The sequence below is a fragment of the Paenibacillus sp. FSL W8-0426 genome (genome assembly GCF_037969725.1).
In the GTDB taxonomy this organism is placed as follows: domain Bacteria; phylum Bacillota; class Bacilli; order Paenibacillales; family Paenibacillaceae; genus Paenibacillus; species Paenibacillus hubeiensis.
On sequence record NZ_CP150203.1, the window covers coordinates 6,298,187 to 6,355,857 of the forward strand.

Consider the following 57,671-nt stretch of genomic DNA (forward strand, 5'->3'; position numbering starts at 1 on the left):
TAAGCGACAGTACGGCCGGTGTATGGATATGCGCAAACGTATCAACCATGGACAGCTGTCCGATGGCTGCAATAAACAGTACAAACACGACATTCCGATATTTTAATGCAGCGAACACACCAACGATAAACAGCGGATGTCCCAGCACGAATTCCTTAAATCTTGGACGAACGCCGAACGTATCCTCCAGCGCCGTACGCAGGAACATTTCAAACGGCGTCACCGAACCGGCATTGCCCGTGCGGGTCAAATAATAATACCCTGCGCCTGCGGCAATCACGGCGAGTACTACCATCAAAATGTTAATACGAGTCAACAGCAAACCTCTGATCTGCTGAACAGAGATGGTGCCCTTACCCCGATAAAACAGGATATAAATGGCAACCAGGCCCATTGGAGCAAAATGCAGCAAACTAACGCCGCGGAACTGGTTAATAACCAGGCTATACGTAATATTGTTCAACAGCGCAATCATAAAGGGAACGGCGAGCAATGACAAAATTGAAGTTCTGACATATAAAATCAATGATTGTTTCAGTCTGCGACCTGCCGGCGCATCCGGGTTGCGTCTCTGTTGTTCGTTCACGGAGCGAACGGCAAGAATGACCGCTATGGTCGGCGCGCTAATGGCTACCAACAACGCTACGCCCTGCTCAAGCAGTGTTGGTTTCAAGAGGAAGAGACCCGCGCTTCCCACCAAACCAAGCGCAAATACGAGCAGCGTAATCATAGGCACGAAGTAGGAAACCATCAATGAAATCATGGCAAGCGCACCAATCAAGGCAACAAGCTTGGCAGGACGCTGGATCGAAGATTCCTTCACCGTGAAGGCTTCGGCTTGTCCAAGTTCAAAACCATGCTTCGCCATGCGTTCAACGGCATGTCCCGGTTCGCCAAGACTGTTGATCAGGTTGTCAATCGGGTTGGTGATCATCGCTTTGGCCGTATTCCGGCTAGGTGCTGCATTCATATAAAGCATGCGAATGTTGCGATCCTTCGTCGCCAAGACGAAGCGGTCGGCAATGACATTCACGTCCAGGTTGGCATCCGCATCGCTAAGCGAGTACAGCCGGGTTACGTTGTAATCCGTTTTGTACGCGAGTGTCGCAAACCCGGACTGCGGTTTTTTCAAATTTTCGATGGCAGCCAGACCGATATGATGTTCGTTCAGCAGCTGTGCGAACTGGTCCAGGCTTTTCGTCTCCGCATTATCATTGTATCCTTTTACGGCATCGCCATCAAACAGGATGCGGGTTACCCCATTCTCTTCGAAATAGGTAAGCAGTCGTTCCATCGATTCCTGGTTGTACGGAACGCTGTCCGAAATCCGGGGCAAAATGTGGAATCCGTATCCCCGCAGCATTTCGATCGCGCCCGGATCAGGCATGAGCGGCTGCATGTTGGCATTTTCCGGAGGTGTCTGCAAAATCAAACCGCTGCGGCCTTCATACTGCCATGGAACAACCGGAATTTCACGGTCCGTAAAGGTTTGCTCGATAATCGGCGCATAGGTCTGCGCATTCTCTTCGCTCGTGAACACCACATACGTGTAGTTGTCATTGGATGACACGACTTCTTTATTCGCCGTGGCGATATCCGCACCGTTATATACCATCAACTTCCGTGATTTTCGCAGCTCGTCGAGCGAGCTCTCGAACACGGCCATCGTCGTAATTCCGGCCTCTTTCAGGCGCGGCAGCTGTTCTTTCAGAAAATCCTGGGGATGAGCCTGATAGGTCGAGATGTCCAGGAGTCCCCGGTAGTTAAAGACCAGCTCCACCTTGTCGGCCGAGTTCTCGGTCTGCACCCGATCCGAAATGACGGGAATGGTCGCAATCAAACCGATGATCACGACGATCCACAACCATTTCCGGGAAGCATTATTCCATTTAAGCCATTTTTGACGCACTACATGTACCTCCTCAAGTGTTGGAACCAAATTGCACCTTTCGCTCAACATCAATTCCATTCATCATTGCTGCCAGAATCCGGATATCAACAGCTTGCGTCAACAAGCCTTCTTATATCCGGACGATTGCACCGGCAAACGGTTCATTGCTTGACTTCCGTTCACATTCCAAAGAAAAAGCCTCTCCGCCAATCAACCTTTCGGTGCGGAGAGGCTTTCTCGCTTGCATGCGTGTATTGCAAATTCAAATTATTGGGCGTCTACCCGTGCCATGACTTCGGCAGCGAGGCGATCGATGCGGCTCTCCGCATCTTCCAGACTCTCTCCACGAACGGCAAAATACACTTTGATCTTCGGTTCCGTACCCGAAGGACGCAGGCAGAACCAGGAGCCGTCTGCCAATATGAATTTCAGGACATTTTCCTTCGGCAGGCCGTCCAAGCCAATGGAGTAGTCCAGCACGTCCTGTACGGCCACGCCTGCAACTTCTGTCGGCGGATTGCTGCGCCAGTCGCTCATTTTGCCTTGAATCTGTGCAACACCGTCCTTGCCTTTCAATGTGCGGGACTCCAGTCTTTCCAGGAATGTGCCGAACTGGCTGTAAAGGTCCTGCAGCACATCGTAGAGCGTTTTGCCTTGATTTTTGTAATAAGCGGCCGCTTCCGCGATCAGCATCGAAGCCAGGATGGCATCTTTGTCGCGCGCATAATTGCCTGCAAGGTAGCCGTAGCTTTCTTCGTAACCGAACAGGAACGTATGACTGCCCGTTGCCGCGAATTGGTCCATCTTTTCGCCGATATATTTGAAGCCCGTCAGGGTGTTCATCACTTCGGCGCCGTAGTGCTTCGCAATTACCGCCCCCATCTCGCTGGTGACGATCGTTTTAATTACCGCCCCGTTGGCCGGCATTTTGCCGGTTTCCTGCAAACGGCTCAGCAAGTAGTGCACCATGATGGCACCCGACTGGTTGCCAGACAGCACGAAATATTTGCCGTTGTTGTCCTTGACGACCGCACCCATGCGGTCCGCATCCGGGTCCGTTCCGATCAGGATGTCCGCGCCGACGGATTCGCCCAGCTTCATCGCCAGCGTAAACGCTTCGCGCTCTTCCGGGTTAGGGGATTTCACGGTCGAAAACTCGGCATCCGGCTGCTCTTGCTCGGGAACGATGTACACCTGCTCGAAACCGATCTGCTCCAATACGCGGCGTACCGGGATGTTTCCGGTTCCGTGCAGCGGCGTGAAAACAATTTTGAAATCGCGGCCGATGCCGGATTGGATCAGTTCACGGCTCAGGCTAACGCTGGCCACCGTTTCCGCGAATGCGCGGTCTTCATCGTCTCCGAGCCATACGAGCAGTCCTTGCGCTTCGGCTTCTTCCTGCGTCAGCTTTTTCACGTCAGCCAGGGAAGGAACCTCCTGAATGTATTGGATCACTTGCTCCGCCTCATGCGGAACAAGCTGACCGCCTTCATGGTTGTACACTTTGTATCCGTTATATTCCGGCGGATTATGGCTCGCCGTGACCACGATGCCTCCGGTGGCTTGCAGATGCCGCACGCTGAATGACAGTTGAGGCGTAGGACGGAGCGACGTAAACAGCTTGGCCACGATGCCGTTGCCTGCAAGTACCAGTGCTGCGTCAAGCGCGAACTCCGGCGAGAAGTGACGGGAATCATGCGCAATGACAACGGAAGGCCGGCCTTCCTTGTCTCCGTGCTGCTCCAACAAATACCGCGCAAAGCCTTGTGTCGCACGCCCCACGGTATAACGGTTCATGCGGTTGCTTCCCGCACCGATCACGCCGCGCAATCCGCCGGTACCGAACTCCAGATTTCTGTAAAAGCGATCCTCGAGCTCCTTCGGTTGATCCTGCAAATCGCGGAGTTCCTGTTTCGTCGCTTCATCGATCGAAGCATCCTCCAACCACTGCTGTAATGTCTGTGCTGCTGTCGAACTTAACTGTTCCATTGCTGCAAACCCCTTCCCACGATATCAATTCATTGATAATGACTTGCTAAAGCGACGCAGAGTAATGTACTCCGTCCGTATGCGCTGCTTATGAAATCAGCTTGGGTCAGACAAGGCAAACATGATTTCGCCTTCGGCGACAACCTTGTCTCCGACTCTTGCCGTAGCTTGGCCTTTTCCGATGGAGCCTTTGAGACGCGTAATTTCGACTTCCAGCATCAACGTATCGCCAGGTACGACCTGACCACGGAAACGGAAGTTATCGAGTCCTGCCAAAAATCCGATTTTCCCCTTGTTGCTCTCCACGTTAAGAATGGCCGCGGCGCCAACCTGCGCCAATGCTTCGGTGATCAATACGCCTGGCATGACCGGGTATTCCGGAAAATGGCCGATGAAGAACGGTTCGTTGATGGTTACGTTTTTCAATCCGACGGCGCGTTTGCCGTCCTCCATTTCCACGATCTTGTCCACCAACAGGAATGGGGGACGGTGTGGAATGATGGCTTGAATCTGTTTGCTATCGAGCACGGTATTTTCTCCTCCCGGGGCTATTGATAGGATGCTTTTCCGTTATGGCTGACATTTTAACGCCAACGACTCAGCCGTTCCGGTTACGGATCGTTCTTCCGATCGCTGTTGTCTCCGAATTTTCCGAATGGTTTGAAAGGAGGTTGAAATTCGGAGCCAAAGGCGAACGCTTCGCTTCTCCAGAATCGATTCCGTCCCCTCCACTAGGTCGTCAAAAAGAATCATCCCTAAAACAAAGCACCTATCAAGTTCATTTTTTATTTTTCTTTTGCATAAAAAACTCATTTGGCGTCCACACTAGTATTACCCTTCATGACTGCAGTAGTGAAGGTTAAGATAAGGGGTCTCTCTTCGCGACGACAATCGTCTTTCGCAGGGGAGGCCTCTTTTGACGTCAAAACGTCAAACGTCACCCACCATTATACTGTTTTCAACGCCAAAAAGAAAACTCCTGCCTGCGCAGGAGTTTTCGATCCATTTCACCGCTTTATGGGGCGAACACCAAATCATATACATGCTTCCAGGTATCCAGCTCGAACACGGAGCCGAAATCCTGTTTGCCCAGTACCACATAGCCGGCCACCATGCCGCCGCCGAGGGCCAGAACAAGCAGGAATGGAACCAGAAACCATCTCAGGACCCGCCATCCGCTTTTCTTTTTCTTAACCTTCGTCTTATCCGGCTTCTCATTCTGCCGCTGTGTATCTGTCATTGCATTCACCTAGGCTCTCAAATTGTTGGCAAGGCCCGCCATGGAATCACTGGATGTCAATGCTCGAGCTGCCAACTGATATGTTCGTTGCCCTTGCAGTAACAAAGCCATCTCCTGCGTCAGATCGACGTTGGATTGCTCCAGATAGCCTGGACGAATGTTTGCCGTTGAAGGACGCGTTGCCGCATTCGCTCCAAAGACGTCATCTTCGGTCAGCCCGGCGCCCAACCCGAACAAATTGTCCGAGTACTGTACCAGTCCTTCAGGACGTTCAATGTCAACGACTTGCAGCTGCGCCGCAATGGTTGCGTTGGCTGCATTGCCTCGACGAACCAGCAGATTCCCGTTTTCGTCGAAAGCGACTTTGCTGTTGTTCGGAGCTGTGATCCGTTCACCGTTGCGTCCCAGCACAAAATATCCTTCGCCGTTCACGAGCACCATCCGGTCCGGATCGTTCGGATTCGCCTTAGGTCTCGTGTCTTCCACGAAATGGAATGCGCCTTGACGCGTCCACATTTTTTGCCCGTCTACCTCAACGGCAAACATCGCGTTTCCTTCAATGGCCAAATCTGTAGGATTTCCCGTTTGGTTGAGCGATCCTTGGCCCATGTCCTTGGTCAAGTTTGCCAAACGTACGCCAAAACCAAGATTGTAGCCCATCGGGGATGAGCGTCCATCCAGCTTGTACTTGTCCGGTTGTTGCTGCACTCGGGTAAGAACGTCCTCAAACGCAGCTTGTTTGCTTTTATAGCCTGCCGTATTTACGTTGGCAATATTATCGGCAATAACATCCAGCCGCTGCTGAATGCCTGTCATGGAAACCATGGCGCTAATCATGGAATTGTTCATCCGCGGGTTAACCTCCCTGCTCTGCTCGCCAAGCACATTCCGCTCTCGGCGCTGCAGCAATAATCATATGGTAGATGACGGCGTCGTTATACGCGCCCTACTTCGTTCACGGCCTTGTCCAAACTGCGATCATAAAATTGCACCATCTTCTGGTTCGCTTCGTATGCGCGATAAGCGGCGTTCATGTCAACGGTGGCACGCGAGGCATCCACGTTGGAGCCTTCCAAATATCCTTGACGGATCTGCACGTTGTCTCCGGCGGCCATCATTCTAACCGTAGCTCCCCCTTGACCGTTCAGGCTAAAGTTGCCGTCACCTTCACGCACCAGCTGGTTCGGTTGGTCAACCACGCTGATTCCCAAAGTGACTCCCGTCGGATCACCTGTATTGACATCGACCAAGCGTCCTTGCCCATCCACTTTAAATTGCTCGACCGAGCCTGTCAATACAACCGGCTGACCATTATTGTCCAGCACTTCTGCTCCCGTGGAGCTCAGCAGCGATCCATCCCCTGTAATCTGGAAATGCCCGTCGCGCGTATATCTCGTATTTCCGTTCTGGTCTCTAACCGTAAAATAAGCCTGCGGCTGATAAAGGACCGTTCCGTCCTCACGCACGAATTTGCCGGATTCATTAAAGGCAACCGGTTGTCCTGTCTGCGGATCGTTAAGGGTCAGGTCGGAGGAAATGGCGAAATCGTTCTTCTGCCCGCTTTCCATCAGGGTTCCCTGCACGTTCATGGACAAGCTTTCTTCCGCAAATACCCCCGTGTTCAGCCGGCCAAGGCGCTTCGTCGGCACATTGGCATCTCCGCCCACCAGGCCGATCAGCATTTCCGGAAAAGAACGGCTTACGCTGTTGACCTGTTTATATCCTGTTGTGTTCATGTTCACGATGTTCTGGGTGGCGGTGTCATGGCGGCGCTGCTGCGTAATCATGCCGGCAGCGGCGGTATACAGCCCTCTTAACATGGAGTAATCCCCTTTCTATCCTATGCTTGTCCTACGTAAAAGGAAGAAAATATGCCCGTTCCATTCTTCCTTCCGGACAACTCTTTGATGTTTATATCGGCAGATCAGAACTTTTTCTTAACGACTTGATCCAAATTGTTCAGCATGATTCCCGTTCCCTTGACGACGCAATGCATCGGGTCCTCTGCTACCCATACCGGTACGTGAAGCTCGTTGGTTAACAGTTCGTCCAATCCATTGAGCAGCGCTCCTCCGCCCGTCAACACAACGCCCCGGTCGATAATGTCCGCCGACAATTCCGGCGGTGTCCGCTCCAATACCGATTTGGCAGCCGCGATGATCGACTGCACCGAATCCCAGAGCGCTTCCTGTACCTCACTCCCCGAGATGGTGACTGTAACCGGTAAACCCGATACCATGTCACGCCCGCGAATATCCATTTCTTTTTTCACTCCGTCCGGATGGACGGAACCGATGGCGATTTTGATATCTTCCGCCGTACGCTCGCCGATCATGAGTTTGTATTTGGCCTTAATGAATTTAATAATAGCTTCGTCAAACTTGTCCCCTGCTACTTTAATGGAAGAGGCGGTGACAATATCGCCCATGGAAAGCACGGCAATATCCGTCGTTCCGCCGCCGATGTCCACAACCATATTACCGCTCGGCTGAAAAATGTCCATGCCTGCGCCGATCGCCGCCGCCTTTGGCTCTTCTTCCAAAAATACTTCTTTGGCACCGCTGCGTTCGGCCGCCTCACGGATCGCTTTCTGTTCCACGGAGGTAATGTTCGTCGGCGCGCAGATCAAAATACGCGGACGGCTGTACCAGTTGCGCGCCCCCACACGATTGATGAAATGCCGCAGCATGGCTTCCGTGATTTCGAAGTCCGCGATAACGCCGTCGCGCAGCGGTCTGATGGCAACAATGTTGCCGGGCGTGCGTCCCACCATGCGACGCGCTTCTTCTCCCACCGCAAGGACACGTTTCGTATCGCTTTCAATGGTCACGACAGAAGGTTCGTCGAGAACGACCCCGCTTCCTTTCACGTGAATGAGCACGTTCGCCGTGCCAAGATCAATACCGATATCCTTGCTTAACATAAAAGAGCCCCCAAAGTGATATTATTTTGGTCAGCGTATCCTGTGAAAAAGAGTCCCTTATCACGTCACCGCTCGTTCGACAAAGTGCAGCATTTATATGTAAAAATCGGGCTGATAAGATGTCATAATTCGATCCTGTACCAGCTTTTAACATATCATACTTCAGGGGAGGGATTCAATCCGTTTGTGAGCTTTTTGGCCTATGTCTTTTCCCGCTCCTTCATGATTTGGCAGAAGCCAATACTTCGCGTTTTTTTCCGCTTGTTTTTTTGTATTTGATTTTGGTTGCTTCCCCGCCCCGCAAATGGCGGATCGACTTGTGGTACTCCAGAATATGCTTCACCTGGTCAGCAAGATCCGGGTTGATTTCAGGCAGACGCTCCGTCAGATCCTTATGCACCGTGCTTTTGGATACGCCGAATTCTTTAGCAATGGTTCGGACCGTATTTCTCGTCTCAACAATGCAGCGACCGATTTTAATGGTCCGTTCCTTGATGTAATCGTGCACGCTCCCGCCTCCCTACTGTGTGGATAGTTTGGTACATTATATGAGGGGCAGGTCTAGATATTCTCGGTTTGGAGCGTGACATGCTTCAAAGGTCCCATTATTTTAACAAAAGCACAGAAAAGAGCAGAGGGACAAACCCTCTGCTCCTTCATGCGGATCAGGCATAAACCATTTTACTTTTCCGGAAGGTATCCTTGCGGATTAACCGGCTGTCCGTCTTCGTACACTTCGAAGTGAAGGTGATTACCCAACGTTTTGCCGAGTTCGCTCACGCCGGCGGAAGCAATGGTGTCTCCCAATTTCACTTCATCGTTTTGTTTCACTTTGACGTCGGCCAAGCTTTGGTAAACCGTTTTGAGATTTCCATCGTGCGTAATTTCCACGACTTGACCCGTCAACGGGTTTTGTTCAACTCGGGTAACTTTGCCGCCGAGCGCTGCTTTGACTTCGAAGGTTTCATTATCCCCACGAGCCAGATCCACGCCTGTATTCGGAATGAATGTGTCGTTGTACTGAACCATCGCCGCCTCATGCTCTTCGGCAGATCCTTCATTGTCATAGAATGGTCTCACGACCGAGATTTCCGAAGGGTTGCTTACAGGCCATGCAAAATTCTCCGACTTCGCGACCACTTCCACACTTTCCTGACCCTCTTCCGCTGCTGTTTCTCCCGTAGCTACGGAGCCGTTTTCTACTACACCCGTGGGTTTGGATTCAAGCGTCTTTTGGCTTGTTCCCTGATAGACCCAAACTAAGGTTAGTATAATACCTGCTGCCGCGATGTAAGCTGCCGGGAACACCCAGCGTTTGGACATTGCTCTTTTCCATGAAGAAGGCTGGCTTGCCGGTACTCCTTGAGTTGTTTTAGGAGTCTCTTCCTGGATGGTTTTTTTGTTTTGTTCATTCATCTTGATCACCTCAGTAACAAGTGTTACCGGGTGCAACTCTTTTATACACGGGCGACTCTAATTATTTTCACAAAGCTTTCAGAGAGTGCTATACATGCCTAATTTGCCGGATTACACTGTGCCACTACGCTGTCAGAACAATCTTCCGATTGCTGTTATCCCTGGATTTCTATTATTCCTTTATATAAACCATCCTAATCAATCACACAAGGCCACTACGAGTGCAGTACCATCTTCCGATCGCTGTTATCCCCGGATTTTTTTGATTCCCCTTCTCTAAGGGGGAAAATCCGGGGATAAAGGCGACCGCTTCGCTTCTCCAGATTGGTTCTGCCTCTCCGTTAACGTGTGTTATCTTTTTTGCGGTTTATATAGATGGTTGAAATCCAGGGATAAAGGCGAGCGCTTCGCTTCTTCAGATTTATTCTGCCTGCTCCGTTCTCGTGTAATCTCAATCCGATAGAGTATAGCCAAGTCTTGAAAGCTTTGTGATTGGGCTGGGTATGGTAGGTGGCTTGGTTCTAGCTTACCTCGCCATTAAAGGCCTAGTTGATCTATAAGGCTGAAATACAGCTCACGTCACCTGCCGGGCATGCAGCCTATCCCATTAATGAGAATCTGGTATGTTTAAAGATCAGATAGAGATTGGGGGCTTATCAGGAAACGAGTTCTTTTTTGTGGAGATCCTCATCCGATCTCTCTGGGGCTATTGCTTTGCCAACATCTTGGATGCATGTCCAAAGGAGATACCCGTATAGTAGTGCTTCAGGATCTGCGTTGCGGTATACCCCTCCTGCGCCATGCCGTTGGCTCCCCATTGGCTCATACCGACGCCATGACCGTAGCCGTATGTCGTAATCCGCACCTCATCCCCTTCTGCCGCCCAGGTGAACTGGCTGGACCGCAGACCGAGCAGGTTTCGGACTTCCGGTCCGCCGAACACTTTGCTTCCGATCCGCACTTGCTTGATTCGATGTCCTGCGGTCGTGGACAGCACTTCCATCCAGGATCCGCCGTTCTGGGCCGTTGCGGGAATCGCGTCATCGCCAAGCTGTAGTTTTCGAAGGATTTCGGACCGGCTCATCGTCACGGTCTCTTCGAATCCCGGAGCTACCTTTTTGTCCCAGGGGCTGTTCACGCTTTTCAGATAGGGTACCGCATTTCCCCACACATCTTCTGCATTTTCCGTATAACCGTTGCTTGTCGAAAAAAAGGATGCCGTAATCGGCTTGCCTTGGTATGTCATCACGGTGTCCTTGCTCTCACGAACGGCCTGCTGCAGCTTCTCCCAGTCCTTCGTTTTTCCGAGCTTTGTCCACTCGGTCTTCACTTGATCCGGCGGAAGAAAAACCTGATGGCTTACGGTATCGGTCACGTCAGCGACCCCACCCGGCACGCCGCTTGTATCGTTGGCCTCCAGACGTCGAACGATAAATGTGCGCGCTGCGATCGCCTGGGCTTTTAACGCCTCTAGCTGGAAGTCCGAGGGCATTTCCGCCGCGATTACCCCCGCTACATACTCTTCCAGAGGCAGGTTCATCGTAGTTCCTTTACCCGATAGGTACACCCGCACCTCCGGCTCAGGATACGCGACAGGTACGACGGGGGAAGGTTTGGAAGTTGAAGTTTGTTCCTGCACCGCCGAAGCCGGAGAAGGTGGAACCTTGATGTCATTCGGCCAGACCAGGATCGCCGGTATAATTAATGCCACCCCCACCAACGCGGATACGGCTGCCACAGGTTGCCACCTCCTAGGATTACGCTGACCCCATCCCCGATTTTGTCCAAACACCTTCATTCGCCGCCTCTTAACGACGCGATAATGATCCAGTTCTATAATAGGCGCATGAGCCTGCTCCTCGCGCATCCTTGTTGGAAATGGCTTGTCTTTTTTCTCAACCGGCTGCAGGGCAGCCTCGGCTTCTGCCTCGTTCTCTACTGCTTCTCCAACCGTTGGAGCGTTGAGGGGCAATTTGACCTGTATACGCGCTTCCTTCATTTTCGTTAGCCCTCCATTGTCGTAATCAGCCTATGAACTCATCTTTCGTTTTCATTCCATAGTTAAGAGTATGAGCGTTCACGATCTGGTAGAACCCGATTTGAGAGAAACGCCTGCTAGCCCGGTGCCTAAAAAGAAAAAGATGGAACTTTAGGAGCAGCTATTCATAGAATCAGCTCCTAAAAAGGAGTATCTCTCATTTGGCATCGTAAACTTGCCCTATCTACCCATTAAAGAGGCAAAAAAAAGAGCCAAGCTCTAAGGCTTAGCTCTTTCATGTATTCCATTTTAATCATCTTTTGTTCATTAAGCCCAGGTTGGTTGCACCTTGAACATCGGCACTTCGTCCTCCGGTTTCTCGTTCGGGGTTTTGACCGATTCCAGCTTCGGCTCATCGACGGAAATCCGATAGATGTCGGCACCCAGTCCATTCAGCTTTTCCGCCAAATGTACATAACCGCGATCGATGTGATGCACGCCGCCAACTTCCGTCGTACCTTCAGCAACCAAGCCGGCAATGATCAGGGCTGCCCCTGCTCTCAGGTCCGTTGCGGTTACCTTGGCACCCTTCAGTTTCGCATTACCCGTGACGATCGCCGAACGGCCTTCCACCTTGATCTCCGCATTCATCAATTGGAATTCATCCACATGCATGAAGCGATTCTCAAACACGGTTTCCGTCACAACGCTTGTTCCTTCGGAAGCAAGCAACAAAGCCATCATCTGGGACTGCATATCCGTCGGGAAACCAGGGTACGGCAATGTCTTCACGTCTACCGCTTTGAGTGGACGGTCTGCAACAACTCGTACGCCATTTTCGTCAGGAATAATCGTGACGCCCATTTCTTCCATCTTGGCAATGACTGAGCCCATGTGATCCGAGATGGCACCTTCGATGTATACGTCTCCGCCAGAAATGGCTGCAGCAGCCATATACGTGCCCGCTTCGATCCGATCCGGGATGACGGTATGCCGAACACCGGTCAGCTTCTCCACGCCTTCAATGCGAATAATGCCTGTTCCCGCTCCGCGAACCTTGGCCCCCATACCGTTCAGGTAGTTGGCTAGATCCACGATCTCGGGTTCTTTTGCCGCATTCTCCAGAATGGTTACCCCATCTGCAAGAGTAGCAGCCATCATAATATTTTGAGTAGCTCCAACGGAAGCTACATCCAGATAAATTTTAGCGCCGCGCAGCCTTCCTTGGCTACGTGCTTCGATGTACCCTTGGCCGAGGCTGATCTCTGCCCCCATAGCTTCAAACCCTTTAAGATGTTGGTCAATCGGCCGCGTGCCGATCGCGCATCCGCCAGGGAGAGAAATCCTTGTGTGCCCCATACGCGTCAATAAAGGCCCCATGACCAGAAAGGACGCCCGCATTTTGCTTACCCATTCATACGGTGCTTCACAGGAAGTCAAATTCTCCGCATTCACGGTAATCACTTCGTCCCGGTATGTAACCTTGGCTCCCAGCGATTCCAACACTTTATTAATCGTCATCACATCGTCTAGAGGAGGCGCGTCTACAATGACGCTTTGGCCTTTTTCCCCTAAGAGAGAGGCAGCGATGATCGGAAGAACGGAATTTTTAGCGCCGCTAACTTTGACACTTCCGGTCAATCTTTTGCCACCGCGGACGATAAATTTGCTCATCATGGTTCCCTCCGCGCTTTTATTCCCTTTTCTTCATTCCGAAATGCATAAGCCCCTCCAAAAAAAACGAAAGGACCATGACTGTATATGGAATTTCGACATTGTCTGGTAAGAAAGCACCTTGATGTCTGATCAGAAAAGATTGGTTTATGATCCAAATAGATGATACCACATGTCGTGACGAATGCCTCTGGACGTTTGAAATAAATCATGAATGCCCAACCGGCCTGCGACCTTGTTTTTCGGGATGATTTTTAGCCGGATTGAACCGGGTATCCCTTTATAGCCTTCAAATTTAAAATAAAAAATGTGAATTCCCTAACTTCCATCATAACACCGTTGAATTGTTGGTTACAAGCATTTTTAGAGAAAATGAATCAAAACCATCCAATTTTGTGTCACATTTTTTTCCCAATCGGCAATTGTCCTTCAATCTTATTCTAATTGTTAACACAATCAATCGATGTTATTCGACAACGACGCTGCATGAGAGCCTAACAGATGATTAACCAACCATATCTTCTTCAAAACAAATAGCGAAGCATCTGGGTCCAGGACATATAGTCAATGACGAAACCGGATACCGCATGACCAACGATAATCGCCAACAACAAATGCAGCAATCTGCCTTGAGGTCCTTTCGGCTGCCTAATGATGAGTTCCAGCTTTAGATTTTGCAAGGCCCACCACGCCACCGCGATACACAACAGCGATACACAGATCGAAATCAAGCCGTTTGCGCTTAATGTCTGGTTTACCTGATTCGTCAGATCATTATCCATATATTCATTACCTCCGCATTTGTTACAGCAATCCGAACAATTCAAATTGTCCTTCACTACCTAAGCATGATATGGCCTTCTTCCAAAGTTATCCCACACATTTTTTTGCATCATCTGACTCTATGGAATATAGGCTCTTTCATCATACCTTGTCAATTACATTGATTTCCACTTTACTAAACTATTCTAAAATCAAACGGTCAGGATTAGGTAACCAAAACGACATAAAAGAGCGTTTTTTCGATATCGAATTTGTCATTTCCTCGGAAATAATTCCGGTTTTCGCGGCCAAAAAATGGTTCTCTAAGTGGTAAAGATACCTATTACTTTAGTCCTATATCATAATCAATTATGTAGGTTTGCTAATCAAAACTAGAAAAAAAAACCGCAGAACTATCCCCTAATCTCCCTTTTTAAGGAGGTTATACGGATCATAGAAGACGTTTTCGTGAAAGAAACTACGCCTATTCTAACCAACGAAAAGGTACATATTCCCACGATTCGCTCGATCCTCTCGATCCATCACAACGCATTTAAACAAAATCATCACCGTTACGATGTTCAAGCACGCATCACAAGAAGAACTGCAACCTTAAAAAGAAGCCCGGCAGTTAGACTGCCAGGCCCCTCATAATTGTTTATTTGCCGTAAACGTTGATCCGGTTAATCGCTTTTTGCAGTGCGATTTCTGCACGACGATGATCGAAATGATCCTGATTGCTCTGGCTGCTAAGCCGGCGCTCCGCCCGCTCTTTTGCCGCACGAGCACGGTCCACATCGATGTCCTCCGGAAACTCGGCGCTCTCTGCAAGTACAACAACCTTATCCTTACGGATTTCAATAAAGCCGCCACCTACGGCAACCAGCTTTTCTTGCTTTCCGTTTTTGATCGTGATTGGCGCGATTTGCAAAGGAGTTACCAACGGAATATGCCCTGGCAGAATGCCAAGCTCCCCTTCAACACCACGAGCGATAAGGCTATTCACTTGTTCGGAATATACAAGTCGCTCTGGGGTAACGATTTCCAACAATAAGGTGCTCAATTCCATCCCTCCTGAAAACTATCCGAAGGATAGCTCACTTCATTAAGGACAATCCCGGATCGGATTATACCAAAGTTTTGGCTTTCTCCACTGCCTCTTCAATGGTGCCCACGAAGAGGAAAGCTGCTTCCGGAAGATCGTCATGCTTGCCTTCGAGAATTTCTTTAAAGCTGCGCACCGTTTCTTTAACCGGAACGTATTTACCCGGAATACCGTTGAACGCTTCGGCAACGTGGAATGGTTGGGACAAGAAACGCTGGATTTTACGAGCGCGGTAAACGAGCGCACGGTCTTCCTCGCTGAGCTCGTCCATACCCAGGATTGCGATAATGTCCTGCAACTCATTGTAACGAGCCAAGATGCGTTTAACGCCTTGAGCAACGTTGTAATGCTCTTCCCCTACAACCTCAGGGCTGAGGATACGAGAGCTCGATGCCAATGGATCTACCGCAGGGTAGATACCCATCTCGGAAATTTTACGCTCCAAGTTCGTCGTTGCATCCAAGTGAGCAAACGTTGTCGCTGGAGCCGGATCCGTATAGTCATCCGCAGGAACATAGATCGCTTGGATCGATGTTACGGAACCTTTTTTCGTCGATGTGATCCGCTCTTGCAATTGACCCATTTCCGTAGCCAACGTAGGTTGGTAACCTACCGCAGAAGGCATACGTCCAAGCAAGGCCGATACTTCGGAACCCGCTTGGGTGAAACGGAAGATGTTATCGATAAAGAGCAGCACGTCACGGCCTTCTTCATCACGGAAATATTCCGCCATGGTCAGACCCGTGAGGGCTACGCGAAGACGCGCGCCCGGCGGCTCGTTCATTTGTCCGAAGACCATTGCTGTTTTGTTGATAACGCCGGAATCGCTCATTTCGTGATAAAGGTCATTACCTTCACGCGTACGCTCACCAACACCCGCAAATACGGAGATCCCGCCGTGCTCTTGGGCGATGTTGTTGATCAGTTCCTGAATCGTTACGGTTTTACCTACACCGGCACCACCGAAGAGGCCGATTTTACCACCTTTAGCGTAAGGGGCCAGCAAGTCGATAACTTTGATTCCCGTTTCCAGCATTTCTGCTTGGGTCGTCAGTTCGTCGAATGCAGGAGCCGCTCGGTGAATCGGGTTTTTCACTTCTGCTTTGACTTCGCCATTCGTATCAATCGCTTCGCCAAGCACGTTAAATACGCGACCCAGAGTTGCTTCCCCTACCGGTACGGAAATTGGAGCACCTGTGTCTACAGCTTCAACGCCGCGTACAAGTCCATCCGTGGAAGACATCGCAATACAACGCACGCGGTTGTCACCCAGATGTTTGGAAGCTTCCAGCGTAAGGTCGATTGCAACGCCGCTTTCGTTCTGCGTTTTGATCGTAATGGCATTGAGGATTTCCGGCAGGCCGCCGCGTTCAAACTCGACGTCAACGACCGGACCCATGATGCTCACAACGCGTCCTTTGTTCATCTTAACGTTCCCCTCCTACAAGCCTGCTACTTTTGCAAAAATAAGTTCCGTTCATTCATCCTTGCATTGCAAGCTTTCATATATAAACACGCCCATTTTCAACGAGCCGAACCTTGCTCCCACTTCTTTGAAAGAAATGAGAATGCATCTTTAACTTTGTGCGTTGGCACCTGCCACGATTTCCGTGATTTCCTGCGTGATTGCTGCCTGACGGGCACGGTTATAGGTCAATGACAGATCATTGATAAGTTTGGATGCATTTTTGGTAGCATTACCCATGGCTGTCATCTTCGCACCCAACTCACTTGCTTTACCGTCCAGGAGCGCGCCGTAGATGAGCGTTTCCGCGTAACGCGGGAGCAGCACCTCGAGCACAGCTTCAGGAGATGGCTCATATTCGCAGCTAGCTACCGGGCCTCCTGCCGTGGATACCTCTGGTGTTTCCATCGGAAGAAGACGGTCCACCGTAGGGATCTGGGTCAATGCATTCACAAAGCGGTTATAGCAAATGAACAACTCATCGAATTCAGCCAGTTCAAATCCATGAACCGCTTCATGTGCGATCGATTTGATATCCGCAAATGCAGGTGAATCAGATAAGTCGGTTGTAGTTGCAGCCATTGCGATATCACGTCGTCTGAAGTAGTCCCGCCCTTTGCGGCCGATGACGAACAGAGCGTACTCATCCTTGGATTTATGCTTCTCCTTAAGCGTTTGATTGACCAAACGCAAAATATTCGCATTGTATCCTCCCGCAAGACCGCGATCTGATGTGATGACCAGATAAGCCGTCTTTTTCACCGGACGACTGTCAAGCATCGGATGTTTGATCCCCTTGGTGCTCGTAGCAATGCTTGCCACAACTTCTTTCAACTTCTCAGAGTAAGGGCGTGCTGCTTCAGCTCGTTCCTGCGCTTTGCGCAGCTTGGCTGCCGCAACCATTTCCATCGCCTTGGTGATCTGCTTTGTACTTTGCACACTCTTAATTTGCCGCTTGATTTCGCGCATGCCTTTTGCCATGATTTCACCACCTTAAAACTTTGGCAGAGCCAAAGTTACTTCGAAAGCTTCAACATCAAGTTTTCACAGCGTCAAAACTTCTCATATGGACTACATATATTGAAGTCGGTACACGCAGACATGCGGAATCGTAATATCAACTCCGCAGCTGCATTTCTATATTAGTGCGAGGCAGCGAAGCTTTTTCTGAATTGCTCGATCGCAGCTTTCAGAGCCGTTTCGTTGTCTGCAGTCAAATCTTTGTTGTCCACGATGGATTGGAGAATCTCAGGGTGCGAGCTCACCATAAACGCCAGGAATTCACGTTCGAAGCGAGTTACGTCGCCTGTAGGGATTTCATCCAGATATCCTTTGACCGCCGTATACAAGCTGACTACCTGTTGTTCTACAGGCAGAGGCTGGTTTACGCCTTGCTTCAGGATTTCCATCATGCGAGCACCACGATTCAGGCGAGCCTGCGTGGATTTATCCAGATCGGAGCCGAATTGGGAGAACGCCTGCAACTCACGATATTGGGCGAGATCGAGACGCAGGGAACCTGCAACCTTTTTCATCGCCTTGATCTGAGCGGAACCGCCGACACGGGATACGGAAATACCCACGTTGATCGCCGGACGTTGTCCTGCGTTAAACAGATCGGACTCCAGGAAGATCTGACCGTCCGTAATCGAGATTACGTTGGTCGGGATATATGCGGATACGTCGGAAGCCTGTGTTTCAATGAATGGCAATGCGGTTAAAGAACCACCACCAAGCTCATCATTCAGCTTCGCAGCGCGCTCCAGCAAACGGGAGTGCAAGTAGAATACGTCACCCGGATAAGCCTCGCGGCCTGGAGGACGACGAAGCAGCAAGGACAACTCACGGTATGCTGCCGCTTGTTTGGTCAGGTCATCATATACAACGAGAACGTGCTCGCCTTTGTACATGAAGTACTCACCCATGGAACAACCGGAGTAAGGAGCGATGTACAGGAGCGGTGACGGATCGGAAGCCGATGCCGTTACAACGATCGTGTATTCCATTGCGCCTCTGCGACGCAGCGTTTCAACAACCTGCGCAACCGTAGATTGTTTTTGACCGATAGCAACGTAGATACATTTCATGCCGCTGCCTTTTTGGTTCAGGATCGCGTCGATCGCGATGGATGTTTTACCTGTTTGACGGTCACCGATGATCAACTCACGTTGACCGCGACCGATTGGAACCATAGCGTCAATCGCTTTGATCCCCGTTTGCATCGGCTCATGAACCGATTTACGATCCATTACGCCTGGTGCACGGCCTTCCACTGGACGGAATTCCGTCGTTGCGATCGGGCCTTTGCCATCCACCGGAATACCGAGCGGATTCACAACGCGTCCAATCAATGCCTCACCAACAGGCACTTGCATGATTTGACCTGTACGCTTAACTTGGTCACCTTCACGAATGTCGGAGTAAGGTCCCAGGATAACGACACCGACGTTGCTCTCTTCAACGTTCATGGCGAGACCCATTACGCCGCTTGGGAACTCAACCAACTCGTTGGACATGACGTTCTCAAGTCCGTATACACGGGCAATACCATCGCCGACCTCAATAACCGTACCTACTTCAACGACATCGATGTCGTTTTTGTATTGTTCGATCTGGCTTTTAATCAATGTACTGATTTCTTCTGGTTTGATACTCAAGTGTCCTCACCCCAATCTACTGTACTCGTCTATTAAAAGACTGCTCAAGACGTTCGAGCTTGCCAGACAAGCTGCCGTCATAGATCGTATCGCCAATGGCGACTTTCAATCCGCCCAAGAGGCTCGGATCAACGATATTTTCAATACGTACCTGTTTATTGACACGGCCGCCGAATTCGCGAGCAACCGCTTGTTTTTCTTCCTCATTCAGCGCATAAGTCGAGTATACGAGCGCATCGGCAATACCCAGCGACTCTCCCTCGATCTTCACGTAATCACTCAGCAGAGCATCCAGCAAATCAACGCGTCCGCGCTCGATCAGGAGCAGGACAGTTCGCAGGACGGACTCAGATACTTTACCGTCAAGGCTGGCGTGCAGCGCATTCCGTTTTGCCTCATCCGAAATGTTAGGAGAAGAGATAAACTTGCCGATCTCCTTATCCCCGGTCAGTGCAACAACAACCGCCCGCAGCTCTTGCTCCGTTTCCAGCACGCGTTGTTGCTGCTGCGCCACTTCAAACAATGCTTTTGCATAACGTTTGGCAACAATCGTATCGCGGCTCATTTTCTGCCCCCTACCTCATTGAGGTATTGGTTCACAAGCTCTTCTTGTGCAGGACCGTTCTCAACTTCTTTTTTGATCAGTTTGGAAGCGATCTGTACCGAAGCAGAGCCCAGCTCGCTGCGCAATGCCGCAACCGCTTTGTTTTTCTCGCTTTCGATTTCACGCACTGCATCGTCTTTCAGGCGATTCGCTTCGGATTTGGCATCGGCCAAAATCGTTTCGGCTTGCTTGTTTCCGGTTTGTTTGGACTGCTCGATAATATCGTAAGCTTCTTTGCGCGCTTGTTCCAAAGCTTTCTTTTGTTCCTCAACATAGGCAAGAGCTTGATCACGAGTCTGCGCAGCCTCATTCATCTGCGTCATTACGAGTTCGCGACGTTTCTCCATGATGGAGAAAAGCGGGCCAAATGCATAACGGCTAAGCAGCCAATATAAAATAACAAAAGCGATGATCGCCAGAACTGTATTTTCCCATACGAAACTCAATCTGTTCACTCCTTCCTGGAGATATCCTCAGGCTGCATTTCCGGGTTTACGGACGCTACCTAAAAAGAAGGCGCGGATGGCTGTGGCCTTCCCCGCCAAACCTGCATTGATTTTATTAAGCCGCGCCGTAGAAAATGAACGCCAGAACCACACCGATGATCGGCAATACCTCGATCAAACCTACCCCGATAAACATTGTTGTTTGCAGCGTGGATTTCGCTTCTGGTTGACGAGCGATCCCTTCAACTGTTTTGCTGATTACCAAACCGTTACCGATACCTGCGCCAAGTGCGCCCAATCCTGCAACAATTGCTGCTGCCAATAATGCCATTGCTCCCATTTGTATATCCTCCTTAGAATAATCGTTAAATTTTATAGTTCAGTCCTGCAGGGCTAATCCGTTTGGACTTGAATCTTAATGTTCGTCGTGAGACTCGACGGTCTGTGAAATATAAACCATCATCAGTACTACGAAGACAAATGCCTGAATGGCACCGATAAAGATACTGAAACCTTGCCATGCAGCCAACAGCGGGATCGCCGCAATTGCACCAATCCATTTGAAAGCCGTCAGTTTCATGATGGTTGAGATGAGAACCTCGCCCGCAAAGATGTTTGCGAACAAACGCATTCCGTGTGTCAACAGTTTGGATGCCGTCTCGATAATGTTAATCGGGAAGAACAACCAATGCGGCTGGAAGTAGTGTTTGAGATACGCTCTGGTATTTTTGAACAATCCCAGACCGTGAGCGATCACAAACGCAATAAGTGCCAGTCCCATCGTCACAGAAAGGTCTGCGGTCGGTGATTTCCACCAAGCAATCTCAATGTGAGGGTGAGCATTCGGATCTTTCTCATGCGCTTCGTTGAATGCTTCGACAGCACTTACGATCGGTTGACCCGCAATCTGTGCCTGACTTACATCAGTCATGCCAGTGACTACCCCAAAAGGAAGCCCAAGCATGTTACCCACAAAAATAAACATAATCATGGTTGTTGCCAGAGTAAGGAAATGCTGGCCCTTCTTCATGTCCATCGTACTCGAGATCAGGTTGCGAACAAACTCGATGGCCCATTCCAAAAAGTTCTGCATTTTACCTGGGTTGTCTACAGACAAGTTCCTTGTCGCCAGTTTACAAATGATAAAGACGATTAAGCTAGTCACCACCAGCATCAGTACAACCGACAAGTCCAGTCTGAATCCACCCAGATCAATAATGGGAGCTTCATGCATATTTTTCTCACCCCTTTCTCGCGTTCAATTCGGTTCAGTTCTATGATTCTGTGTTGCGGGATAAGATGATCCCTATAAATAGGAGGGAAAATTGCGCAAAGACGAGGCCACCCACGACCGCGTATGTATTGAAGTACTGCGGATACCGCATCGCCAGAAAAACACCGAGCACCGCAAGTGCCGCCCTTGTCAAAAATCCCAGATTTACCCTCTTCAAATTACCCCCAGCCGCATCTTCCGACATAATCCTCACTTTGCGTCCGAGATAGGAAGCATTGATCCAGCTGATGCCTACGCCCAAAGCCAGTCCGACTGCGATCGTCTGGATGTCGGGAAACAATGCGGCAATCAGGAAACAGATCATGAGGATGGTCATAACGCACACTGTCATCCATTTGCGAAGTCTGGTTAGTTCACTCATCACTTTCCCCCATGAATTTTTTCGCGATAAAGTAGATGCTCACGCCGCCTGCCGCCAGAAAAAAGAGAACGCTTACGGCGGTCCATATTCCGGTAGTTCCAAAGGTCTTGTCTACCCAGGAGCCGACGAAATATCCGGCAACGGCGAGGACGGCAATCTCGATCCCAAAAGCTGTCACGAGCCCCATCGCTTTCCACACGTTATCATCATGGTTACGGGATGAATTTGGTTTGTTCGAATCGGCCATTTTCCACGCCACCCTTGCAATCCCAGTTAATTTTACTGAATGATGAGAGCCTTTGTCAATTGAATGATTTTAGCGTTTTAAAGGGTAAAACGACGGATTTATAAGCCCACAAAAGCCCATAAACCCGCGTAAACCGTACAGTTTAACTGTATGCTGTACCCTTCGTGAATCGAACAAAAAAAGTAAATTATTTTTTGAATTTTCTGTGAAATGATTCCGGTCTTTCGTCTTTCCTGCCAAAATGGTGCAAAATCGCATTGACAATTCTTTCCGAAGCCTGTCCGTCACCGTACGGATTAGCAGCCTGACTCATGCTTTCATAGAGTGTATCGTCCGTTAGCAAAGCCCGCGTCCGTTCATAAACGCGTTCCTCACTCGTCCCGACAAGCTCCAGGGTGCCAGCTTCGATGCCCTCGGGACGCTCCGTCGTATCCCGAAGAACAAGGACAGGCACGCCAAACGAAGGCGCTTCTTCCTGCAAACCGCCTGAATCGGTCAAAATCAAGTGAGTATGCGGGTAAAAGTTATGCAAATCCACTACGTCTAGCGGATCAATAAGTTTAATTCGGGGATGATCTCCCAAAATTTCGTGAGCCGGCTCCTTCACAGCAGGACTTGGATGCACCGGGTACACGATGGCAATATCTTCGAACTCGTCGGCAATCCGTTTGACGGCCCGGAAAATGTTGCGGTGAGGCTCGCCTTGGGATTCACGGCGGTGAGCTGTCATCAGCACAAGGCGTTTGCCTTGAGCCCAATCAAGTACCGGATGTGTATAACCCTGCCGTACTGTATATTGAAACACATCCGTGATCGTATTGCCTGTGACGTAGGTACTAGACTCCGGTTTATTTTCTTTGGCGAGGTTCGAGGCAGACCAGTCCGTCGGCGCAAAATGCATATCTGCCAATACGCCCGTAAGCTGGCGGTTCATCTCTTCGGGATATGGAGAAAGCTTGTTCCATGTCCGAAGCCCAGCTTCCACGTGCCCCACTTGAATCTGCTGCATGAAAGCGGCATAACTGGCCAGGAACGTCGTCAGCGTATCCCCATGAACCAATACGATATCCGGTTTCGCTTCGCGAAGTACAGGTTCGAGCCCTTGCAATACGCGGATGCTGATTTCGTTCAACGTCTGACGTTCTTTCATGACATCCAGATCGTAGTCCGGTTTAATGTTGAACACCTCGAGAACCTGATCCAGCATCTGGCGATGCTGTGCCGTTACGCACACGATCGACTCGATCGATTCAGGATACTTCTGCAGTTCCAAAATGAGCGGAGCCATTTTGATCGCTTCCGGCCGCACGCCGAAAATCGTCATTACTTTGATTTTGTTGGACATTCGAGCAAAGCCCCTTTTCTACTACCGCACAGAGACGTGCGCTTATTTTGTGCCGTACAGGCGGTCTCCTGCATCTCCCAGTCCGGGAACGATGTATCCATGGTCATTCAGGCACTCGTCCAATGCAGCCACGTAAATGTCCACATCCGGGTGAGCATCATGAACAGCCTTTACGCCTTCCGGTGCTGCTACAAGGTTCATCATTTTGATTTGGGTGCAGCCGCGCTTTTTGAGCACGTCAATCGCCGCGATGGCCGATCCGCCGGTGGCCAGCATCGGGTCGATCACGATCAACTCGCGTTCCGTCACATCCGTAGGCAGTTTGGTGTAGTATTCGACAGGCTGCAGCGTTTCCGGGTCACGGAACAAGCCGACATGGCCAACCTTCGCTGCAGGCAGCAATTTCACGACGCCATCCAGCATACCCAGGCCTGCGCGAAGGATCGGCACCAGTCCGAGCATGCGGCCCGAAATCACTTTTCCTTTCGTTTGGGCAACAGGAGTCTGAACGTCGATCGATTCCAGCGGAATCTCTCTCGTAATCTCGTAGGCCATCAATGTGGCTACCTCGTCCACGAGTTCGCGGAAATCTTTCGTATTTGTACGCATGTCGCGAATAAACGTCAGTTTGTGTTGAATCAAAGGATGATCACATATTACCAATTTTCGCATCTTAATTTGTCCCTCCGGTAAGTTCTTCAATGTACAGCTTATCCAATATCGCCTGACGATCATTCATCCGGCCCGATAAATCCTGTATATTATATCATCACCCACACCGAATTACACCCTCCAAGGACATCGAATCATTACAGAAAAACGAATCCTACAAAAACAGGACCGGAAACATAGTGTCCGGTCCTTGAAGAAGTAAATTCTAGTATTTCAGGTCAGTGTACAGCGGGAATTTGTCGGTCAGCTTCGTTACTTCGCTGCGCGCTTCATCCAGAATCGCTGTATCTTTCGGGTTTTTCAACGTTTTGGCAATGATTTTACCGATCGCAACCATTGCTTCCTCATCCATGCCGCGCGACGTTGCCGCAGGCGTACCGATCCGGATGCCGCTTGTGATGAACGGGCTGGTCGGATCGAAAGGAATGGCGTTTTTGTTGACGGTGATACCAATGGAATCGAGCACATGCTCCGCTTCTTTACCCGTGATGTTCACGCTGCGAGTGTCGATGAGCATCAAGTGGTTGTCCGTACCGCCGGACACGATGTTCAAGCCTTCGCTGATGAGCGTTTCAGCCAAAACTTGCGCATTTTTCACGACGTTTTGAGCATATGTTTTGAAAGAAGGCTGCAATGCTTCGCCAAGGGCTACCGCTTTGGATGCGATGACGTGCATCAGCGGCCCGCCTTGGGAACCAGGGAATACGGCTTTGTCGATCGCCGCTGCCCACGATTTGCGGCACAGAATCATACCGCCGCGAGGTCCGCGCAGCGTTTTGTGCGTCGTTGTCGTTACGAAATGGGCATGCGGAACCGGGCTTGGATGCAATCCGGCAGCCACAAGGCCTGCGATGTGAGCCATGTCGACCATGAACAACGCGCCTACATCATTGGCGATGGCGGCAAGCTTTTCGAAATCGATCGTGCGCGGATATGCACTTGCACCGGCAACGATCAGGCGGGGACGATGTTTGAATGCCGCTTTGCGAACTTCGTCGTAATCAATCATGAACGTGTCTTCCTGTACGCCGTAAGCCACGAAATTGTACAACAGACCGGATGCATTGACCGGGCTGCCGTGCGTCAAGTGTCCGCCATGGGCCAGGTTCATGCCGAGCACGGTGTCGCCTGGTTTCAGCGCTGCCAAGTATACCGCCATGTTCGCTTGCGCACCGGAATGGGGCTGTACGTTAACATGCTCCGCACCAAACAGCTCTTTTGCGCGATCGCGCGCGATATCCTCAACGATATCCACGTGTTCGCATCCGCCATAGTAGCGTTTGCCCGGATATCCTTCGGCATATTTGTTCGTCAGTACAGAACCCATCGCTTCAATTACCGCTTCGCTGACGATGTTCTCGGATGCGATCAGCTCGATGTTGTTGCGTTGGCGTTTCAATTCGAGATTCATCGCTTCCAGTACTGCCGGGTCACTCTTGCGCAATTGTTCCATGATTAAATTCCTCCCGTTTATAAATGAAGTTAGTCAGTCACAAAATGTTGAATCAAGCTCTTCGTCCAAACGATACACCGCGCGTTCCCCGCCGATGAGTTTGGGCCGGGTCAACGCGGCCGTTACCCGCGCTTTGCCGATATAGCGAAGAGTCGTGCGAAAAGGTACTGCAACATGGCGCAAATGCATGCCAATCATCGTTTCTCCGATGTCCACCCCCGCATGGGCCTGCACATGTTCAGCCAGACATGGTTTCGCCAGCGAGCGATAGGCCGCGGCTGCCATGGAGCCGCCTGCCTTTGGCACCGGAACGGCTCCCACCTCGGTCAATCCAAGGCGCGTCAACACCGAACGTTCCATGACCAGCGCACGATTCAAATGCTCGCAGCACTGAAACGCCGTGTCGAAACCGAATTCCTGTTGTACCTCGCGAATACCGTCAAGCAGCTGCTGGGCAACTTCAAAGGCACCGCCCGTACCAATCCGTTTGCCTGCAACCTCGCTTGTGCTTGTACCGATCACCACGATCTGCCCAGGCCCAAGCTTGCCCGCAATCGCCAGTTCACGCAACACCGCTGCGGTCTGCTCCTGCAATCCGGGTTGATGCGAATCCAACTCCGTTGTCATCCTATCGCCTCCCGATTAAATCATGCCCTGCTTCCTCTGGATTGTCTCGCATGCATGCGTGGCATTTCAGGTACCATTATAGCGAATAAACGGACGAAATACGAAAAAAGAGCAGTCTGCGGGTATCGCAGAATTGCTCTTTTGCCCAGGCGACCGGCCGTTTGTTCTGGTGCTCCACCGTGGTTAAACCCACTTTTGTCGCCAGTTACACCAGATCCCTGTTTTCCATTTCATCATAAATCAACCCGCGCATAAAATCAACGGGAAATTTACACTCGATGTCCTGTTTGACAATGTCATCCCATCTTGACGAACAACAGCCTTATGCTCTGCAGAGGCTATTCCAGTTTGTCCAGCAATCGGTCCAGCGCGGTGCGGATTTCAGCTGCGGCCACATTGTAATCATCCCGGCTCCCGCCGAACGGGTCGGAGATGTCAAAGCTCGGGATACGTTGACGAATCTCGATGGCACGCTCGCGCTCGTCTGCTGAAATTTCCTGGCCGAGCGCTCGTTTCATCTCCAGCGTGGCGAACAGGCTGTCCAGTTCCTGCAAGTCGTTCATAACCTGTTCATCGTCTTCCACATACTCTTTCAGCGTATACGTTTTGTGGACCGAGTCTGGAAACACTTGAATAACATGCTGCTTGTGCCCTCTGGTCAGCGTAAGCACAAGATCCGCCCATTCGATCAGATCGGCATTCAGCTGCGTGGAGTGTTCGGGGCCGCGGACGTCATGATCCCGCAAAACCGCTTCCGCATGATGGGAAATCGGCATACCCGTCGTCGCCGCAACCCCGGCGGAACGCACCTCCACCTCGATCCCCCGATCGGCTGCCAGCTTGCGCATCAGTCCTTCAGCCATGGGGCTGCGGCATGTATTTCCGGTGCATACAAACAAAATATGTTTCATCGTGCAAGCCTCCCCATTCAAAATGATGTCCATATATGAATAACGCCATAAATCCCGTAAAAAACGCTAACGAAGCGTTTTTTTGCACAGGCGAACTTCGTTTAACCGTTTGTTGCTTGAAATATCGGCTTTCACATGCAGTACTCGGATGCTTTATGAAACTATTGCCCAAGCATCCATCGATATATTTTCATGTTCGAATAAACCGGACCCATTCTATCGATGCTTTCTTGCTATTATAGGATGGTTAAGCCCTGTTGAAAACATGTACACCGCACAACGTTCAGAAAATAAAGAGCAGCCCGAAGGCTAACAAGATCGCTCCCCCGACAGCCTCGCCGTAATCGCCAAGATTTTGACTGACACGCCGTCCGAGCAAAAGGCCCATGATGGACATCACGCCGCCGCAAATCCCGAATGCCAGCACGGTGAGCAACAAATTGCTGCTAAACATGCCCAGCGATACGCCAACCGAGAACGAGTCTATGCTTACGCTGAACGAGAATAACGTGACCCCCAGCATGGTACGGTGATCAACCAGCTTGGTATCTCCTTCCCTAAAAGCGTTCCAGATCATATGCCCACCCAGCAAAATAAGCAAGCCACCCGCCGCATATGTCGTGATGTCTCCCAACAGGGCACTGACGTATTTGCCCGTCACCATGCCGATCAATGGCATGATGACGTGAAACAAGGCCGTCACCGTGCTGATCTTCAGCACATCCCGCAACCGTATGCCTTTCATGCCGATGCCGATCCCCAGAGAAAAGGCATCCAGCCCAAGAGCCACAGCCATGATCAAAATGGTTACCAGCTGCCCCACATGGGCAGATACATCCCACATCCCCATTCCCCCATGTCCCGTAAAAGATTCTTGTACACGATATGCGGACAAGGCCATAAACATGACCAGGGATAATTAAGAGGCTGCCGGAAACCCGGCAGCGTCGGGCCAAACGATTCGCTTTATCGCCGTTCGGGAAGGAATGGACGGATGGAGGATGTAATCAGGGCGCTGACGAACATCAGCATTCTTATTTCACCAAAATGATGAACGTTCCAATTCTAACGAGCTTCAGTAACGTTATTTCGCTGAAAGTGGCCTTCTACACGCCATTTCATATCCCATAGCGTGCTTCAGGTTCGCTGCACAATCACGAGCGCTATTTCGCGCCAAATAACGTGACCAGGGTTCGTTAGAGCTGGACGGGACGTAACGGGGTGCGGCAGAACGACCGGGCAGCGCAGAACAAAGCGTGGTGCATGCCCTGTAAGCACGGGCGAGGTCGAGGCGACTGGAGGTGATGCGTCTGACCGGGCATGCTGCGGTGGAGCCGCGAAAGCGCGGTGCGGCGCACCTGAGCATAGCGCCGCCAGCCGCTCACGGCGGGTCATCCGACCTGAATCAGTCGGTGGCCCGCCGCCTTGAGCAGCCGATTCATGACGGCTGCGCCAAGCCCTTCGCGCGAGCAGGCTTCCGCCACGATATACGTGGCGCCCTGCTCATCGCAGCTGCGCAGCGCGGCGTACAGCCTGCGCGCAGCTTCTTCCAGCTCGCTGGCTTCGCCCAGCGAGAACACTGCGTCGGCGCGGTACTGCTCCGCGTGCTCGGCGAACGCCAGCACTGCGGTGCGCTCCCCGCGCTGCGCCGCCTCCGCGAGGGCGGCGCCGATCCAGGCCGCCACCGCATCAGGCGGCCCCTCCACCACGCACAGCGCGCCAACGGGCGCATAGTGCGTGTACTTCACGCCCGGCGAGCGCGGCACCGGGCGATCGTCGCCTTCGGGCCCTTCGGCCAGCAGGCCCGGGTCCGTGGCGACGCGGGCGGCCACGGCGGACAGCTGCTCCGCCGTGATGCCGCCAGGGCGCAGGATGGTGACGGTACCGTCGTCACCGGCCTGCACCACCGTGGACTCGACGCCCACCCCTGTGGGGCCGCCGTCCACAATGCCGCCGATGCGGCCAGCCAGGTCCTCGCGCACATGTGACGCGAGCGTAGGGCTTGGCCGCCCCGAGCGGTTGGCGCTTGGCGCGGCGACCGGGCAATCCGCCGCCGCGATCAGCTGCAGCGCAACCGGATGGTCCGGCATGCGCACGCCCACTGTATCCAATCCGGCGGTGACGCGAGGCGATACCGCGCCGTCTCTAACAGGCAGCACCAGCGTAAGCGGTCCGGGCCAAAACGCATCCATCAGCGCTTCCGCAGTGGCATTGACCTCCGTCACCAGCGAATCCAGCTGGTCCCGGCGGGCAATATGCACGATCAGCGGGTTGTCGGAAGGCCGGCCCTTGGCGGCGAATACGGCTTCCACCGCTGCCGTGCTGCGCGCATCCGCACCGAGGCCGTACACCGTTTCGGTCGGGAAGGCAACGGTTTCCCCTTGACGTAGGCAGGCTGCGGCAGCCTGCAAGTCCACGAGCGCCTGCTGCCTTGCAGAAGCGCTCTCCCTTTTTCCATCCCCATCTTCCGGGTTGATCAGCACCTTCACGTCCCAAATGACCGTATCCTTCATCGGCTGGCCTTGTTGAAAACCAACGCCCGCCTCTCCTGCATTTCCATTCGTGTTGCTTAACGGCTGCATCGCTTCTTGTTCTCTGTTCATCTATTCATCATTCCCAAACGTTCATAGTAGGTTATGTTCGCTCGCACGGATACTATATAAACCGCACTATCAATCACACAAGGCCACTGCGAATGCAGTACGAACTTCCGATCGCTCTTATCCCCAGATTTTTTCGAATCCTCTTTCTTTAAGGGAAAATCCGGTGATAAATACGCAAGCCTCGCTTCTTCAGATTGGTTCTGCCTCTCCGTTAGCGTGTGTATGTTTTTGTGGTTTATATAGTTATACGCCACCAGCGCTCGAACAAACATCAGTACATTAGTATTTATCCTTCTTCGTTGCAAACGCAAGATATTCGTCAGGTTCCTTCCTGCGACAAATATGGTAACAGCGTCGTTCCCCAATTATAACACATCCCTGCTGCTCCCGGACGGGCTTGCTGCCGCGGCAGCATGCCGTAAAAAAAGGACAGTGCCCACTTTGGAGACCGTCCCGGTTGAATCGATATGAACATCAAGCAAACCATCCGGTTACCCAGCTCCAGACATTGACCGCCAAATCCCACAAGAAGAAGCGCGCTTCCGGAGCAGCGTCCTGAACAGACGCGGCGGTTTTCACAGCTTCTGGGTCGGCAGCAGCGGCGGCAGACGCCGTCGTCGGCTTGGCCAACGCATCGCCCGTACCTGCATCGATGAAGCACAGCGGCGGGAATAGAACGCACCACCAATTTTGCCCCTCGCCTTTCCCCAGTGTTACGCGCACTGCTTCATAATCCCCGGCGGGATATACGGTACCCCCATACAGTTTGGTCGGAAAAGGAACCACCCCAAGCTCCACCTGATAATCGTAGTTCAGCCCGCGACTCTTAAGCTCCGCTCCCACCAACGCCTCCAGCTCGGGCAAATGGCGACGGATGACAGCACGCGCATCCTCGATGCTCTGCGGGTTGTCCAGCTCCGATACCCACTGATCCATCTGGGCAACGACAGCATCGCGAATCTCGCGTTTCACGAGCTGGTCTCCGGCGGAATCCGAGTTGGCCAAAATGCGCAAGCGGATCGATTGCTCCGGAATGTTCGCAGCCGCTACGGCTGCATCCGTTTTCTGTCCTTCCCACATCATAATTACCATCATAAGACAGGCTATAATAAGTCCAATTTGTTTCACGAATCGTCTGCTCATCCCGTTCTCCCCCTTGGCTCCCGTAGTCATGTTCCCTGCAACTCTCTCATGTCTATCAGTATGCCCGGGGGAGACGAAAGTAAACCTATTAAATTCACGAATCTAGCAATATTGCAAAAGATATATTCCGGCGCTTCTCCCGTACGTTTGAACCAACCATGTCCGGATCATCCCGTCATCTTGCCTGTTCCCATCCTGCCTTGTAACCGGCCCCACAATCCGCTCCTCTGTTCCGCAAAACCAAAATCATCGTCCTCTTCATGCCCGTACAGCTTGATGCTCATCACAAATCCGATGCACGCCATATTGATCAGCAGCGACGTCCCGCCGTAACTGATGAAAGGCAGCGTAATTCCCGTTAACGGCATCAGGCCGAGGAATGCGCCGATATTTTCATAAACCTGATACAGCAGCATGCCGATCACGCCCACAATGATGACAGGTCCGGTCCGATCCTTGCATTCGAGCGCGATCAGCACCATCCGGTGGATCAGGATAAAGTAGAGCAGAAGCAGCACCGAACCGCCAACGAAGCCGAACTCCTCGGCAATGACCACGAAAATGGAATCCGAATACGTATAGGGCACCCTTCCGCTTTGAACCGAAGTCCCTTGAAGGTACCCCTTCCCGGTAATGCCGCCCGATCCGATCGCAAGCCCGGCGTTTTTCGTATGCCAGGAAGCCTTCGCCGTCGCTTTCTCCGGTACGAGCCATGGATCGATCCGCTCTGCCCAATGCTCCCGATCCGCCGCTTCCAAAAACGTATAAATCTCATCATGGTATGTCGTATACGCCTGTACAAAGCCAAATATTGAACCCCCTATGATCGCCAAACCGATCAGAGCGTGAGACAGCTTGATATTCCCGATCCAAAGCACGGCCGCCAAAATAACAACGTAACCAAGCGCGTTGCCCAGATCGTTCTGAGCCATGACCAAAGCAAACGGCAGGAACGTCCACAATCCGATGGGAACGACATCCCGCCAGAAGCCGAGCGGCCGTTTCGTCCTGATCAGCAGGAGTTTGGCCAGAAACAAAATCAGCACCAGCTTAAAAAGCTCCGCAGGTTGAAGGGAGAACGATCCGATCTGCAACCACCCATTGGCATTGTTGATGGCATTCCCGACAAAATGAACGAGGATCAGCAACATAATACCGACCCAGTAAATCCAGAACGCATACTTGATGAACAGCTTATAGTTAACCAGACCAATACCGAACACGGCTGCGAAACCAGCGACATAAAATAACAGTGTCTTTATATGATGGCGTCCCAGTTCCGGACTTGCCTGCACAGCGCTGTATACCGTAACCACGCTAAATATCATCAGCAGGAACAGCACGAACAGAATAACGCCATCCATCTTCTTCAACAAGCTCCACATGCCGTTGCTCCCCCTCGACCTTTACGCGATACAAACGGAATAGGCATCAAGAAATATTTCCCAGATGCAACACTATTATATCCAATACAATGAACAAATGGAAATAACCCCGAAAGAACGAGCGGATGATTCCACTTCTTCTTTCGGGGTTATTTTCGTGATTGCATATTCCGTTAAGATAGGGCGATCCCACGGTGGCTTGACGTTCAGAGGATCACCTTAAGCCTGTCATCAGGCAAGATCCCCTTGTTCTTCCTCAGATTGCGGCCGCTTCCGCTTGAACAGCTTCACAAACAGCTCGCTGATGGTTGGCTGCTCCGTCGTGCCGAGAATGTCTTCATTCTCCTCGGTATGCACCTTGATGCTCATAGCGATCCCCATACTAAGCATATTCAACATAAGCGAAGTACCCCCGGAACTGATAAACGGCAGCGTGATGCCCGTCAGCGGCATCAGACCAATAAACGGACCGATGTTAACGAAGATCTGGTAGAGCAGCATCGCAATAATGCCCACAATGAGATAAGGTCCGGCTCGATCCTTACACTCCAGTGCAATCAGTACAAGACGGTGAATGAGAATAAAGTATAACAAGAGCAGTACGGACGCTCCGACAAAACCGAATTCCTCGCCGATCTGTACAAAGATGGAATCCGCATAAGCCAGAGGCACGCGATTCGATTGAATGGTCGTGCCTTGCATATATCCTTTACCAGTAATGCCGCCCGAGCCGATAGCCAGCTTGGCATTATACGTTTGCCACAAGACGTCCCGTGACGTCTGGTCCGGCACAAGCCAAGGATCGAAGCGGTCTGCCCAGTGCGATCGGCCGATATCCTTCAGAAACTTGACGATTTCGTCGTGGTAATGGATATAAGCCTGGGTCCCGCCGATAAAAGCAGCAACCGCAATGACGAATCCGATCAACGCATGCGTAAACTTGATGTTGCCGATCCAGAGCAATCCGATCAGGATGACCACGTAGCTGAGCGCATTCCCCAAGTCATTTTGCAGCAGGACCAGCAGCAACGGCGGTAATACGCACAAGGATACCGGAATGACATCCCTGCCGAAATACAGCCGCCGATTCGGCTTTCGCGCCAGCAGCGCTGACAGAAACACGATCAGGCAGAGCTTGAACAGCTCGGCAGGCTGCAAACTGACACCAAATACAGACAACCAACCTTTGGCACCATAGTACTCCTTACCGAAGAAAGTAACGATGACCAGCAAAGCCATGCCGGCACCGTAAATGTACAAGTAATTTTTGATAATGAAGTTGTAGTTAATCATCGAGATGCCAAAAAAGACGACAAAACCCAAAATGTAAAACATCACGGCACCCTTGGTGAGTGATTCAAGTTTAGGCCGGCCAAACGTTGTACTGTAGATGGATAAGATACTTATCGCCATCAGAACCAGCAATATAAAGACGATCGTGTAATCAATTTTTTTAAATTTATCGAGCATGCGTTACGTTCCCCCAAATATCGACAATCTTCGGTATATCCATTGTAGAGGATTTCGCGGCAAAAAGAAAACCCGCCGAATCTTACACTTCTGTCACCGGTTCCGAAGCGCGAATTCCGAGGACGTGACGTTCGATGCCGGCAAGGTCCGGCACGATGACGATTTCCGGCCAGTGTCCGGCAGCCTCCAGCATGGCTGCAATGTCGCGCGCCTGCCCTTGGCCAAGCTCAAAGCCGATCACCTGCGGCGGCGCGGGCAGCAGCGCGAGCTGCCGCAGCATGATCCGGTACGGCGCAAGCCCGTCCGGCCCGCCGTCCAGCGCGGTGCGCGGCTCATGGTCGCGCACCTCCGGCTGCAGCCCGGCGATATCCTCCGCCGGGATGTAAGGCGGGTTGGACACCAGGATGTCCAGCCGCTCCCCCGCGAACGGGGCCAGCAGATCGCCTTCACGGAAGTCGATCCGCACGCCGTTCGCCGCCGCGTTCCGCGCGGCCACTTGCAGCGCCGCCGCCGAGATGTCCCCGGCGGCTACCTGCCAGCGCGGGCGCTGCGCGGCCATCGTTACCGCGATGGCCCCGCTGCCCGTGCCGACGTCGACGGCGCGCACCGCGTCGCCGGCGGCAAACACGCGGTCGGCCGCGCGCAGCACGGCTTCGACCAGCAGCTCGGTCTCCGGCCGCGGAATCAGCACGGCCGGCGTGACCTCGAACGGCAGCCCGTAAAACTCCTGGCTGCCGATGATGTATTGCGCAGGCTCGCCCGCGGCCTTGCGCGTCACGGCCGTTTCCCAGCGGCTGCGCAGCTCGCCGGGGAACGGCTCCGGCAGCTTCATGTAGTACGCGGCCCCTTCGAGGCCGAGTACATGCTCCAGCAGCAGCCGGGCGTTATTGTGCGGCTCTGTCACGCCGCACTTCTCCAAAAAAGAGGAAGCCTCCACGAAGGCTTCCCGGCAGCTCTGCTCCGGCGTCATCACGAATTTCGCCTGAGTCACAGATTATTCTCCTCTTTCCATCATCTCGGTCTGCTCGGCAATCGTGAGCGCAGACACGATCTCTTCGATCTCGCCGTTCATGATCTGATCCAGCTTGTGCATGGTCAGGCCGATACGGTGATCCGTTACGCGGCTTTGCGGGAAGTTGTACGTACGAATCCGCTCGCTTCGGTCGCCCGTTCCCACTTTGCTTTTCCGTTCACCCGCGTACTTCGCTTCCTCTTCCTGGCGCATCATGTCATAGATCCGGGTGCGAAGCACCTGCAGCGCTTTCTCCTTGTTGGAGTTCTGCGATTTGCCGTCCTGACAAGTTGCTACGATGCCGGTCGGAACGTGGGTTACGCGAACCGCCGATTTCGTCGTGTTGACGGACTGTCCGCCCGCGCCGCTGGAACAGAACGTATCTACGCGAATGTCCTTGTCATGGATTTCGATGTCGATTTCTTCGGCCTCGGGCAATACCGCCACCGTCGAAGTGGACGTATGGATCCGTCCGCCGGATTCGGTGGAAGGGATGCGCTGCACGCGATGCGCGCCGCTCTCGTACTTCATTTTGCTGTACGCGCCGCGTCCGTTGATCAGGAAGATGACCTCTTTGAAGCCGCCCAGGTCGTTCGTATTGGCGTCCATCAGTTCCACGCGCCAGCCTTGCGTATCCGCATAACGCGTATACATCCGGTACAGATCGGCCGCAAACAGCGCCGCTTCGTCCCCGCCGGCCGCGCCGCGAATCTCCACGATGACGTTTTTATCGTCGTTAGGGTCCTTCGGCAGCATAAGCACGCGAATTCGCTCTTCCAGCTCCTTCAAGCGGGCCGTGAGCTCCTCGATTTCCATTTTGACCATTTCGCGCATCTCGTCGTCCAGCTTCTCGCCCTGCATTTCTTTGGCAGCTTCGAGATCTTCGCTGGCCTGCTTGTATTCGTTATACGCTTCATACGTCGGCTGCAAATCCGACTGTTCTTTGGAATACTCCCGCAATTTTTTGTTGTCGCTGGCTACATCCGGGTCACACAGCAGCTCGCTGAGTTTCTCGTAACGATCAGCCAATGCTTGCAATTTATCCAACATTTTCGTCACCTCGCGCTTTATTTTGTTCCGCTTTCGTCTATCGCAACATCATTCATGCATTTCCATGTTTCGAATCTATAGTTCACAATGCCTTGGGCCTTGCTTGTAAGCCCTGCCGCAACATTTCATTCAATGACTGACGCACACTCTCGCTACAACGTCATCAAATCCTTTGCTTGTGATGGTTAGGTTAAAAAAGAATCCTGTACGCTGCATGTTTGCCCGCTTTCATTGCTGAAACAGCGCACACAAGTAAATACAGGTACACGACTCTTAATTATAGCATATTACATCCATCCTGAATAGATACTTTTCAGGCTTTGTACAGGGCGTTCATTGGCTATACGAACCAGCGCCGCTATACTTATATTACAATCATATGGCCGTGCCCGTTCCGGCATCCATTGCCAACCAGCCCGGCCCATTTATTTTGCACAGGAGCTGAGTCGCCATGTTTAGCGAACAAGAAAAAGAAGCGCTGTTTGAACACTCCCACCACTTAACCTTCGCTTGAAGTGGGGGATTCTTGGGTCATCGAACCTCTTGGTTCGAAGTGGACCAAGCGATCCCTGTGGTCCCCACAGTTCTCGGGCGATATGACGATCTATATGGCAACATCCTTAATGTTTCGGGCTGCATTAACATCCCGATCATGGAGGGTTTTGCAGGATGGGCACACCCATTGCCGTACCGAAAGATCTTTCACCTCGCGGTGTAGCGCTCCGCATACATGGCAGGTTTGACTTGTCGGTGCAAACGTATTCGCAATCTTGAGGGTACGCCCGTACCATTCCGCTTTATACGTGAGCTGCCTTCTGAACTCACTCCAGGACGCATCGGCGATCGATTTGGCCAGCTTGTGATTCTTGAGCATGTTTGAAACCTTTAAGTCCTCGATGCTGATCGTTTGGTTTTCACGAATCAGCTTGGTGGACAGCTTGTGCAAAAAGTCATGGCGGATATTCACCATTCTCTCGTGGATCAGGGCGACCTTCCGTTTGGCTTTTTGCCAATTGGTACCGTCTTTCGTACGTCGGGCCAATCTCCGTTGCCAGCATGCCAACTTCTTTTCGTACCGGCTGAAGGCTTTCGGATGAGTATCCCGCATACCCTCGGAGGATACCGCAAACGTTTTAAGTCCCAGATCGATCCCTACCGACTTATCGTTATCCCGCAAGGGCTTCATTTCCACTTCACAGACGAGCGAAACAAAATATTTCCCCGCGGCATTTCGCCGTACCGTAGCCGAGAGAATGCGTCCTTCACAGGGGCGGGAGTTTGCAAAACGCAGCCACCCCAGCTTGGGGAGCTTCAGCTTCCTCCCATTCACAGCGATATTTCCATTCGTATATCGAGTAGTGTAGCTTTGCACCGGATGTTTACGATTTTTGAAACGCGGAGCCTGCGTCTGCTTCTTGAAAAAACGATCAAAGCTATCGGCTACATGCCGAACAGCCGATTGTAGAGCGATACTATCCGTTTTTTTCAACCAAGGATGTTCTTGCTTTAGATCTGGGAGCTGCGTGGCACAAGCATGGTACGACAAGCCCTTGCCCGTGGCGTCAAACGTATCCTTCCATTGCCCCAGAAAATGGTTGAACACAAACCGGCAACATCCAAACATCTGATGAATCCACTGCTGCTGTGTACGATTGGGGTAGATCCGATACTTGTATGCTTTATGGAAGAACATGCCATGCACCTCCGTTCCTTGCAATTATCATAGCACATATGTTCGGTTCCGAATAGAAAAAAATGGCGATTCATCCCCCACCTAAAGCTGACGCTTTTGAGGAGGGAGTCTTCTCGCCTTCAACGAAAGTCATTTATACAAGGCGGGATATTCGAACTTTTATGGATACACCCATTCCGAAAGATACCATTGACCGGATACTGCATGCGGCCCATCACGGTCCATCGGTCGGCTTCATGCAGCCATGGAGCTTTATTTTGGTGACGGAGGAACATACGAAATCCCGCCTCGCCTGGGCGGCCGACAAAGAGCGGAGAGCGCTCGCCATCCACTATGAGGACGAAAAGAAAGAACGCTTCCTCGGCATCAAAATCGAAGGTCTCATGCAGGCCCCGCTCACGATCTGCGTCACGTCCGATCCGACCCGCGGCGGGTCCCATGTCCTTGGGAGAAATTCCATTCCCGAAACCGACCTGATGTCCACCGCCTGCGCCATTCAGAACATGTGGCTTGCCGCTTGCGCCGAAGGGCTTGGTATGGGCTGGGTCAGCTTTTACAAGAAAAACGACGTTAGAGACATCCTGAACATTCCTCCGCATATCGAACCTGTCGCTTTACTGTCTATTGGATATACGGAGCATTATCCGACGAAACCGATTCTTGAAACGGCCAACTGGGAAAAAAGAAGAGATTTGCAGTCGGTCATTTATCATGGACGATGGGGCAACGCCGAGGAAATATAGCTCATAAGGCTGGCAGCCTACAGCAAATGATCTTCCAACTGTTCCAGCACCACGCTCCACCAGGCATCTTCACTGGCTAAGCTGGCGGGATCCTTTTCGATATAATATGCTCGAAGTTCCTGAACGGCTTTCTCTCGCGCGGCGATTGAGGTGCTCTTGTTTCCGGGTTTGATCTCCCCGCGCCGAAAGGCTTCCAGCTTCAGTCTAGCCTGCTCCGCCGTGAGGATCGTCGGTTCTTCCCGGGTGGAAAATTGCTGCATAACATCTGCATAACGCTTCAGAAATTCGACGAATGCGGCCAAGGAAGCGTTGATTCGGCCAAGCTCGCCCGTCTCTGCATCCATGATGCAGACTCGGCCCGTTCCCGTTTCCACGCAAAGCCAGGCAGCAGTTTCTTCCCACTCGTATCCGATCGGAAACAGTTTCAGCTTTCCTTCTTTGTCCGTGATGAAATCTCGGTCCGTACGAGGTTGAAAATGAACGCCAAGCACGTCTTCATCGTTATGGCGCAGCTGCGGCAGGCCCTGTTCCAACAAAAGCCGACGCGTTTCCTCCGGCAAACATGCAGCCTCGACCAACGTCTGATCGTAACGAATATACGGTATTGCTTCGTCCATTCCCCCACCTCCGCTTGTTATTGCTAATATTATAATCACCCACGGTGATGCCAGCAATCCGGCGTAGAACCTAAAAGAAAAACCATCTATATAGGTTGAACTAGACATTATACGATAAACGGAGAGGGCAGAAAGAATCTGGAGAAGCGGAGCGTTCGCCTTTATCACCGAATTTTCCCGTTACATAAGGGAATTAAAAAAATCTGGGGATAACAGCGATCGGAAGATGGTTCTGACCACGTAGTGAATCCGTGTAAAAATCATTGGTTCAGCTTATATATCGATGAATTTTCGGAGAAGGCAGACTGCGTTTTGGCAGCCGTTTTTGCCCCTACAGTCTGCATGTATTGAAAAAACCCTGGCGATCTTCATGCGAAGAACCAGGGTTTTTGAACCATTCTATATTTGTCGTCCAGCTTGATCCGTGCCGGGCAAATTATACATTGAAACGGAAATGCATGACGTCGCCATCCTGCACCACATACTCTTTGCCTTCGAGGCGAAGCTGCCCGCGCTCTTTGGCGCCATTCATGGAACCTGCAGCAACCAAATCCTCGTAGGATACCACCTCTGCACGGATAAATCCACGCTCGAAGTCACTGTGGATGACGCCCGCCGCACCAGGAGCCTTCGTTCCTTTGCGGATGGTCCATGCGCGTACTTCTTGCACGCCGGCAGTGAAATACGTGTACAGGCCGAGCAATTTGTAAGCCGCCTTAATCAGGAGGTTCAGGCCGGAATCCTGAATGCCGAGCTCTTCGAGGAACATTTGCTTGTCCTCGCCTTCCAGCTCGGAAATCTCTTCTTCCACCTTCGCGCTGATCGGCACGACTTCCGCGTTCTCGGCAGCAGCGAACTCTTTTACTTTTTGTACATATGCATTGTTGGCCACATCGCCGATTTCATTCTCGGACACGTTGGCCGCATACAGCACAGGCTTCAGGGTCAACAAGTGCAAATCGCGGATGATCAGGCGCTCATCGTCGGTCAGGTCCATGCTGCGCGCCGGTTTGTCTTCATACAAAACAGCCTTCATGCGCTCAAGCAATTCCACTTCCTGCGCGTATTGTTTGTTGCCGCCCTTCATGTTTTTCTTGGAACGTTCGATACGCTTCTCCACGCTCTCGATATCGGCCAGGATCAGCTCCAGATTGATCGTCTGAATGTCGCTGATCGGATCGATCTTGCCGTCCACATGCGTGATGTTCTCGTCCTCGAAGCAGCGAACGACATGCACGATCGCGTCCACTTCGCGGATATGAGCCAAGAACTTGTTTCCAAGCCCTTCGCCTTTGCTCGCGCCGCGCACCAGACCCGCGATATCCACGAATTCGAATGCCGTAGGTACCGTTTTCTTCGGTTCTACCAGTTCGGTCAGTTTGTCCAGGCGCTCATCCGGCACTTCCACGATGCCCACGTTAGGATCGATCGTGCAGAACGGATAGTTGGCCGATTCGGCACCAGCTTGCGTGATTGCGTTAAACAGCGTGGATTTCCCGACGTTCGGAAGACCCACGATACCAGCTTTCAAAGCCATGTATATGACAACTCCTCATTCATTACTTGTTCGGTTCGAATAATCCTACTCATTATATATGACAAGCACCGGTGCATCAAGGAAGTTTGCCAATTCCATGCGCACCGGAGCAGGAAAATCATCCACAATCTTCTATGAGCCTTGGGTCAAATTACGTTGCTGAGATCTGTTAGCGTTGGATCACGCTTCATATCGGCCACATAAGGTGGCTGATGTTCGTTAGCGCCCGAGCTCCTTGTACATGGTCATGTCCGTAATGGCATACCCCATCTTGCGGTATAACTCGCTCGCCCGCACATTATGCCCGAATACATGCAGCCCGATGCGATTCACGCCAAGACCCGCAGCCGCTTGCTCCAAGGCGGCCATCGCTTCTGTTCCATATCCTTTACCGCGATGCTCCTCTTCGACGACGATGTCGAGCAGAAACGCCTCTTTCCCGCGCAGATGCTCCGTCACGTTAAACCAGATATATCCCACATTTCCGTCCACCTCATGCATAAGGTTGTATATGTACGCTCCCTTCGTCTGCAGGCCCTCCGGCAAAAATCGGCGATAGGACTCACGGGATAACTGCTCCGCCTCTTCTTCCGCCCATGTGCCCGCTTCCACTTTATCCAGAGCAAAGTCCTTAATGCCCCGGTCCAGAAAACGCGCAAACTCCTGATCATTCATTTGTACCAATTGCATCTGATGTCCCCCCATTTCAGATAAACCAACGAAAATATAATGGTGAAAGAAGAATGTATGTAATCATAATACTTCGCGCCATAACTATGTTAAAATATATAGGCGAGCGACCCGCCAAAAGTTTCTCGCCCAAAGTCGATTGGATTATTCCATCGGCTTTTCTATTTTAACATGATTGTATTGATTAATCAGATCATCCAGGACCATAGATTGCTGTATAACAAGGGGATGTAGAAGATCTCCATATTCCAACTTTAATTGATAGAGCTTCTGTCTCGCTGCTTCGATCTGCAACTTAAGTTTGCTATAATCCATATTCACCCCTCCATACTGTGACATTTTAGAACACTCTGCGAATCAGAGGGAAATGATATATACCCCAACATTTACTGTCTTCACCCTTCCCCTTTCATGTATCCCTCTTTTTTGAACAGCAAAAAAGCGTTCCTTTTACTGAATTAGTCCCATCTCAACGTGAACAGGTTAAACATAAACTTTGTTCCGATAAGGTGAGCTTCCAGATGAGAGAACACTTTGTTTTGATATGGTTACATACTTGTACTAATCATTCCATGAACCTTCGTTGTCAGCATCACGGGAGAACAATTGGATCTTTAATTTAGACAGTTATATCAGGGGATGGTTTAGGGATTCAGTCTGCGAAGGTTATGTATGTAGTTACGTGCGAAGACGATTTTTTTACTTTTGAGTTTTAATTGATTATACTTCTCTATCGTGGTGGCAGTTGCAAACGTCGAATACTGTTCAAATAAATCAACACATTTCACCATACATAGCCCACTACTAATTTCAATCGCAATGGATAAACTATCCAACAGGAACAGGAAGCCTTTATCCAAATTATTTTTTTGGAAGTAATATATACTTATCCCCATCAATAAATTAGCATAGCGGTCCCCCGTAAGTTGACTACTAATCGCCCCAATTCGACTAATTTGTTCACGATAGATAATAGAAGATTCATATTTTTCAAGTACGGCATCGATATCCAATCCAAACTTATTGGCTGCAACAACGATCTCGCATAAAGCCGGAAAAACTTCATTCTCTCTTTCTGAGATATAATTCAAATAATCGTGAAGGACATCTGTCTTCCCGGACATCAATTCATACTGGTAACGATTACCTTCTGCCCATTCCTTGAACTGTTGAATAACAGTTATTTCCTTTTCGGTCGGATCAATTACCCAGCTAGAATCGGTATATAAAGAAACGTAATGGAGTGCTTTTTCATATTCTTCAAAATAGAAATAAGTCTCTCCGAGTACCAAATATGCGTACAAAATATAAAATATAATCTCTTTTTTGACTTCTTTCGGCTTAATATTACCGTACAATTCATAATGTACAGATGCTTTCAATTTCAATTTCTCTCCAAGTTCCAACAGCTTATCCCACCGTCGCACCGAAGCATAAGCATTAATCAGTTCATTCAGTCCATCAAGCTCGTAAGGCTCATCAAGACGATCCACAAATAACTCAAATCGAGTTGCAACTGAGAGATTGTTAGTCTGATCTTTGGAAAGCCCAATAGTAAATAACCGATACTGACTTAGAGCCAAACGTTCGGAATGTTGCATCTTCTCACTCTCGGCCACCCAGTAATAGAGAGGCTTCGCTGCCTCGAACATCCCCTCATGAAATAACTGTTCAGCCAACCCGAACAACAGGGGAGCGTATGCAAGATTATCCATCATTAGCTTAATTATTGTTTCCATGCACTCGATCTTATCGAGTTCGGCACAGCGGTATAGAAACGGCCTAAGCCGCCGCCAATCGGGGCTTGTATGTACAAAACATTCATTGATGTATAAATCGTAGAAGTAACCTTCAGGTAATCCCATTCCGATAGTGATCCGATCCAACTGTTGCATGCTGATGGGACGCAGCCCATTCAACATACCGCTCAACGTACCTGAATTAATGCCCGATATTTCAGAAAAATGAATGAGCGTCATATTATTTCTCTTCAAGTAATCTTCCAGATGATCACGTATCGTTGTTAACGATCTCACGGGAACACCAACTTTCCACGTAAAAATAAAATGGTTAGCCAAAATATACTATACTCTTACATTTAATATCAATATTTTACTTGTAAATAATTTACTTTTGTTGTAAAGATACTTATCAGCATTGCTCAATGGTCCAAAGGACTGTAGAGGAACTTCATCATTGAAAGCGATCAAGCTTCAAATTCATATCGACACGGTCTGGAGTCCACAATAAGACATCTGTAAGAAACGTCAATGCATCCATTTCACTGAATTTATCCACGATTGACTCTAACATCTCCTTTGCATCTCCTGTGATATGTTCAGCCAGGATTAACCCTCCGGTATCTCCATCAATATAAAAATGATCTATATTTGCGACCTTCTGTACATGCCGAAGCCATAACGTTCCTTCTTCCACAAAAAAGATATAGCGTTCATTCATGACATATCCCTGGTAAATATACAACTCTGCTTCTTGATCAAAGGGGCCGAGCACTAATAAACCAAGTTCAAATTGGGTTAGGATTCTCATGACACTATTACCTGCATACTCATGAAAAAAAGCATAAGCAATTCATAATCTCTTGAAAAATAATGAATTTCTAATCCTCCGCTAACTAAAATCACTACTATTTCCCCTCCCTCAAAAAACTAAGACTCAATCGTTATGGCGAAATAACCATTAGATAAATTCAAAATATTTTTGATTCATTGATTTTAAACCACAAAAAACATAACGTTTTACGTTTAACGCCTGTTGATAATACACTAGAATTTTATATCGTCTATTGATAAACGTCAAGTGATTATTTAAAACCATTTAACGTTAGGTTATGATAAAAGTGAAGGGTGGGATGGGCTATGTCTATAAAAATAAGATTGGGCTACACTTTAGACGCAGCCGGCGTCACTAAAAATGCACTAGCAAGGGAAGCAAAAGTTCGACCTAACCTTATATATGATTTGTGCGAAGGAAAAACAAAAAGGCTAGATTTAGAAACCTTAAATAATATCGTGAACACTCTGCGGGCAATGACAGGAAATGACTATACTCTTTCAGATGTGATAGCGTACATACCGGATGATAAGGAGTAAAAAAACAAACTGGGCTAAACATTGTCAACTGAGCGTAACGCTTTCTCACTTTTAAAGAGAAACATAAAAAATCCATCCATTTTTACTTTGGACGGATTTTTTTGTTTCATATGGTTTTGTTAACGTACTCAGCAATAATTAACATAGCTATTAGCTTTGATCATATTTGGCACTTCATACGGAGTGCGACCGTGATGTGCTGTACATTCAGACCAAGACCGGGGAATTTCAATCCACGCACTCATGCAGAGGTGCGACACAAGATACGATTGGCCTTATTGTCCCACGCAAAGATTTCAATCCACGCACTCATATAGAGTGCGACTCCCGCCTTCATACCAATTCCCCCTCAAACTTATAATTTCAATCCACGCACTCATATAGAGTGCGACAGCGAAAATACACGTAATAAAGTCACATAACGTAGACATAATTACGTATTACCTCTAATTATAACAAATACTATCCACATTTGTGGCAAAAGAAGCCTAAATTCAAAATCAGTGTTGCCAAAAGGTCACAAAAAACATATTTTCGACAAAATTCGAGGTGCGAATCCCCCAGGAAAATCATGTGAGCTTGAGGTTCGCACCGAACAACATCGTTAGTCCTTCCTGTGAACGAGAGTACAAATATCACTTTATCGTTTCAGCGCCGCTCCACCAAACGGTTCGTCATCCGCAATTCCTCGATTCGACCCGCGCCGATGCCAAACATGACTGTCTGCAGCTCGAATTCGACCTGCTCCAGCCGCTGATCCAGCGCCTCGTCCGAGGCTACGGCCGACTCCAGCAGCGAGCGTCCAAAACCTGCCAGATCAGCCCCCAATGCAATTGCTTTGGCTGCATCCACCCCGTTATGCAGGCCGCCGCTGCCAATCAGCGCACTTTCGGGATTCATGGCGCGCACGTCGCGGATGCAGTCTGCCGTCGGAATGCCCCAGTCCGCAAAGGCTTCCGCCGCCGCACGCCGAACCGGCTGCTTGTTTCGGAATTTCTCCACCTGCACCCAGCTGGTGCCGCCGGCTCCGGCCACATCGACAAAAGCTGCCCCGGCTTCATACAACTGACGTGCCGTTGAACCATCGATGCCCCAGCCCACTTCCTTCACGCCAACCGGAACGTCCAGCACCCCGCACAAACCCTCGATCTGCTTCAGCAGCCCGCCGAAATTGGTATTGCCCTCAGGCTGGAAAATTTCCTGCAGTCCGTTCAGGTGCAGCACCAGCATGTCCGCCCCGGCAATATCGATGGCGCGCCGGAACTCGTCCGGTCCAAAGCCGTAATTCAACTGCACCGCTCCCAGATTGGCAATCACCGGAATATCGGGGGCCCAGCGCCGCACATCGAACGTATGCGCAAGGTCCGGCTGCTCCACGGCAGCCCGGATCGAACCTACGCCGAGCGTCCAGCCCCGCGCATTCGCCACGCGCGCGAGCCGTTCGTTTATCGCGCCGGTCGTATCGCTCCCTCCAGTCATCGAACTGATGAGCAGAGGTGTGCGCAGTTTTTTGCCAATAAATGACGTTTCCAGACTCAACGCGTCGAAATCCAGCTCTGGCAGCGGGTTATGCCGGAAAGCATACCGTTCCATGCCGGTGGTGATCCCTTCTCCCGCAACCTGTTCCTGCAGGCATAGACGGACATGCTCCAGCTTCCGTTCGCTCGTCGGGACTTCGGGAAGCAGCCGTCTGGCCGCTCTTTCTTGTTCGTTCATGATGCAACCCCCTTATGTGAAATGCCCGCATACAACTCTACCCAGTATACCGTTCCCAAAAGTCGATGGAAAGGGAGCCCGGCCCGCAACAAAAAACATCCCTGGCTCGGCGTTAGAGATGTCCATGTATCGGAGCCTTTCGGGCAAATATCCCTTTCGGGCAAAAGGCCAATACCTTGGACAGATGCGGATAGATCGGGAATAGGTGGAAAAGCTGATAGAAACGCAGCGAGATCAACGGACCGGCGCAAATCCTGAATGCTCTCTTCCGTGTACAACCGTAATACAACGCTCCTGAACCTTTCGACTGCAAGACGTACCCATCATAGATTTGCCGGATGCCGTCCCGCTGTATTCCGTTTTTTTGCGTCAGCGGAGGCAAACCTGTGGTAATGGTTGACACAACGTATACCCGGGCTGGCCCATAAGCCAGCCTGTTTCCATACATACATTCCGATCCTGCCGGATCAAGGGAGGCATCATATGATTTTTTCTCATCGTCATCGCGATCGGTCAGACCCCCGCAGAGCCGTCAGACGTTTTCCGTACATAAGGACATTATTGGGTTTGCTCGCCTTATGGCTCGTCGCCGTTATGGCGTACCAGACATACAAACCTCTGCCGCCCGGCATCTCTTATGCAAGCCCGGAGTACAGGGTGAAGGATGTAAAGTTTTTGTACGATCTGACCTTTCCTTCCGGAGACGGGCAGGTCGAGCATGAACAGCAGATTTTCCAGCGGATGCTTCAGGTCGTCGAACATGCAGAACAATTCGTCGTCGTCGACATGTTTCTTTTTAACGACTATCAGCATAAAGGGCAGCATTTTCCGCCCGTCAGCAGGCAGTTCGCGGATGCACTCATCGCCAAAAAAAAGCAGCATCCCGACATGCCCATCCTGTTTATCACGGATGAAATCAATACCAATTACAATTCCGCGCCCAACCCTCTGCTTGAAAGAATGAAGCAAGCCGGCATCGAGGTCGTGATTACGAACGATGACCCGTTAAGGGACTCTACCCCGATCTACTCTGCCGTTTGGCGGACGTTCTTTCAGTGGTTCGGGCAGGCCGGGGAAGGCTGGATTCCCAATCAGATGGCGAGCGATGGCCCGAAGATGACTTTGCGTTCCTATTTAAAGCTTTTGAACATCAAAGCGAATCACCGCAAGGTGGTCACCAGCGAAAAGTCGGCCGTCATTTCATCCGGCAATATCCATGATGCCAGCGTTTACCATTCCAACATCGCCTTTGAAGTAAGCGGTCCCGTCATCGCCGACATTCTGGCAACCGAGCAAGCCGTGCTGGACATGTCCGGCGGTGGACAGGTTCCCGTATACGATCCGCCCGCTCAAAAAAACGACGGAGAGGCGCGCATCCGCTACTTGACCGAGGGAAAAGTGAACGATGCCGTCCTTCAGGAGATCGGCGCGACCGAACAAGGAGACGTGCTCTGGATGGGCATGTTTTACATCGCTTCGCCGATGGTGCTGGATGCCCTGCTGGACGCCTCGAAAAGAGGCGTGGATATCCGCCTGGTGCTTGATCCGAACGAAAATGCCTTCGGGCGATCGAAGCTTGGGATTCCAAACCGCCCTGTCGCCGAAGAACTGCATGACAAATCGGGAGGGAACATCCATATCCGGTGGTACAACACCACGAAGGAACAGTATCATACCAAGCTGATGTACATCGACAAGTCGAGTGGGGATGACATCCTGCTCGGCGGATCATCCAATCTCACTCCCCGCAACCTCAATGATTACAATTTGGAAAACGACCTGTGGGTCGCGGCTCCGCCGGATCATCCTTCCATGCATAAGGCAGCCGATTATTTTGAAAGAATATGGTACAACAACGATGCCGTATTCACCCTGAGCTTGAAAGCATTTCAGGAAAAAACGACGTTTCTGAAGCGAATCGCCTATAAACTGCAGCTTGTGTTGGGCTTTACGACCTTTTGAAAGAATGGCCCTTTCCATCCGTCTGTCCTATTTGCGGGCAGGCGGATTTCATATGACACTTGACACGGGATGTGAAATATGAAAATATAATCACCTAACGACCGTTAGGAAGGTGAATGAATATGACTGCAACATCCATTCGGGATGCCGCCCTGATCCATTTTGCGAGAGACGGGTATGAAGGTGCCTCCCTCCGTGCCATCGCGGATGAAGTCGGCATCAAAAAGCCGTCCATATATGCGCATTTCAGCAACAAGGATGACCTGTTTTTGCACACGTTGTCCCATGCCTTTAAAGAAGTACAACGGCATACGCTGGAATATTTCAGGGACCATGCCCACCTTTCGCTGGAGGAGCGTTTGAAGGGTTTGCTGACCTGGGTGGAGCACGAATACAACACGCAGGCGTCGGCCCGCTTTATGCTTCGCATGTGTTATTTCCCGCCGCTTGCGCTGTACAACGACGTCATGGGTATCGTATATCCGTTTCTGGACGGATTGGAGCGTTCCCTAAAGCGGTTGCTTCAACGTGCCATACGGGAGGGGGAGCTTCCGTCCATTGCGTCCGAACAGGTTGCCGTGGCGTTCATGACCTTGCTGGACGGCGTAACGGTGGAGCTCATATACGGCAATTCGAGGCGATACAAGATACGGCTCGAAGCGGCCTGGCCTATATTTTGGAGCGGCATTCATCATCTGAGCAACTGACACCAAGGATTGACGAAAGGAGAACTTACGCAGCATGAACCGCAATTGGTTGTATGTTTTTATTGGAGGATTAATCGAAATCGTATGGGTGAGCGGTCTGAAGCATGCCGGCAACGTCTGGGAATGGGCGCTCACCGCCCTGGCCATCATTATTAGCTTTGCTTTGATCATCGCGGCTTCCAAACGGCTGCCTGTAGGCACCGTTTATGCCGTTTTCACGGGAATCGGCACGGCAGGCACCGTGCTGGCCGAAATGATTCTTTTCGGAGAGCCGTTCAAACTGGCCAAAATACTGCTGATCGGCCTGCTGCTTGCAGGCGTCATCGGACTGAAGCTGGTCACCGACCAGCAATCTGCACAAGGGGGTGAGGCATAATGGCATGGCTCGCTCTGGTTGGCGCAGGCATTTGCGAAATTTTCGGGGTCATCGGCATTAACGGCGCCTCTTCGAGAAAAGGCTGGCGCTACGTTGCAATTATGCTCGTATCGTTTGTATGCAGCTTCTCTCTCCTCTCTTATGCCATGACCTCCATTCCCATGGGCACCGCCTATGCCGTATGGACGGGAATCGGGACGGTAGGCAGCACGTTGACCGGCATGTTGTTGTTCGGCGAACGTAAAGAAGCGAAGCGGCTGCTGTTCATCGCCATGATTCTGGTGGCCGCCATCGGCCTGAAACTGATTACTTAATCATCTTCATAAGCTATGGGTGACTTCAAATTAGAAGTCGCCTTTTTTTATCCCCATTTACCAATTCCCTTCCATTTGAAATCGGCTTTTCATTTCGTTTATACTTGTTTTGACCACAAAGTCAATTCAAGAACTCAAAAGTTCGGAGCTGAGGTGGATGTATCGTTAATGAACCCGATTCATGAAATGAACGAGAAAAAAAGGATGGTCATCACGACAGCGCTCCGGTTGTTCTCCGCCAAAGGCAGCACCGGAACGTCCATGCAGGAAATTGCGGAAGTATGCGGCATGTCCAAGGGCAGCCTCTATCTGCTGTTTAAATCCAAGGAAGAGCTTGAAGCCAGCACGATGGAATACTGCATGTACACGCTGGTCGACGAGATGACCCAGATTGAACAGAGTGCCGGCTACACGGCAAGGGAACGCCTGCTGAAACAGATCGAGACACTACTCATTCACGTATCTGAACTGAAGGAATTTTTGAGGGTGCAAATGCGCAGCATGATGATCAATGACGAGCAGCCCGGCCGGGATAAATGCAATCCCAAGAACCGCGACCTCGAAATTCGCATCGTGCATTGGTTTAAGGAGAAGCTCGAGGATCTATACGGTCCGGAAATTGGACCTTACACCGTAGACCTCAGCCTGCTTACGCATGGACTGTTTCTTTCCTACGTCAAAATCTGGTTTACGGAAATGCCTTCCCTGACCGTATCCAAAATGGCAACCAATTTGCTGCAAACGATCGATTATGCGGCACATGGGCTGCTGGAGCAGCGCCCTGCCCCATTCGTTCGTTTGGAAGACTGGCCAGCCTGGGCCAGCAACCCTAACACGGACTCTACAATGATGCGTCATCCCATTCACATTATTCGAGAAATGCAGGATGTCGTCACATCGTCCCTTACCGAAGGGCAGATCAAAAGCGATGCGCTTGAGGCCATCGCCATCCTGAAGCAGGAAATGATGGAGTTCACGCCAAGGCGCGCAATCATCCTCGGCATGATGCACAATCTGGAGAACACCCCTGCCATCGAATCGTTGCACGCCGAGCTTCAGCACATTCTGGATGCCATGTACAGCCGGTTCATCCAGGCTGACTCGTAACACCAATATAAAGAGAAGCAGAGAGGAGAAGAAACCATCGCATGAAAGGAATCATTAACTTTTCACTGAACAACAAATTTGCAATCTGGATTCTGACGATTATCGTTACCTTTGCAGGTTTGTACAGCGGGTTGACGATGAAACAGGAAACGATCCCGAACATCAACGTTCCGTTTCTGAGCATCACCGCCATCGATCCCGGAGGTGCTCCGGAGAGCATCGTGGAGGACGTCACCAAACCGCTCGAGCAAACGCTGAGGAATGTGGAGGGCATCAAAACGTTAACCTCGACTTCCATGGAAAACGCCGCTTCCATCATGCTGGAATTCGACTACGGCACGGACCTGGACAACGCGACCGCCGCCGTGCGGGAAGCATTGAACGATGTTCAGCTGCCGGATGGCGTGCAGAAGCCGACCATTTCCAAATTCAGCATCAACTCCTTCCCGGTCGTCTCGCTCAGCTTGTCCGACAAGGAAGGCGGGGATCTGGAACAGCTGACACGTTTGGCCGAATCCGATCTGAAGCCTGCGCTTGAGGACATTGACGGCGTAGCCCAAGTTCAGGTATCGGGCCAATACGTCAAAGAAGTCCAACTGAAATTCGACCAGGCCAAAATGAAAGAACTCGGCTTGACCGAGGATACCGTGAAAGGCATCGTGCAGGGCTCCTCGGTTCGCGTTCCGCTCGGATTGTTCGAACTGGACAAAGCTCAAAAATCCGTCGTGGTGGATGGCAACATCATCAGCCTTGACGACCTGAAAAACCTCGCCATTCCGGTCGTGCCAAGCGGTGCGGGTGCAGCCTCGGGCAGCGGTTCCGCAGCAGCCGGACAAGGCATGGACGCGCAGGCTGGCGCTGCTGCCGGACAAGGCGCCGCAGCCCAAAGCCAAAGCGCTGCACAAGGCGCTGCGGCGCAAGCCACGAACCCTGCGGCAGGTGCGGCAAGTGCCCCTGGCATCCCGACCGTAAAATTGAGCGAGATTGCCAAGATTGAAGTCATTGGCCAAGCAGAGTCCATCTCCCGGACGGACGGCAAGGAATCCATCGGGATTTCCATCGTGAAGTCCAATGACGCCAATACCGTCGATGTGGTCAATGCGGTCAAAGACAAGGCGGAAGAACTGCAAAAGCAATTCAAAAACGCCGAACTGACCGTGTTGCTTGACCAAGGCAAACCGATTCAGGATTCCGTCAACACGATGCTCGGCAAAGCCGCCTTCGGCGCCCTGTTCGCGGTCCTGATCATTCTGATCTTCCTGCGCAACTTCCGTTCCACCCTGATTTCGGTCATCTCCATCCCGTTGTCCCTGCTCATCGCTTTGACGGCGCTGAACTTGATGGACATTACGCTGAATATGATGACGCTGGGTGCCATGACCGTTGCGATCGGCCGGGTCGTGGATGACTCGATCGTCGTTATCGAGAACATTTACCGCAGGCTGTCGCTTAAAGGCGAGAAACTGAAAGGCCGTGAACTGATTCGCGAAGCGACGCGCGAAATGTTCATCCCGATCATGTCGTCCACCATCGTTACGATTGCGGTATTCCTGCCGCTCGCCCTCGTAAGCGGTATGGTCGGCGAACTGTTCATGCCGTTTGCGCTGACCATGGTTTTTGCGCTTCTTGCATCCTTGCTCGTGGCGATCACCATCGTTCCGATGCTGGCACACTCTCTGTTCCGCAAAGGGCTGAAAAACACGCACAACCACGAAGAGAAACCGGGCAAAATGGCGGAAGGCTACAAACGCCTGCTGAACTGGACACTGTCCCACAAATGGATCACGTCCATTGTCGCCGTCCTGCTGCTGGTCGGAAGCCTCTTCCTTTATCCGTTCATCGGTGCAAGCTTCTTGCCGGAGCAGCAGGATAAATACGTAACCATTACGTATTCTCCGGAGACGGGATCGCTGCGCGAAGACGTGGAGAAAGAAGCACTTGTTGCGGAGAAATGGCTCTTGAAACAACCAGGCATCGAAAAAATGCAATATTCCATTGGCGGAAGCAATCCGCTGAGCAGCATGGGTGGCGGAAGCTCCAACTCGGCCCTGTTCTACATCGAATATAACAAAGACACCAAAAACTTCTCGCAAGTGAAGGAAGACCTTGTCGAAGGTCTGAAAAAGGAAGTCTCCGTCGGCGAGTGGAACGAGCTGGACATGTCCGGCGGACTCGGCGGCAGCAGCCTTAGCGTTTCGATCTATGGCGACAATCTGGAACAGATCAAGCCGGTATCGGATGAAGTGCTCAAGCTGGTTGAAGCAGACACCGATTCTTTTGAAAAAGCCGAAACCACGCTCTCCGATACGTATGGTCAATATACGCTCGTTGCCGATCAGGAGAAACTGAGCTCGCTCGGACTGACTGCCGGCCAACTGGCCATGGCGCTCGCCCCGGCTCAGGAACGCCCGGTGCTGACCGAAGTGGACATCGAGAACAAAACGTATAAAGTTTACGTGGAGACCGATGCCAAACAATTCAAGAGCATCAAAGATATCGAAAATGAAACCGTAACTTCGCCTCTCGGCGTGCAAGTGCCGATCAAAGAGGTGGCTGCGGTGGAAGAAGGCACTTCGCCGAACTCGATCATGCGCATCGACGGCAAAATGGTCGCGCAAGTGACGGCCAACATTCTGGCTTCCGACGTGCAAAAGGCTTCGCAAAACCTGCAAGCCGGCATCGATAAACTGGATCTGCCGGACGGCGTCGAAGTGAAATTCGGCGGTACGACCGAACAGATCAATGATACATTTACACAGCTCGGACTCGCCATGGTGGCGGCCATCGCCATCGTATACTTCGTGCTTGTCGTTACCTTCGGCGGCGGTTTGGCTCCATTCGCCATCCTGTTCTCGCTGCCGTTTACCGTGATCGGTATCATGGTAGGTCTGTTTGTATCCGGCGGAACGCTTGATGTCTCCGCCATGATGGGTGCGTTGATGCTCGTCGGCATCGTGGTCACCAACGCCATCGTTCTGATCGACCGCGTTATCCATAAGGAGAACGAAGGCCTATCTACGCGTGAAGCCTTGCTGGAAGCAGGCGCAACCCGTCTGCGTCCGATCCTGATGACCGCCCTTGCCACGATTGGCGCATTGCTGCCGCTCGTAACCGGTCTTGAGGAAAGCGCAGGTATCATTTCGAAAGGGCTCGGCATTACCGTCATCGGCGGTCTCGTCAGCTCGACCCTGCTTACGCTCGTGATTGTGCCGATCGTGTACGAAATGCTCGCAAGATTCAGAAAGAAAAAAATCGTCGATTAAGCCGGTTAGTCCATGAACTGAAATTAAACGCATTCCATTAAACCATTCCATATCCACAATTTTTAAGCACCGATTGGATAAGATTCCAGTCGGTGTTTTTTCTGCACCTTACGCCTGCGGAGAAATGCTCCATAGCATGAACGCTATAGGACCATCCATCCTGTACTTTTCGAGCAAGTTAAGTCCCTTGTCCCACTTCTCGGAAAGCAATGTTCAAATACGTATATTTATTTGCATTTTTTGTATGATTATTCGGAAAATATGACATATACCCTCGTATTTTGCTGTATTTTTTTGTATAAAGGTTCTAATAGCATATAGATAAACCGCAAAAAAGATACACGTTAACGAAGAGGCAGAACCAATCTGGAGAAGCGAAGCGGTCGCTTAAAAGCTTTCTGAAAGAAAGCTGCTTCGGAAGCATAGGCTGATCACCGGATTCCCCCTTTGAAAAAGGGAAATTTGAAAAAATCTGGGGATAACAGCGATCGGAAGATGGTACTGCACTCGCAGTGCCTTGTGTGATTGTTTAGTGCGGTTTATATAGATACACACATATAAACCGTTTATCAAAGCTTTCAAATCCAATTACCGGGGTGATCAGCATGTTTGGATGGCTGGGATGGAAAAAGGGATGGCCTTTGTGGCGTTCCTATCGGTTGAATGCTCACATTCAGGAGGACGTCGAACAAATCTTCGAAGGCATTGCCGAAACGAGGCGGCAGCTTCTCATGGACTGGGCGGAGGAACAATGGAATCATCTGGAGCGATTGTTCCATCAGCTCCAAGGGACCCATCTGCAGCATGTATCGGAAGACTCGCCTGCCCTTCACAAGCTTGAAGCATGGTTTAAAGCAAGTTATGTCCGCTCGACAGACAGCACGGAACTCTTCATGCTGGATGCGCAGAATCAGGTTGTATTTTCTACATATCAGAAGCACGTTGGAGAAATTTATACCGAGACAAGCGACGGATTCGGGCCTGGATTGCAATACGCCAAATCGGATGGCACCCATGTCCGCAAATGTCTGTATGGCCCGTATTCCGATCGGCTGACATTGGAGATCGGCCCCCGCTCTTCCTCATTTCACGACAGCATCACGATCCTGTTCATTTGGCCCATCGTGCAGCAAGGGCGTTACGTTGGTTCCCTCTGCAGCAGGGTGCCGGGCGATGTCATCGGCGATCTGATCCAGCGGGAGTCGGGGCATGTCTACCCGGATTCCGGGGATAATTACATCTTTATGGCGAACTCCGTGCTCCGTCCGAACCTGCCGCCCGGAACGGCCCTGTCCCGCAGCCGCTTTGAAGACCGGACGTTTACCCATGGGGAAAACCTGAAAGATGGCGTAACCACCGATTGGGGCATCGTATCCGTGAAAGAACATACCGAGCTTGAATTGATGTTCACCGATCCATCGACGGGCGAGCTGCACCCGGGCGTGGCGAATACCATTCGCAACGGTTCGAACCTGTTCGCGGCCTTTCCGGGGTACTCGGACTACCGGCATATTCCCGTCATCGGCAAAGGCATCACCTTCCAGCTTCCGCATTGTCCGGACCTGTGGGGCATGATGTGCGAAGGTGATCTTGAGGAAGTGTACCGGGTTCGCAGCATCGGTTGGCGTCAATCCAACACGCACAGGCTGCATGCCGTTCTCTCCGGCTTCATCGGCTCCGTGCTCGTATATGCTCTTACTTCGAATGTGTGGGCAGCGCTCTCCATTGCGGCCTTCAACCTCGTTTTCGGGGTGTTCACTGCCCGCAGGCTGCAGCGTAAGCATTATCGCAGGGTCCATGAGGATCTGAGGCGCATCACCCGCTTTATCCGCATCAATGCCGAGGGCCGGGGAGATTTGACGCAGCGTTTGGACACGTCCGCTTTTGCGCAGGACGAATCGGGGGAACTCGCCAAATGGATCAACAACATGATCGACTCGCTGGAGGGCATCATGCTGAAGGTCCGTCTCGCTACCATCGACGTCATGGACAACCAGCTCCAGATGCGGTCGTCCACCGAAACGACGCAAGGCACGACCGAACGCGTAAACCGCAAGCTCGGCTCCATGATTCGCGGCATCCGCAAGCAGCTTGAGGACCTGGATCAGGCGAAGGCGGCCGCAGACCACATGCGCCTTACGCTGCAGCAGTTGGAGACCTCCGCCACTGAGCAAATTCTGGTTGCCCGTCAGGAGGTCGAACGCATCGGCGGCAAAATGACCGAAATATCCGGTACCGTGTCCGATACCAACCGCACGATTTTGTCTTTCATGGAGACGATGCAGGAAATATACCAAGCGCTGGCCGTCATCGACGAAATCTCGGCCCAGACCAACCTGCTGGCGCTAAATGCTTCCATCGAAGCGGCCCACGTAGGTGAACACGGGCGCGGATTCGCCGTCGTTGCGGGAGAAATCCGCAAGCTGGCTGAGTTGTCCCGCACGTCTACGGAGAACATTCACCGCATCCTGGACAACATTTCCGCCGCAGCCGGAACGGCCTCCCATTCCATCCATGAAGGGGACCGGGTTCTGGCGGAAGGCTCGGCTCTCGTGCAGGAAGCTTCACGTCTATTGCACCAAGCCACGGCCGAAGAAACGCAGCGTACCCAGGTGGTGGATCAGGTCGTGACGCTGATGGAGAGCATTGCCGCCATCAGCCACAAAAACCGCTCCACCTCCGCCGAGGTGGAGACCGAAATGCAGGATCTCGTACTGGACATGCAGCAGGTACAGCATTCTTCGCATGACGTCGAAGCGATCACCGTCTTTTTGCAGCAGCTCGTCGGACAGTTCCAACTCACTCCATCCAAGAAGGATGCTGCCATCTGACGTGATATTGACGCGCTTTGGATAAATGGCTAAAATTTGATGCAACTGTTCCTAACTGAATAGATGCATCATTTTCAAATAGAAATAATCCAATCCGAGTCAATGAAAGGGTGGTCTGCATGGAAATGCTTCAGGACTCGTTTGGCAGGATACATGACTACATCCGTATTTCGGTTACGGACCGCTGCAATCTGCGCTGCGTGTACTGCATGCCTGCCGAAGGCATGGAGTTTGCGCCGCATGACCAGATCATGAGCTATGAAGAAATCGCCCAGGTGCTGAAGGTGCTCGCTCCGATGGGTATGCGCAAAGTGCGTCTGACCGGGGGAGAACCGCTTGTCCGCAAAGACCTGCATAAGCTGGTTGCCATGATCTCGGCGATCGAAGGCATTGAGGATATCGCGCTCACCACCAATGCGCTGCTTCTGGAGAAGCAGGCCCAGTCGCTCAAAGACGCCGGGCTGAACCGGATCAACATCAGCCTCGACTCCCTGCACGCGGACCGTTTCTCGATGATTACCCGGGGCGGGGACGTGAACAAGGTGCTGAAAGGCATCGAAGCCGCGACGGCAGTCGGTTTGGCTCCCATCAAGCTGAACGTGGTGCTGATGAAAGGTATCAATGATGACGAAATCAAGGATTTCATCGCCATGACGCTGGAACAGCCGCTGCATGTGCGGTTCATCGAATATATGCCGATCGGTCATGCCACCGAGGCGTGGCGCAAGTCATATCTGCCGCTGGAAACGGTGACGAATGTGTGCGCCGAAGCCGGCTGGGAAGTGGAAAACACGGCGGGTCCTGCCGGGAACGGCCCTTCGCGCAATCTGAGGGTGGTTGGGTCAAAAGGAACCTTTGGGCTGATTCACCCGGTGAGCGATCACTTTTGCGATAACTGCAACCGGCTCCGCCTCACGGCAGACGGTCATATCAAAGCATGCCTGTATTGGTCCGACGAATACAACGTCCGGCGTTACGTGGACGACCCGGACGCGATGGCCGCGCTCTTCCTCAAGGCATTGGGCAGCAAACCGAAGAACCATGAAATGGCGCTTGCCCTGGAGAAAAAAATGCAAAGCCATACGCCGACCGTACGGCGTATGTCCCAGATCGGCGGGTAGCGATTGGTTGATCGTCCCCTGCTCCCGCCCATTGCCGCCATGAAACCATATCGACGACTGCATGAAAGCCGTCCGGAATTCCGGGCGGCTTTCATATCGTGGATTTGGCAAGGAGATTATGCTCCACTTGCCCATCGATCCGCTATATAATAGTAAAA

Annotated in this window: 53 protein-coding genes and 1 riboswitch (1 of these 54 cut by a window edge); of the genes, 11 read left to right on the forward strand and 42 right to left on the reverse strand. The window is 51.3% G+C overall.

The genetic code is table 11. From position 1 onward, the window contains the following. From MKY59_RS28535 to fabZ, 3 genes are all read right to left on the reverse strand, one after another. Positions 1 to 1,909: the 5' portion of a DUF5693 family protein gene (locus MKY59_RS28535; protein ID WP_339274954.1), read on the reverse strand. It extends 113 nt beyond the left edge of the window; only the first 1,909 of its 2,022 coding nucleotides appear in the window; its start codon is at positions 1,907 to 1,909; the stop codon falls past the left edge of the window. Between the two features lie 249 nt (positions 1,910 to 2,158). Then, positions 2,159 to 3,880 (reverse strand): phospho-sugar mutase, encoded by a 1,722-nt coding sequence (locus MKY59_RS28540; RefSeq protein ID WP_339274955.1) that lies wholly within the window; start codon positions 3,878 to 3,880, stop codon positions 2,159 to 2,161. 96 nt (positions 3,881 to 3,976) lie between these two features. Next, the gene (gene fabZ / locus MKY59_RS28545; RefSeq protein ID WP_236413000.1) at positions 3,977 to 4,408 is read right to left on the reverse strand and encodes a 3-hydroxyacyl-ACP dehydratase FabZ; all 432 of its coding nucleotides are present in this window, start codon (positions 4,406 to 4,408) and stop codon (positions 3,977 to 3,979) included. A gap of 44 nt (positions 4,409 to 4,452) precedes the next feature. Here fabZ and MKY59_RS28550 point away from each other — a divergent pair, with 44 nt between their 5' ends. Further along, positions 4,453 to 4,743, forward strand: a complete 291-nt coding sequence (locus MKY59_RS28550) for a hypothetical protein (protein WP_339274958.1) — start codon at positions 4,453 to 4,455, stop codon at positions 4,741 to 4,743. A 152-nt stretch (positions 4,744 to 4,895) separates the two neighbouring features. Here the strand turns inward: MKY59_RS28550 and MKY59_RS28555 are convergent, their stop codons facing one another. The 32 genes from MKY59_RS28555 to tnpB form a co-directional block, all read right to left on the reverse strand. Continuing rightward, complete coding sequence (locus MKY59_RS28555; RefSeq protein ID WP_236413001.1) at positions 4,896 to 5,120, reverse strand: DNA-directed RNA polymerase subunit beta; 225 nt, start codon at positions 5,118 to 5,120, stop codon at positions 4,896 to 4,898. 9 nt (positions 5,121 to 5,129) lie between these two features. Continuing rightward, entirely contained in the window at positions 5,130 to 5,969 is an 840-nt protein-coding gene (locus tag MKY59_RS28560; protein ID WP_236413003.1) for a flagellar hook-basal body protein, read from the reverse strand. 86 nt (positions 5,970 to 6,055) lie between these two features. Beyond that, positions 6,056 to 6,940 (reverse strand): flagellar hook-basal body protein, encoded by an 885-nt coding sequence (locus MKY59_RS28565; protein ID WP_339274960.1) that lies wholly within the window; start codon positions 6,938 to 6,940, stop codon positions 6,056 to 6,058. Positions 6,941 to 7,044: 104 nt separating this feature from the next. Continuing rightward, a complete protein-coding gene (locus tag MKY59_RS28570) occupies positions 7,045 to 8,043 on the reverse strand; it encodes a rod shape-determining protein (RefSeq protein WP_236413006.1) in 999 nt (332 codons plus the stop codon). Between the two features lie 220 nt (positions 8,044 to 8,263). Next, positions 8,264 to 8,551: a sporulation transcriptional regulator SpoIIID gene (gene spoIIID, locus MKY59_RS28575; protein ID WP_024632710.1), complete on the reverse strand. Its 288-nt coding sequence runs from the start codon at positions 8,549 to 8,551 to the stop codon at positions 8,264 to 8,266. Positions 8,552 to 8,724: 173 nt separating this feature from the next. After that, positions 8,725 to 9,459, reverse strand: a complete 735-nt coding sequence (locus MKY59_RS28580; protein ID WP_236413008.1) for a M23 family metallopeptidase — start codon at positions 9,457 to 9,459, stop codon at positions 8,725 to 8,727. Positions 9,460 to 10,165: 706 nt separating this feature from the next. Then, entirely contained in the window at positions 10,166 to 11,458 is a 1,293-nt protein-coding gene (spoIID, locus tag MKY59_RS28585) for a stage II sporulation protein D (RefSeq protein WP_339274964.1), read from the reverse strand. A gap of 306 nt (positions 11,459 to 11,764) precedes the next feature. Continuing rightward, positions 11,765 to 13,111 (reverse strand): UDP-N-acetylglucosamine 1-carboxyvinyltransferase, encoded by a 1,347-nt coding sequence (gene murA, locus MKY59_RS28590; RefSeq protein ID WP_236413706.1) that lies wholly within the window; start codon positions 13,109 to 13,111, stop codon positions 11,765 to 11,767. 524 nt (positions 13,112 to 13,635) lie between these two features. Continuing rightward, positions 13,636 to 13,893 carry a DUF1146 family protein gene (locus tag MKY59_RS28595; protein ID WP_339274966.1) on the reverse strand — a complete coding sequence of 86 codons (258 nt, stop codon included), beginning with the start codon at positions 13,891 to 13,893 and terminating at the stop codon, positions 13,636 to 13,638. Between the two features lie 638 nt (positions 13,894 to 14,531). Continuing rightward, positions 14,532 to 14,936, reverse strand: a complete 405-nt coding sequence (locus MKY59_RS28600) for a F0F1 ATP synthase subunit epsilon (RefSeq protein ID WP_236413013.1) — start codon at positions 14,934 to 14,936, stop codon at positions 14,532 to 14,534. Positions 14,937 to 15,000: 64 nt separating this feature from the next. Beyond that, positions 15,001 to 16,404, reverse strand: a complete 1,404-nt coding sequence (atpD, locus tag MKY59_RS28605; RefSeq protein WP_236413015.1) for a F0F1 ATP synthase subunit beta — start codon at positions 16,402 to 16,404, stop codon at positions 15,001 to 15,003. Between the two features lie 150 nt (positions 16,405 to 16,554). Beyond that, positions 16,555 to 17,424, reverse strand: a complete 870-nt coding sequence (gene atpG, locus MKY59_RS28610; protein WP_236413017.1) for an ATP synthase F1 subunit gamma — start codon at positions 17,422 to 17,424, stop codon at positions 16,555 to 16,557. A 161-nt stretch (positions 17,425 to 17,585) separates the two neighbouring features. Beyond that, positions 17,586 to 19,100, reverse strand: coding sequence for a F0F1 ATP synthase subunit alpha (atpA, locus tag MKY59_RS28615; protein WP_236413019.1), 1,515 nt, complete (start codon positions 19,098 to 19,100; stop codon positions 17,586 to 17,588). A gap of 16 nt (positions 19,101 to 19,116) precedes the next feature. Then, positions 19,117 to 19,665 (reverse strand): F0F1 ATP synthase subunit delta, encoded by a 549-nt coding sequence (locus MKY59_RS28620; RefSeq protein WP_236413021.1) that lies wholly within the window; start codon positions 19,663 to 19,665, stop codon positions 19,117 to 19,119. Continuing rightward, entirely contained in the window at positions 19,662 to 20,150 is a 489-nt protein-coding gene (atpF, locus tag MKY59_RS28625) for a F0F1 ATP synthase subunit B (RefSeq protein WP_236413022.1), read from the reverse strand. Before atpF ends, MKY59_RS28620 begins: the two co-directional genes overlap by 4 nt. Before the next feature lie 115 nt (positions 20,151 to 20,265). Continuing rightward, a complete protein-coding gene (atpE, locus tag MKY59_RS28630; RefSeq protein ID WP_090903513.1) occupies positions 20,266 to 20,490 on the reverse strand; it encodes a F0F1 ATP synthase subunit C in 225 nt (74 codons plus the stop codon). A gap of 75 nt (positions 20,491 to 20,565) precedes the next feature. Continuing rightward, positions 20,566 to 21,384 carry a F0F1 ATP synthase subunit A gene (atpB, locus tag MKY59_RS28635; protein ID WP_236413023.1) on the reverse strand — a complete coding sequence of 273 codons (819 nt, stop codon included), beginning with the start codon at positions 21,382 to 21,384 and terminating at the stop codon, positions 20,566 to 20,568. A 40-nt stretch (positions 21,385 to 21,424) separates the two neighbouring features. Further along, the gene (locus MKY59_RS28640; RefSeq protein WP_236413024.1) at positions 21,425 to 21,805 is read right to left on the reverse strand and encodes an ATP synthase subunit I; all 381 of its coding nucleotides are present in this window, start codon (positions 21,803 to 21,805) and stop codon (positions 21,425 to 21,427) included. Further along, on the reverse strand, positions 21,798 to 22,052 hold the full coding sequence (locus MKY59_RS28645) for an AtpZ/AtpI family protein (RefSeq protein WP_236413025.1): 255 nt from the start codon (positions 22,050 to 22,052) through the stop codon (positions 21,798 to 21,800). The genes MKY59_RS28640 and MKY59_RS28645 overlap by 8 nt, the downstream gene beginning before the upstream one ends. 187 nt (positions 22,053 to 22,239) lie before the next feature. Continuing rightward, positions 22,240 to 23,397, reverse strand: a complete 1,158-nt coding sequence (gene wecB, locus MKY59_RS28650; protein WP_236413026.1) for a UDP-N-acetylglucosamine 2-epimerase (non-hydrolyzing) — start codon at positions 23,395 to 23,397, stop codon at positions 22,240 to 22,242. A 42-nt stretch (positions 23,398 to 23,439) separates the two neighbouring features. Continuing rightward, positions 23,440 to 24,069, reverse strand: coding sequence for a uracil phosphoribosyltransferase (gene upp, locus MKY59_RS28655; RefSeq protein WP_236413027.1), 630 nt, complete (start codon positions 24,067 to 24,069; stop codon positions 23,440 to 23,442). Between the two features lie 205 nt (positions 24,070 to 24,274). Next, positions 24,275 to 25,525 (reverse strand): serine hydroxymethyltransferase, encoded by a 1,251-nt coding sequence (gene glyA / locus MKY59_RS28660; RefSeq protein ID WP_290371422.1) that lies wholly within the window; start codon positions 25,523 to 25,525, stop codon positions 24,275 to 24,277. A gap of 30 nt (positions 25,526 to 25,555) precedes the next feature. Beyond that, entirely contained in the window at positions 25,556 to 26,149 is a 594-nt protein-coding gene (locus tag MKY59_RS28665; RefSeq protein WP_339274969.1) for a TIGR01440 family protein, read from the reverse strand. A 136-nt stretch (positions 26,150 to 26,285) separates the two neighbouring features. Further along, positions 26,286 to 26,368, reverse strand: a riboswitch (ZMP/ZTP riboswitch). A 119-nt stretch (positions 26,369 to 26,487) separates the two neighbouring features. Beyond that, positions 26,488 to 27,060: a low molecular weight protein arginine phosphatase gene (locus MKY59_RS28670; RefSeq protein WP_236413032.1), complete on the reverse strand. Its 573-nt coding sequence runs from the start codon at positions 27,058 to 27,060 to the stop codon at positions 26,488 to 26,490. A gap of 283 nt (positions 27,061 to 27,343) precedes the next feature. Continuing rightward, complete coding sequence (locus MKY59_RS28675; protein WP_236413035.1) at positions 27,344 to 27,904, reverse strand: manganese efflux pump MntP family protein; 561 nt, start codon at positions 27,902 to 27,904, stop codon at positions 27,344 to 27,346. 547 nt (positions 27,905 to 28,451) lie between these two features. Then, positions 28,452 to 29,573: an L-threonylcarbamoyladenylate synthase gene (locus MKY59_RS28680; protein ID WP_339278492.1), complete on the reverse strand. Its 1,122-nt coding sequence runs from the start codon at positions 29,571 to 29,573 to the stop codon at positions 28,452 to 28,454. 564 nt (positions 29,574 to 30,137) lie between these two features. Further along, positions 30,138 to 30,806 (reverse strand): stage II sporulation protein R, encoded by a 669-nt coding sequence (spoIIR, locus tag MKY59_RS28685; RefSeq protein WP_339274972.1) that lies wholly within the window; start codon positions 30,804 to 30,806, stop codon positions 30,138 to 30,140. Positions 30,807 to 30,973: 167 nt separating this feature from the next. Next, positions 30,974 to 32,191 carry an FtsW/RodA/SpoVE family cell cycle protein gene (locus tag MKY59_RS28690; protein WP_339274973.1) on the reverse strand — a complete coding sequence of 406 codons (1,218 nt, stop codon included), beginning with the start codon at positions 32,189 to 32,191 and terminating at the stop codon, positions 30,974 to 30,976. Between the two features lie 231 nt (positions 32,192 to 32,422). After that, positions 32,423 to 33,661, reverse strand: coding sequence for an FtsW/RodA/SpoVE family cell cycle protein (locus MKY59_RS28695; RefSeq protein WP_236413041.1), 1,239 nt, complete (start codon positions 33,659 to 33,661; stop codon positions 32,423 to 32,425). An 82-nt stretch (positions 33,662 to 33,743) separates the two neighbouring features. Further along, a complete protein-coding gene (gene prmC / locus MKY59_RS28700) occupies positions 33,744 to 34,631 on the reverse strand; it encodes a peptide chain release factor N(5)-glutamine methyltransferase (RefSeq protein ID WP_236413710.1) in 888 nt (295 codons plus the stop codon). Positions 34,632 to 34,655: 24 nt separating this feature from the next. Beyond that, positions 34,656 to 35,723: a peptide chain release factor 1 gene (gene prfA, locus MKY59_RS28705; protein WP_236413043.1), complete on the reverse strand. Its 1,068-nt coding sequence runs from the start codon at positions 35,721 to 35,723 to the stop codon at positions 34,656 to 34,658. A 604-nt stretch (positions 35,724 to 36,327) separates the two neighbouring features. Then, complete coding sequence (gene tnpB, locus MKY59_RS28710; RefSeq protein ID WP_339274975.1) at positions 36,328 to 37,416, reverse strand: IS200/IS605 family element RNA-guided endonuclease TnpB; 1,089 nt, start codon at positions 37,414 to 37,416, stop codon at positions 36,328 to 36,330. A gap of 68 nt (positions 37,417 to 37,484) precedes the next feature. On the opposite strand from tnpB, the gene bluB reads away from it, so the two are divergent. Then, complete coding sequence (bluB, locus tag MKY59_RS28715; protein WP_339278493.1) at positions 37,485 to 38,159, forward strand: 5,6-dimethylbenzimidazole synthase; 675 nt, start codon at positions 37,485 to 37,487, stop codon at positions 38,157 to 38,159. A gap of 17 nt (positions 38,160 to 38,176) precedes the next feature. On the opposite strand, the gene MKY59_RS28720 is transcribed toward bluB, so the two are convergent. The 6 genes from MKY59_RS28720 to MKY59_RS28745 all read right to left on the reverse strand — a co-directional run bounded on the left by MKY59_RS28720 (position 38,177) and on the right by MKY59_RS28745 (position 43,553). Then, a complete protein-coding gene (locus MKY59_RS28720; protein ID WP_339274976.1) occupies positions 38,177 to 38,776 on the reverse strand; it encodes an SUKH-4 family immunity protein in 600 nt (199 codons plus the stop codon). Positions 38,777 to 39,212: 436 nt separating this feature from the next. Then, positions 39,213 to 40,313 (reverse strand): redox-regulated ATPase YchF, encoded by a 1,101-nt coding sequence (ychF, locus tag MKY59_RS28725; RefSeq protein WP_236413049.1) that lies wholly within the window; start codon positions 40,311 to 40,313, stop codon positions 39,213 to 39,215. 219 nt (positions 40,314 to 40,532) lie between these two features. Continuing rightward, the gene (locus MKY59_RS28730) at positions 40,533 to 41,003 is read right to left on the reverse strand and encodes a GNAT family N-acetyltransferase (protein ID WP_339274978.1); all 471 of its coding nucleotides are present in this window, start codon (positions 41,001 to 41,003) and stop codon (positions 40,533 to 40,535) included. A 144-nt stretch (positions 41,004 to 41,147) separates the two neighbouring features. Continuing rightward, a complete protein-coding gene (locus MKY59_RS28735) occupies positions 41,148 to 41,318 on the reverse strand; it encodes an aspartyl-phosphate phosphatase Spo0E family protein (RefSeq protein WP_236413051.1) in 171 nt (56 codons plus the stop codon). Positions 41,319 to 41,647: 329 nt separating this feature from the next. Next, complete coding sequence (locus MKY59_RS28740) at positions 41,648 to 43,081, reverse strand: helix-turn-helix transcriptional regulator (protein WP_339274979.1); 1,434 nt, start codon at positions 43,079 to 43,081, stop codon at positions 41,648 to 41,650. A 115-nt stretch (positions 43,082 to 43,196) separates the two neighbouring features. Continuing rightward, positions 43,197 to 43,553, reverse strand: a complete 357-nt coding sequence (locus tag MKY59_RS28745; protein WP_236413053.1) for a hypothetical protein — start codon at positions 43,551 to 43,553, stop codon at positions 43,197 to 43,199. A gap of 329 nt (positions 43,554 to 43,882) precedes the next feature. On the opposite strand from MKY59_RS28745, the gene MKY59_RS28750 reads away from it, so the two are divergent. Continuing rightward, positions 43,883 to 44,116 (forward strand): helix-turn-helix transcriptional regulator, encoded by a 234-nt coding sequence (locus MKY59_RS28750; protein WP_236413054.1) that lies wholly within the window; start codon positions 43,883 to 43,885, stop codon positions 44,114 to 44,116. Between the two features lie 648 nt (positions 44,117 to 44,764). Here MKY59_RS28750 and fni read toward each other — a convergent pair. Continuing rightward, positions 44,765 to 45,832, reverse strand: coding sequence for a type 2 isopentenyl-diphosphate Delta-isomerase (fni, locus tag MKY59_RS28755; RefSeq protein WP_339274981.1), 1,068 nt, complete (start codon positions 45,830 to 45,832; stop codon positions 44,765 to 44,767). 483 nt (positions 45,833 to 46,315) lie between these two features. Here fni and MKY59_RS28760 point away from each other — a divergent pair, with 483 nt between their 5' ends. From MKY59_RS28760 to moaA, 8 genes are all read left to right on the forward strand, one after another. Beyond that, the gene (locus MKY59_RS28760) at positions 46,316 to 47,794 is read left to right on the forward strand and encodes a phospholipase D family protein (protein ID WP_339274983.1); all 1,479 of its coding nucleotides are present in this window, start codon (positions 46,316 to 46,318) and stop codon (positions 47,792 to 47,794) included. Between the two features lie 122 nt (positions 47,795 to 47,916). Next, positions 47,917 to 48,501: a TetR/AcrR family transcriptional regulator gene (locus tag MKY59_RS28765; RefSeq protein ID WP_236413062.1), complete on the forward strand. Its 585-nt coding sequence runs from the start codon at positions 47,917 to 47,919 to the stop codon at positions 48,499 to 48,501. Between the two features lie 34 nt (positions 48,502 to 48,535). Then, positions 48,536 to 48,877 (forward strand): multidrug efflux SMR transporter, encoded by a 342-nt coding sequence (locus MKY59_RS28770; RefSeq protein ID WP_236413064.1) that lies wholly within the window; start codon positions 48,536 to 48,538, stop codon positions 48,875 to 48,877. After that, entirely contained in the window at positions 48,877 to 49,191 is a 315-nt protein-coding gene (locus MKY59_RS28775; RefSeq protein WP_236413066.1) for a multidrug efflux SMR transporter, read from the forward strand. The genes MKY59_RS28770 and MKY59_RS28775 overlap by 1 nt, the downstream gene beginning before the upstream one ends. A 168-nt stretch (positions 49,192 to 49,359) precedes the next feature. After that, on the forward strand, positions 49,360 to 50,298 hold the full coding sequence (locus MKY59_RS28780) for a TetR/AcrR family transcriptional regulator (protein ID WP_339274985.1): 939 nt from the start codon (positions 49,360 to 49,362) through the stop codon (positions 50,296 to 50,298). A gap of 41 nt (positions 50,299 to 50,339) precedes the next feature. After that, positions 50,340 to 53,561, forward strand: coding sequence for an efflux RND transporter permease subunit (locus MKY59_RS28785; RefSeq protein ID WP_339274987.1), 3,222 nt, complete (start codon positions 50,340 to 50,342; stop codon positions 53,559 to 53,561). Between the two features lie 605 nt (positions 53,562 to 54,166). After that, the gene (locus tag MKY59_RS28790) at positions 54,167 to 56,392 is read left to right on the forward strand and encodes a methyl-accepting chemotaxis protein (protein WP_339274989.1); all 2,226 of its coding nucleotides are present in this window, start codon (positions 54,167 to 54,169) and stop codon (positions 56,390 to 56,392) included. A 119-nt stretch (positions 56,393 to 56,511) separates the two neighbouring features. Next, complete coding sequence (gene moaA, locus MKY59_RS28795) at positions 56,512 to 57,513, forward strand: GTP 3',8-cyclase MoaA (RefSeq protein WP_339274990.1); 1,002 nt, start codon at positions 56,512 to 56,514, stop codon at positions 57,511 to 57,513. Positions 57,514 to 57,671 lie beyond the last annotated feature (158 nt).

What these genes read in the sequence shown, in the direction of transcription:
- tnpB (WP_339274975.1), bottom strand. Translation starts at nt 37,416, where the DNA reads ATGTTCTTCCATAAAGCATACAAGTATCGGATCTACCCCAATCGTACA.
- MKY59_RS28570 (WP_236413006.1), bottom strand. Translation starts at nt 8,043, where the DNA reads ATGTTAAGCAAGGATATCGGTATTGATCTTGGCACGGCGAACGTGCTC.
- MKY59_RS28780 (WP_339274985.1), top strand. Translation starts at nt 49,360, where the DNA reads ATGAACCCGATTCATGAAATGAACGAGAAAAAAAGGATGGTCATCACG.
- atpG (WP_236413017.1), bottom strand. Translation starts at nt 17,424, where the DNA reads ATGGCAAAAGGCATGCGCGAAATCAAGCGGCAAATTAAGAGTGTGCAA.
- MKY59_RS28690 (WP_339274973.1), bottom strand. Translation starts at nt 32,191, where the DNA reads ATGTGGAGCTTGTTGAAGAAGATGGATGGCGTTATTCTGTTCGTGCTG.
- wecB (WP_236413026.1), bottom strand. Translation starts at nt 23,397, where the DNA reads ATGTCCAACAAAATCAAAGTAATGACGATTTTCGGCGTGCGGCCGGAA.
- MKY59_RS28750 (WP_236413054.1), top strand. Translation starts at nt 43,883, where the DNA reads ATGTCTATAAAAATAAGATTGGGCTACACTTTAGACGCAGCCGGCGTC.
- moaA (WP_339274990.1), top strand. Translation starts at nt 56,512, where the DNA reads ATGGAAATGCTTCAGGACTCGTTTGGCAGGATACATGACTACATCCGT.
- MKY59_RS28565 (WP_339274960.1), bottom strand. Translation starts at nt 6,940, where the DNA reads ATGTTAAGAGGGCTGTATACCGCCGCTGCCGGCATGATTACGCAGCAG.
- MKY59_RS28640 (WP_236413024.1), bottom strand. Translation starts at nt 21,805, where the DNA reads ATGAGTGAACTAACCAGACTTCGCAAATGGATGACAGTGTGCGTTATG.
- MKY59_RS28560 (WP_236413003.1), bottom strand. Translation starts at nt 5,969, where the DNA reads ATGAACAATTCCATGATTAGCGCCATGGTTTCCATGACAGGCATTCAG.
- MKY59_RS28785 (WP_339274987.1), top strand. Translation starts at nt 50,340, where the DNA reads ATGAAAGGAATCATTAACTTTTCACTGAACAACAAATTTGCAATCTGG.
- ychF (WP_236413049.1), bottom strand. Translation starts at nt 40,313, where the DNA reads ATGGCTTTGAAAGCTGGTATCGTGGGTCTTCCGAACGTCGGGAAATCC.
- MKY59_RS28765 (WP_236413062.1), top strand. Translation starts at nt 47,917, where the DNA reads ATGACTGCAACATCCATTCGGGATGCCGCCCTGATCCATTTTGCGAGA.
- MKY59_RS28595 (WP_339274966.1), bottom strand. Translation starts at nt 13,893, where the DNA reads ATGGATAATGATCTGACGAATCAGGTAAACCAGACATTAAGCGCAAAC.
- spoIIR (WP_339274972.1), bottom strand. Translation starts at nt 30,806, where the DNA reads ATGAGCAGACGATTCGTGAAACAAATTGGACTTATTATAGCCTGTCTT.
- murA (WP_236413706.1), bottom strand. Translation starts at nt 13,111, where the DNA reads ATGAGCAAATTTATCGTCCGCGGTGGCAAAAGATTGACCGGAAGTGTC.
- spoIID (WP_339274964.1), bottom strand. Translation starts at nt 11,458, where the DNA reads ATGAAGGAAGCGCGTATACAGGTCAAATTGCCCCTCAACGCTCCAACG.
- MKY59_RS28735 (WP_236413051.1), bottom strand. Translation starts at nt 41,318, where the DNA reads ATGGATTATAGCAAACTTAAGTTGCAGATCGAAGCAGCGAGACAGAAG.
- MKY59_RS28555 (WP_236413001.1), bottom strand. Translation starts at nt 5,120, where the DNA reads ATGACAGATACACAGCGGCAGAATGAGAAGCCGGATAAGACGAAGGTT.
- MKY59_RS28770 (WP_236413064.1), top strand. Translation starts at nt 48,536, where the DNA reads ATGAACCGCAATTGGTTGTATGTTTTTATTGGAGGATTAATCGAAATC.
- MKY59_RS28580 (WP_236413008.1), bottom strand. Translation starts at nt 9,459, where the DNA reads ATGAATGAACAAAACAAAAAAACCATCCAGGAAGAGACTCCTAAAACA.
- MKY59_RS28745 (WP_236413053.1), bottom strand. Translation starts at nt 43,553, where the DNA reads ATGAGAATCCTAACCCAATTTGAACTTGGTTTATTAGTGCTCGGCCCC.
- MKY59_RS28675 (WP_236413035.1), bottom strand. Translation starts at nt 27,904, where the DNA reads ATGTGGGATGTATCTGCCCATGTGGGGCAGCTGGTAACCATTTTGATC.
- MKY59_RS28550 (WP_339274958.1), top strand. Translation starts at nt 4,453, where the DNA reads ATGGCTGACATTTTAACGCCAACGACTCAGCCGTTCCGGTTACGGATC.
- MKY59_RS28670 (WP_236413032.1), bottom strand. Translation starts at nt 27,060, where the DNA reads ATGAAACATATTTTGTTTGTATGCACCGGAAATACATGCCGCAGCCCC.
- MKY59_RS28695 (WP_236413041.1), bottom strand. Translation starts at nt 33,661, where the DNA reads ATGCTCGATAAATTTAAAAAAATTGATTACACGATCGTCTTTATATTG.
- upp (WP_236413027.1), bottom strand. Translation starts at nt 24,069, where the DNA reads ATGCGAAAATTGGTAATATGTGATCATCCTTTGATTCAACACAAACTG.
- MKY59_RS28775 (WP_236413066.1), top strand. Translation starts at nt 48,877, where the DNA reads ATGGCATGGCTCGCTCTGGTTGGCGCAGGCATTTGCGAAATTTTCGGG.
- MKY59_RS28540 (WP_339274955.1), bottom strand. Translation starts at nt 3,880, where the DNA reads ATGGAACAGTTAAGTTCGACAGCAGCACAGACATTACAGCAGTGGTTG.
- MKY59_RS28730 (WP_339274978.1), bottom strand. Translation starts at nt 41,003, where the DNA reads ATGCAATTGGTACAAATGAATGATCAGGAGTTTGCGCGTTTTCTGGAC.
- atpB (WP_236413023.1), bottom strand. Translation starts at nt 21,384, where the DNA reads ATGCATGAAGCTCCCATTATTGATCTGGGTGGATTCAGACTGGACTTG.
- MKY59_RS28720 (WP_339274976.1), bottom strand. Translation starts at nt 38,776, where the DNA reads ATGGACGAAGCAATACCGTATATTCGTTACGATCAGACGTTGGTCGAG.
- prmC (WP_236413710.1), bottom strand. Translation starts at nt 34,631, where the DNA reads ATGACGCCGGAGCAGAGCTGCCGGGAAGCCTTCGTGGAGGCTTCCTCT.
- atpD (WP_236413015.1), bottom strand. Translation starts at nt 16,404, where the DNA reads ATGAACAAAGGACGCGTTGTGAGCATCATGGGTCCGGTCGTTGACGTC.
- atpE (WP_090903513.1), bottom strand. Translation starts at nt 20,490, where the DNA reads ATGGGAGCAATGGCATTATTGGCAGCAGCAATTGTTGCAGGATTGGGC.
- MKY59_RS28665 (WP_339274969.1), bottom strand. Translation starts at nt 26,149, where the DNA reads ATGACAACGGAGTTGGATTCGCATCAACCCGGATTGCAGGAGCAGACC.
- MKY59_RS28790 (WP_339274989.1), top strand. Translation starts at nt 54,167, where the DNA reads ATGTTTGGATGGCTGGGATGGAAAAAGGGATGGCCTTTGTGGCGTTCC.
- fni (WP_339274981.1), bottom strand. Translation starts at nt 45,832, where the DNA reads ATGAACGAACAAGAAAGAGCGGCCAGACGGCTGCTTCCCGAAGTCCCG.
- MKY59_RS28645 (WP_236413025.1), bottom strand. Translation starts at nt 22,052, where the DNA reads ATGGCCGATTCGAACAAACCAAATTCATCCCGTAACCATGATGATAAC.
- prfA (WP_236413043.1), bottom strand. Translation starts at nt 35,723, where the DNA reads ATGTTGGATAAATTGCAAGCATTGGCTGATCGTTACGAGAAACTCAGC.
- MKY59_RS28760 (WP_339274983.1), top strand. Translation starts at nt 46,316, where the DNA reads ATGATTTTTTCTCATCGTCATCGCGATCGGTCAGACCCCCGCAGAGCC.
- MKY59_RS28620 (WP_236413021.1), bottom strand. Translation starts at nt 19,665, where the DNA reads ATGAGCCGCGATACGATTGTTGCCAAACGTTATGCAAAAGCATTGTTT.
- MKY59_RS28680 (WP_339278492.1), bottom strand. Translation starts at nt 29,573, where the DNA reads ATGAAGGATACGGTCATTTGGGACGTGAAGGTGCTGATCAACCCGGAA.